We start from the raw sequence: 57,671 nt of genomic DNA on the forward strand, positions 1-57,671 counted from the left end.
AAAGAGCGCCTCTCCAGAACCGCCTCAGCGGCCCCGCCTCGCCGCAACCCGCCAGCCCCGAAAGACCACCGCGTCGCTGCGAGGCCCGGCTTATACGAACCCTGCCAAACCCTGTCAACAGGCTTTCACCCGCGATCTGCGGAAGGCAGCGATTGTACTGCCCGAAGGTCCGTTGATCAAGTTTGGAAACACGACTTCGCGTCGCGGCCGGAGCGCTGATATGCCCCCGCGCCGATTCCATTGCAAGCAAATTCGTCAGGATAATTCGCGATTTGTCGAAACGCGGGCGGTCGGTCAGGATCGGCAACGGGGTCCGACTGGCGTATTCTTGGGCCCCGCAGGCAGCGTAGGGGGCGAAGGCATGGCAATACCCACCATTGGACTGGCACTCGGCAGTGGCGTCGCCCACGGCTGGGCGCATATCGGCGTTCTCGAGCGGCTCGAGGAACTGGGCATCAAGCCGGACGTTGTCGCCGGGACCTCGATCGGCGCACTCGTCGGCGGCGTCTACCTGGCAGGCGAGCTGGATACCCTGAAGAAATGGGCGCTCAGCCTGAGCCGATCCGGCATGCTTCGCTATTTCGACCTGCAGTTTTCAGGCGGCGGCCTGATCGGCGGCCGGCGGCTTGCGAAACTGCTGAACGAATCGCTCGGCGACAAGCCTTTCGAGAAACTCGGCAAGCCCTTCATCGCGATCGCCACCGAACTTGCCACCGGGCACGAGATCTGGATTCGCCGCGGCGACCTGGTGCAGGCGATCACCGCCTCCTACGCGTTGCCCGGTTTCTTCCCGCCGGTCCAGGTCGACGGGCGCTGGCTGGTCGACGGCGCCTTGACCAACCCGGTCCCGGTTTCGGTCTGTCGGGCGCTCGGCGCCCGGCTCGTCATCGCGGTCAATCTCAACGCCGACTTCTTCGGCCGTTCAAGCCACGCAGCCCGTGAAAGCACGCTGACCGACTGGCAGTCGGCAAGCATGCCGGTCTTCACCGGCGATCCGGTCAACGCGATCCGCAAACGCCTGTTCAAGGGCACCGGCGATACGCCCAGCCTGTTCGGGGTGATGGTGAATGCCCTCGACATCGTGCAGGACCGGCTGAGCCGCTCCCGCCTCGCCGGCGATCCCCCGGACGTGGTGGTGGCGCCACGTCTCGGTGATTTCGGCCTGCTCGACTTCGAGCACGCGGAAGCCATGATGCTTCGTGGGCGCGAATCCGTCGACCGGGCGCTGCCGGCGCTCAATCAGGCACTCGCCGTGCTGGCCTGACCGGGAGAGTTCAGGCGGTGATATATTCGCGAAGCGCTCTGGCCTCGTTCTCGATCTCGTCGATGCGATTCTTGACCACGTCGCCGATCGAGATCATGCCGGCCAGCCGGGCGCCATCGAGGACCGGCAGATGGCGGATCCGAGAGGCCGTCATCTGCGACATCACCGCGTCGATGCTGTCTTCCGGGGCGCAGGTGATGACGTCGACCGTCATGTGCTCGGAAACCTTGTGTTCGAGACAGGGCGCGCCGGCGCCCGCGACCGCGCGAACGATGTCGCGCTCGGACAGGACCCCGGCGATCCGCTCTGCCTTCATCACGAGCAGGGCACCGATCTTCCGTTCGGCGAGAATGGCCGCGGCCGCGGCGAGGGACTCGTCCGGCCCGATGGAAAGGACGTCGCCGCCCTTGCGATTGAGAATGTCGAGAACCTTCATGGTCTACTCCCAACCTGTCTGTGCGTTGCCTCCGCTTGCTTCAAGTGTCCCTAATTTGCCGGCCCGAAGCAAGGCGATCGCGGCCGCCCCGTTACGCGCGGGAAACTGCCGATGAACAGGACCGTGCGCCAGGAGAGCCCGCGGCAGGCAAGGATCCGCCCCCTGCACCGCCGCCGCGACGGCCCGGGGCTGCGTCACCTGGCCGGCCATATCGGGTTTATCGCGGCGAGCGGCCTTGCCGTCACTCTGGCGCGGGACAGCCTCTGGCTGCTGCCGGCGCTGTTCGTTCACGGCACCCTGCTGGTGTTCCTGTTCGCGCCACTGCACGAGACGATCCACCGGACCGCCTTCCGCAGTCGCTGGCTGAACGAGGCGGTCGCCCACGCCGCCGGTTTCGTGCTGATCCTGCCGCCGCGCTATTTCCGCGCCTTCCATTTCGCCCACCACCGCTTCACCCAGGACGCCGCGCGCGACCCCGAGGCGCCCGGCCCGGTCCTGCCGTCGCGGGCCGCCTATCTCTGGCGCCTGACCGGCGTGCCCTACTGGATCTCGGCGGTTTCCGTGCTCGCGGGGCATGCGATCGGACGGGTTCCGGAAGCCTTCGTCACCGACCGCGCACGCCCCGGAATCGTCAGCGAGGCGCGGATCTACCTCGTGCTCTATGCGGCCGTCCTCCTCGTCCCGGGCGTGGCCGGGACAGCCTGGCTCTACTGGCTCGCGCCGGTCCTGCTCGGCCAGCCGATGCTGAGACTCTTCCTGATGGCGGAGCATGGCGGCCTGCCGCTCGTCCCGGAGATGCTGGTCAATTCGCGCAGCATCGACAGCAACGCGGCGATCCGCGCGCTCGGCTGGAACATGTCCTACCATGCCGAACATCACGGCTGGCCCGGCGTTCCCTGGCACAGCCTGCCCGCGCTCCGGCACGAAGTGGAGGATAATCTCCAGAACAGGACGAGCGGCTATATCGCGGTCCACCGGGACCTCTGGCGCAAGGCCGGCCGACCAGTCTGAGGGTCAGTCGCGCGGCCGGCGGCGCGCCCGTCGGGCCGGCCCTTCGCTGTCGTCGCCGTCACCGGTCTCGCTGTCGTCGTCATCGGCGCCGTCGTCATCGTCAGCGCCGGCGCGGGCTATCACGATGGTGACCTCGCCCCGGCCCTGCTTCTCGGCATAAGCCTCGGCGAGCGCGCCCAGCCGCCCGGCTTCGACCCGCTCGAACTTCTTCGTCAGTTCGAAGCAGAGCGCCGCCTCCCGGTCGCCCAGCACCTCGTGCGCGAGGGCCAGGAAGCGGCCGACGCGATAGGGCGATTCGAAGAAGACGATGGCGCCCGGAAACTCGCCGGCGGCGGCGAACAGCTTGCGGATCCGCCCCGGGCGTCGCGGCGGGAACCCGAAGAAGGCATAGGAGGCGATCGGGAAGCCGGACGCGACCAGCGCCGTCGTCACCGCGCTCGCCCCCGGGACGACCTCGATCCGGTGCCCGGCCTCGCGCACCGCGGTGACCGCACGCTGACCCGGGTCGCTGACCCCCGGCGAGCCGGCGTCGGTGACCAGTGCGACCGAGCCGCCTTCGGCGAGGATGCCGAGAATGCGGTGAACCGCCCGGTCCTCGTTATGGGCATGGCAGGAAAAGAGATGGTCGGGCGCCGGCACCTCGTAGGCCGACAGCAGCTTGCGCGTGACGCGGACATCCTCGCAGGCGAGGCCCGCGACCTCCTTCAGGACGCGGAGCGCACGTGCGGACAGGTCTTCCAGGTTGCCGATCGGGGTGGCGACCACGTAGAAGGTCGGCCCTTCGGGCTCCTCCGGGGTTTCGCGCTTGCGGGATTTCTTGCTCATTCCCGACGTTAGAGCGCGATAGGGCGGCCCAAGGCAAGGGCCGGCGTCACCGCGCGCCGGCGATCAGGCGAACAGGTTGAGCAGGCCGCCCGATGAATCGACCGTCTGCGTGCCGGAATCGCTGGCCAGGAGGAATCGCTGGATCAGCTTGTCCAGTTCCTTCGGGTCCTGGAGTTTCGCGATATCGAAGGCGCGGTCGATATAGCCGGCCTGGGTCTCGACGCTCTGCAGGGCCATTTCGCGCGGCAGATTGAAGGTAACGGTAAAGACCTCGCGCAGGGTCGGGCTGGCAAGGATCTGGAAGGTGTTCTTGACCGTCGTGCCCTGTTCCTTGAGGAACATCGCGGCACTCAGCGCGGGATTCTGTTCCTCGATCTCGGCGTTGCGGACGCCTTCGACATACTGATCGATGACGGAGGCATTGATCGGCAGCGCGATCCGGCCCTTGCTGCCGAAGTCGAACATCTCGCGAAAGGCCGTCCAGCGGGCATCGTCGAGCTGCTTCACCGCCGACTTCGGATTCTCGGGATCTTCCCGCAGGATGCGCTGTGCAAGGCCGATCTTGTCAGTTTCGCTGCCGAGGCCCGCGGCGACCATCGCGAATCGCATGAGCCGGGAATCGGAGGAGAAGCGCTCGAGCGTGATGTAGCTCTGCCTCTTGTCGGCATTCGCTGCCTCGGTCGCGGCATCGTTCTTGGCGCCGACATACTTGTCGATCAGGCCGACGACGAAATCCCGGTCGCGAATCCGGTTCGTCCCGTAGTCGGAGAAGTTCATGTCCTTGTTGAGCGCCTGCCAGTTCGGCCCGAGGGCCTTCACGGGCGACGTGCCGTCGAGCTGCGAATCCTTGAACACCATGTCGATCAGGAACTGCTTGTCGAACTTGGTCTTGAGTTCGCCATCCTCGACATATTGTGTCTTGTCGGTCTTGTCCGCGAGGCCATAGGCGGTCATCGCGAAGGAAACGAGGCGCTCGTCCGCCAGGAAATCATCGACATTCTGGATCAGCGGCAGCTTCGAGCGGAAATAGCTGATCTCGCGCTTGACCCGGAAATCGTCGCTGAGATCGATCGCCGGCGTCTCCGTCGCGACCGGCAGCCGCTGGGTGAAATAGGAGATCTCGGATTTCAACGTAGGGCTGTTCCGCAGCGCCTCGACCTGCTGGTCACCCTGCTTCTGGACATAGTCGTAGGCGACCAAGGCCGGCATCGAGCCCATCGCGCTGAGACCGGGGAGGATCATCGAAACCGCTCCATCTCGCGGCTGGATTGCCGCATCGGGCAGTATCGCGGCCGCCCGGTTAAGGAGCCGTTAAGAGAGTATGAACGCGAAGGCCACCGATTGCCCCTTCACCTCTGCCCCACGGTGGCTAGTCTATGGCCAACGAAACTCAGGGAATGAAACCGATGACCGATCCGCTGCTCTACACCCAGTCCGGCCATGTCGTGACGCTGACGCTCAACCGGCCGGAAGAGCGGAACGCGCTTTCCGACGATGCGATGTTCGACGCCATCGAGGATGCCTGCCGCCGCATCAATCGCGACAATACCGTTCGCGCGGTCGTGCTGACCGGCGCGGGCAAGTCCTTCTGCGCCGGCGGCAACGTCAAGCATATGCGCGACCGCGAGGGGCTGTTCGGCGGCAACCCGGCGGAGATCCGGGAATCCTATCGTCGCGGCATCCAGCGCGTGCCTCTGGCGATCTACGAGCTCGACGTGCCGACGATCGCGGCCGTGAACGGCGCGGCAATCGGCGCCGGCTGCGACCTCGCCTGCATGTGCGACATCCGCATCGCCGCAGACAGCGCGGTCTTCGCGGAGAGTTTCGTCAAGCTCGGCATCATTCCCGGCGACGGCGGCGCCTGGCTGCTGCCGCGCGCCATCGGCATGAGCCGGGCGGCGGAGATGGCCTTCACCGGCGACATGATCGACGCCCGGACGGCACTGGAGTACGGCCTCGTCTCCCGCGTCGTAGCGCCGGACGAACTGCTCCAGGATGCGACGGCGCTGGCCAACAGGATTGCCGCGAATCCGCCCGAGGCACTTCGCCTCACCAAGCGGCTGCTGCGCGAAGGCCAGCACATGCGGCTTTCGACGTTGCTGGAGATGTCGGCCGGTTACCAGGCGTTGGCGCATCACACCGACAACCATCACGAGGCGATCACCGCCTTCTTCGAGAAGCGGCCCGGCAACTTCAAGCCATGAACGGACCGGTGACCGGGGCGGAAAGCGGGCGCGACGCGCTCGCCGACCGCTTCCGGCGCTTCGCGACGATCGAGTGCCCCGGCATATCGCCGCTCTACGCCCGCCTGGCGATGGCCGCGGCCGACAATCACCTGGCCCTCGACTTGGCCGGACAGCGCCAGCCCGGCCAGCCGCCGGCCAATATCCTGCTCGGCGCGGTGCATTTCCTGCTGCAGGAAGGGATCGACCACCCGCTCCGCCGTTTCTACCCGGATCTCGATGACGACCCGCCCGGCACAGGCGATGTCGGGCCCGCACTGGACGACTTCCTGCACCGGCACCAGGCCCGGATCTCGGCCATCGTCACCCGGCGCATCGTCGGGACCAACGAAGTCCGCCGCGCAGCACCGCTGCGCCCGGCCCTGCAGATGGCAGGGCACGTCCTCGCGCAGGCCGCGCCGGATCGGGCGCCGACACTGGTCGAGTTCGGGGCCAGTGCCGGCCTCCTGCTCGGCTTCGACGCCTATGGCTACGACTACGGCGACGGCGCCCGGTACGGCCCCGCGGATGCGACGGTGACCTTGCGCTCCGCCTTGCGAGGGTCGCTGCCCGCGGCACTCGCGCTGCCCATGCCGCGCTTCGCGAACCGGCTCGGGCTCGAACTCAATCCGCTCGACATCCGCGACCCGGAGGACCGGGCCTGGCTGCGCGCCCTGGTCTGGCCGGAACAGCGGGAGCGGTTCGCTTTGCTCGACGCGGCACTCGACCATGCCCGTCGCAATCCGCCCGAGATTCGCGTCGGCGACGGGCTCGAGCTGCTGCCCCGGCTCGCCGACGAGCTGCCGGCCAGCGTGCCGCTCTGTCTCTATCACTCCTTCGTGCTCTACCAGTTGCCCGAGACGGCCCGGCAACGGTTCCGGGAAATCCTGGGGGCACTGTCCCGCGACCGCCCGGTCGCCGAGGTCGGCTTCGAATGGGACGGCCGGGAAGCGGCCCGGCTCAGCCTCCGTATCCATGATGCGGGACGCTGTCTGGACGACAGGGAACTCGCCCGCGCCGGCGCCCATGGCGAATGGCTGGAATGGCTGGGCGATGGGGCGCCCGAAGCGGCCGACACAAACACCGAGGAACCATGATGACGCTGAATTTCGACGAAGACGATGTCGCCCGGCTGCTCGACTACGCGGCGCTGATCCCGGCGATGGAGCGGGCGCTTGCCGCCTTCTCGGCCGGCCAGGTCACGCAGCCGCCACGCATGGTGATCCCGGTGGAGCGCCATGCCGGCTTCTTTCTTTCGATGCCGGCGCTGGCTGAGGACGCCATGGGCATCAAGATCGTCAATGTCTATCCGGAGAACGCGGCCCGCGACCTGCCGACCCATCTGGCGACGGTGCTGCTTTACCGGCCCGAGACCGGCGAGCATCTGGCGACCTTCTCCGGCGGCCTGATCACCGAGATGCGGACCGCCGCGGTGTCCGCCGCCGCGACCCGGGCGCTCGCCCGGCCGGACGCCGAGGTGCTGGCCGTTCTCGGTAGCGGCGTGCAGGCGGAAGCCCATGTCCATGCCCTCCGCCATGTCGGCAACTATCGCGAGATCCGCCTCTGGAGCCGGAACCAGGCCAAGGCCGAGCGTCTTGCCGAGAAAGTTGGCGGCCGGGCAATGTCGGCCGAGCAGGCGGTCCGGGATGCGGACGTGGTCGTCACCGCGACGGCGTCGGACGAACCGATCCTGATGGGCGAGTGGCTGAAGCCAGGCGCCCATGTCAACGCGGTCGGCTGGCACGGCCAGGATTCGCGGGAGCTCGACGACCGGGCGATGGAGAATATCGTCATCGTCGATTCCCGCGAGGCCGCGCAGGACGGCTGCGGCGACGTGCGGCTTTCGGGCGCGACGGTCGACGCGGAACTCGGCGAGGTCATCGCCGGCACCGTCAGGATTGACCGGGCGTCGACCACGATCTTCGAATCGGTCGGCCTGTCGATCGAGGACATCGCCGCCGCCAAGCTGATCTACGATCGCCACCAGGCAGCGGGCTGAGCCCCGCCTCAGCCCACGTCGAGGACCACCACGAGATCGTGGGCGTCGACGCGGCTGCCCGGTCCCCGGACTACTTCGGTCACTTCGCCGTCGGCCTCGGCATAGATCGCGGTTTCCATCTTCATCGCCTCGATGGTGAACAGCCGGTCGCCACGGGCCACCTTGTCACCTTCGCGGACAGCCATGGTGACGACCATGCCCGGCATCGGCGCACCGATCTGGCCCGGATCGGTCTCGTCCGCCTTGCGATGGCGCTCGACACTTGATGCGGCATGCCGGTCGGCGACCTTCACCGCGCGCGGCTGCCCGTTGAGCTCGAAGAAGACCGTCCGCATCCCCTCCTCGTCCGGCTCGCTCGCGGCTAGGTAATTGATGATCATGGTGACGCCGCGCTCGAGTTCGAGATTGACCGGCTCGCCGTCCTCCGGGCCGTAGAAGAAGAGCGGCGTCGGCAGCACCGACACATCGCCGTAATCGCGGCGGTGCCGGGCATATTCAAGGTAGACAGCCGGATACATCAGGTAGCTGGCGAGATCGTTATCGGCGATCTCGCGACCGAGTTCCTTCTGGAGCGCCTTCCGCTCGGCCTCCAGGTCGGCCGCCTTCAGGGTCGCGCCAGGTCGGGTCTCGAGCGGCGTCTCGCCCTTCAGGATCTTCCGCTGCAGAGCCTCGGGGAACCCGCCGTAGGGCTGCCCCAGGTCGCCCCGGAACAGTTCGATGACCGATTCGGGAAAGGCGATGTCCCGTTCCGGATCCTCGACATCGTCGGCCGTGATCCCGTTCGAGACCATGAAGAGCGCCATGTCGCCCACCACCTTGGAGCTCGGCGTCACCTTCACGATGTCGCCGAACAGCCGGTTCACCTCGGCATAGGCGGCCTCGACCTCGGGCCAGTGCTTCTCCAGGCCAAGGGAACGGGCCTGCTCCCGCAGGTTGGTATACTGCCCGCCCGGCATGCCATGCTCGAACACGCTCGCGGCGCCGGACCGCATGTCGCTTTCGAAGGGCAGGTAATAGCGCCGCACGTCTTCCCAGTAATGCGCCATCTGGCGGAGCGCCGGTCGCGACAGTCCCGGATCGCGGGGATCGCCACGCAGCGCCTCCGAGATCGAGCCGAGATTGCCCTGGCTGGTCAGCCCGCTCATCGAATCGACCGCCGCGTCGGCGGCATCGACACCGGCTTCCGCCGCGGCGAGGACGCTGGCGACCGCGACCGCGCTGGTATCATGGGTGTGGAAATGGATCGGGATCCCGACCTCGTCCTTCAGGGCCCGGACCAGGCGCCCGGCCGCTGCCGGCTTGCAGACGCCGGCCATGTCCTTGATACCGAGGATATGGGCGCCGGCCGCCTCAAGCTCCTTGGCCATGCTGACGTAATAAGCGAGGTCGTACTTGCTTCCCGGCTCGAGGAGATCGCCGGTATAGCAGATCGCCGCCTCGCAAAGCTTGCCGCTCTCGGCCACCGCATCCATGGCGACCCGCATGTTCTCGACCCAGTTGAGCGAATCGAACACCCGAAAGACGTCGATCCCGGCCGCGGCCGCCTGGGCCACGAAGAAGCGCACGACATTGTCCGGATAGTTCTTGTAGCCGACGCCGTTGGCGCCGCGGAGCAGCATCTGCAGCAGAACATTCGGCACCGCCTCGCGCAGTCCGGCCAGGCGCTCCCAGGGGTCTTCCTTCAGGAACCGCATGGCGACGTCGAAGGTCGCCCCGCCCCAGCATTCCAGCGAGAAGAGTTCCGGCATCAGCGCCGCGTAATGGGGCGCGACACGGAGCATGTCGTAGCTCCGCATCCGCGTCGCCAGCAGCGACTGGTGGGCGTCGCGCATCGTCGTGTCGGTGAGCAGCAGCCGCTTCTCGGCCAGCATCCAATCTGCGAAGCCCTTCTGGCCGAGCGCGTCGAAGCGCTGTTTCGTGCCGTCGGGCGCGGCCGGCGCGCCGTCCGGGAGGCGCGGCAGGCGCGGTTCCGGCAGCGATCCCGGCAGGTTCCGGCCCTCGACCTCGGGGTTGCCGTTGACCGCGGTCTCGCCAACGAAGGTCAGCAGGCGGGTCGCCCGGTCGCGCCGGGCCGGCGGTTCGAACAGTTCCGGCGTCTCGTCGATGAAGCGCGTCGTGTAATCGAAGTTCCGGAATTTCGGATGACCGATCAGGGTTTCCAGGAACAGCAGGTTGGTCGCCACGCCGCGGATGCGGAATTCGCGGAGCGCCCGGCCCATGCGGGCGATTGCCTCGTCCGGCGAGGGCGCCCAGGCGGTCACCTTCTCCAGCAGTGAATCGTAAAAGGGCGTGATCAGCGCGCCGGAATAGGCGGTCCCGCCGTCGAGGCGGATGCCGAAGCCGGTGGCGCCGCGATAGGCGCTGATCCGGCCATAGTCGGGCACGAACTTGTTCTGCGGATCCTCTGTCGTAATGCGGCATTGCAGGGCATGACCGTTGAGCCGGATGCCCGCCTGCTCGGGCACGCCGCTGCCGGGCTCGCCGATCCGGGCGCCGCCAGCGATGCGGATCTGTGCCTTCACGATGTCGATGCCGGTAACCTCCTCGGTCACCGTATGCTCGACCTGGACGCGCGGATTGACCTCGATGAAATAAAAGGCGCCGCTGTCGGCATCCATCAGGTACTCGACCGTGCCGGCATTGCGATAACCGGCGGCTTCGGCGAGCCGGACAGCGGAGGCGCAGAGCGCGTTCCGGGTCTCGTCGTCGAGGTAGGGCGCCGGCGCCCGTTCCACGACCTTCTGGTAACGGCGCTGCATCGAGCAGTCGCGCTCATACAGATGGACGACCTGTCCGGCGGCGTCGGCAATGACCTGCACTTCGACGTGACGGGCGCGACGGACCAGTTTCTCAAGGAACACCTCGTCCCGGCCGAAAGCCGCGCGCGATTCGCGCCGGCCGGCCTCTGCGGCGTGGAGCAGTTCGTCCTCGCTCTCGATCACGCGCATGCCGCGGCCGCCGCCGCCCCAGCTTGCCTTGAGCATCAGCGGGTAGCCGATGTCGCGGGCGATGCGGCGCACTTCATCCTCGTCCCCGGGCAGGGCCCCGCTGGCCGGCACCACCGGCACGCCGGCCCGTTCGGCCAGGGCACGGGCCGCCACCTTCGAGCCCAGTTCCTCCATCACCTCGGGGGGCGGGCCGACAAAGGCGATCCCGGCTGCCGCGCAGGCGCGGGCGAAATCCGGATTCTCGGACAGGAAACCGTAGCCCGGGTGGATCACGTCGACGCCCGCCTGGCGGGCGACCCGGATAATCTCGTCGATGTCGAGATAGGCCTTTACCGGATCGCCGCCCTGGCCGACCTCGAAGCTCTGGTCGGCCTTGAAGCGATGCAGCGCGAAGCGGTCCTCGCGGCTGTAGATCGCCACCGTCTCCATGCCGAGCTCGGACGCGGCGCGAAAGATGCGGATCGCGATCTCGCTGCGATTCGCCGCCAGCAGCTTGCGAAACGGTGTTCCGTTTGATGACGGCATCGCGGTCTCCCCTTCCCCCTCATGGAAGGGCGGAGACTACGACGGCAGGGTCCGCGAGGAAACGTCGAATTCGGCATATGCGAATCGTTCGCAAACTTTTTCGAGCCCGGTTGACAGCGTCGATCCAGGCATTATATGCACTGCACAACATCAATTAATCAACGGGTTATAACGCTGATTATTGGCATTATAGAATTTACGCCCCTGTCCAACCGGAGATTTGTTACGCCATGAAGACCATCGGAGATCGCGTCCCTGACGTCACCTTCCGTACCCGTGCCAACGGCGAGTGGAAGAATGTCACGACCGCCGACCTGTTCGCCGGCAAGACCGTCGTGCTGTTCGCCCTGCCGGGCGCCTTCACGCCGACCTGCTCGTCGACCCATCTGCCGGGCTACCTGACCCGGGGCGACGCGTTGCGCGAGGCCGGCGTCGACGAGATCCTGTGCCTGTCGGTCAACGACAGCTTCGTGATGAACGCCTGGGCCAAGGACCAGGGCATCGACGACGAGATCGTCATGGTGCCGGACGGCAACGGCGAGTTCAGCGAAGGAATGGGCATGCTCGTCGACAAGCAGGACCTCGGCTTCGGCAAGCGTTCCTGGCGCTACTCGATGCTGGTCCGCGACGGCGTGATCGAGAAGATCTTCGCCGAGGACCGCAACGCGGCAGGCGACCCCTTCAAGGTCAGCGATGTCGAGACCATGCTCGGTTACCTGAAGGGCAAGAAGGCAGCCGCCTGATCGCCCCTCCCCTCTAGGATAACCGAACGCGAGATGCCGCGGCCGTGCGCCGCGGCATTTCTGCGTTCCGGGCCCGCATCCAAATTTATTTTTTTGGCGTGGCGTCACGAAACCGCCACTTTCCCGCGCATTCTCTCGCACCGTGCGTTGACGGCGCTTGGCGCTGTCATATTTCGCACTTGCGTGATACACAAAATCCCGCGGCCCGATGAACCGCAATTTCCGATGTCAGCCGCTAAGGCGCACGACGATAGCCAGCGACCCCCGTCGCGTTAAACTCTCGTCAACCATACGGGATTAGGTTCATCGCAACCACTCTGCCGATCCGGGGGAAAACGCAGAGCAGATAGTCGGGCCGCCAGTCCCGTATTTATGTGACCATTTTTTCGTGTGATCTGACAGCATGACGCGACCCGGAACCAATCTTCTGACGCAAACCCTCGCGGTTTGCCGACGCACATTCGTGTTCGTCGGCCTCTTCAGCATGGCCATCAATATCCTGATGCTGAGCGTGCCGATCTACATGATGCAGATTTTCGACCGCGCCCTGACCAGCGGCAGCAAGGAAACCCTGATCGTGCTCACGATCATGGCGATCGCCGCGGTCCTGACGCTCGCGCTGATGGAGCTGGTACGCTCCAAGATCATGGTGCGGGTCAGTTCCTGGCTCGAGGATGTGCTCGGCCCGGAAGCGCTCGAACGCTCCATCGGCTCGACGCTTCGCGGCCGCTTCTACCGCACCGAATCGCTGCAGGACATCGCCAACATCCGCAACCTCCTGGGCGGCGCGGCGATCTTCTCGCTGTTCGACGCCCCCTGGGTGCCGGTGTATCTGCTGGTGATCTTCCTGCTCCATCCTTGGCTCGGGGTGGTCGCCCTGGGCGGCGCGGTGCTGCTGTTCGCGCTCGCGATCGTCAACGAGAAGATCACCAACCGGCCGCTGCGCGACGCCAGCATGATGGCGCTGACGGCGAACCGCCGGGCGGAAATGACCACGCGCAACGCCGAAGCTGTCGACGCGATGGGCATGGCGCAGAGCCTGATCGACCGCTGGGCGATCGAGAACAAGGCCGTGCTGTCGCTGCAGCGCGAGGCCTCCGACCGCGCCGGCATCATCGTCTCGATGACCAAGTTCTTCCGACTCGCGATCCAGGTCGGCATCCTCGGCCTCGGCGCCTACCTGGCGATGGAGCAGGTCCTGACCCCCGGCGGCATGATCGCCGCCTCGATCATTCTCGGCCGCGCCCTGCAGCCGGTCGAACAGGCGATCGGCACCTGGCGCCAGGTGATCGGTGCCCGCGCCTCGCTGCGCCGGCTGAAAGGCTTCTTCGATGAGGGCGGCCTGCGGCAGAAATCGATGCCGCTGCCGGAGCCGGAAGGCTATCTCACGGTCGAGAAGGTCTCGTTCGTTCCGCCGGGTGGCGAGAAGCCGATCCTGCGCAACATCTCCTTCGCCGCCTCGCCGGGCGAGGCGCTGGCGATCGTCGGACCGTCCGCGGCAGGAAAATCCACGCTGGCCCGGCTGATCGTCGGCAGTTGGCAGCCGACCTCGGGGGTCGTCCGTCTCGATTTCGCCGATATCTTCCGCTGGAGCCGGGAAAATGTCGGCCGCTTCATCGGCTATCTGCCGCAGGACGTCGAACTGTTCGGCGGCACCGTCCGCGACAATATCGCGCGCATGCGCGACGTGCCGCCGGAAGACATCGTGAAGGCGGCCCAGATGGCCGGCGTGCACGAGATGATCCTGCGCCTGCCGAAGGGTTACGAAACCGAAATCGGTGAAAGCGGCACCGTGCTCTCGGCTGGCCAGCGGCAGCGTATCGCGCTGGCCCGTGCCCTGCTCGGCGAGCCGCGCCTCGTCGTTCTCGACGAGCCGAACAGCAATCTCGACAGCGAGGGCGAACAGGCGCTCGCGACAGCGATCCGCTCGCTCAAGAACCAGGGCGCCAATGTCATCATCATTGCCCACCGGCAGAGCGTCCTGACCCATGTCGACCGGATCCTCGTGCTCCGCAACGGCACCGTCGACCTGATCGGCACCAAGGAAGAAGTGCTGGCGCAGATCCGCCAGCCGAAGGAAGCGCCGAAACCCGAGAAGGGTGATCCGCGCATGGTCCGCCGCCAGCCGGGCGGCCGCCCGGCGCTGAAGAGCGGCCGTAGTGTTCCCGCAACCCGGAGTACCGGGAAATGAGCCTGACAACGATGACAGACGGCGAAACCCGCCCGGCGATCAGCGACGGCGCAACCCCCGGGCCGGCAACGACACGGCCGGAACCGGAGAAGGCGCCGAATGCCCGCGGCCCGATCCTCGCCGGGCTGGTGATACTGCTCATATTCTTCGGCGGATTCGCCGCCTGGTCATACTTCCTGCCGCTCTCCAGCGCCGCGGTCGCGCCGGGCTCGGTCCGGGTCGCCGACAACAGCAAGACGGTGCAGCATCTGGAAGGCGGCATCATCGAAGAGATTCTGGTGCGCGAGGGCGACGTGGTCTCGCGGAACGACCCGCTGATCCGCCTCGACACCACCCAGGCCCGCGCCTCGTGGAGTTCCGCGCGCAGCAAGCTGAACGCGCTCCGCGCCCAGGAGGCCCGCGTGATCGCCGAGCGCGACCGGCTGGAGAAGCCGGTCTATCCGGACTGGCTGAGCAGCCAGCGCGCCGACAGTCCGGAAGTGGCCGAGATCCTGTCCGGCCAGGACGCGATCTTCGCGACCCGGCAGCGTGCCTTCGAAGGCCAGCTTGAAATCCTCAATGAACGGGTCGGCCAGCTCGACGCGCAAATCGACGGGCTGCGCGCCCAGGAAAAGTCGATGATCGAGCAGACCAACCTGATCAAGGAAGAGATCCAGGCGGTCAGCGGGCTCGTCAAGAAGGGCCTCGCGCCGAAGCCGCGGCTTCTCGCGCTGCAGCGCCAGGCGGCGGAGTTCGGTGGTCGCCTCGGCGAGTATCGCGGCCGTATCGCCCAGGCGAAGGAGGCGATCGGCGAGACCGACCTGCAGATTCTCGACCTGAGGAACCAGCGCGACAGCGAGATCGCCGAAACTCTCCGTGCCTTGCAGACCGACATATCGAGCGAGGAAGAGCGGCTCGCTTCCGCCGAGGACATCCTGAAGCGCCAGGTCATCCTGGCGCCGGAATCCGGCGTTGTCGCCAACCTGCGCTTCTACACCACGGGCGGTGTGATCCGTCCCGGCGAGGCAGTCCTCGATCTCGTGCCGCAGGAGGAGAATCTCATCATCGAAGCGGAGGTCAATCCGGTCGATATCGATGTCGTCTCGGTCGGACTGCCGGCGAAAGTCCGTCTCACCTCGTTCGACCAGCGCACGACGCCGACACTCAAGGGCACGGTCACTTTCGTCTCGGCGGACTCGCTGCAGAAGGAGCGGACCGGGCAGATCTATTACAAGGCGCGGGTGGAAATCGATCCGGGGCAGCTCGAACTGCTGAAGGATGCGCGGCTCTATCCCGGCATGCCCGCGGAAACGATGATCGTGACGGGCGAGCAGACCCTGTTCGATTACCTGATCGGGCCGCTCAAGCGCAGCTTCGACCGCTCGCTTCGGGAGAACTGATCCCGGCCGGCAATCAGCCGTCGGCCGGGTCGCTCTCCGGCTCGGCCGCGCCGGCGTCGCAACGGCGCAGGCGGATGATGCCCTTCGCCGTTTCCGGATCGACGACCTTGCCCTTTCTGAGAAACTCGATGCGCCCGGAACGCGCCAGGTGAAGCGCCTCCTGCTTGACCGGCCCGAGGTAGCGCCGCCAGGCCTCGTGCTCACGCGCCTTCTTGCGGGTTGCGATGACGATCGCGATGTCACGGGGGGCCAGCGACCCGCCATCGGCCAGGGCATCGAGGATGCAATCGGCAATGGAAAGCGGCTTGCCGTCCTCGGCGGGGGCGTTCTTCACGGTCATGGGGCTTGCTCGGGGCTGGAAAGCGGTCGGGTCGTTCGCGGGGCCGGCGTCACCGCGTCAGGCCCCTTCCCGCGGACATATCACAAACGATCCCTTCCGGCAGCGGCTTCTTGCGCGTCCGATCGCGTCAGCGCCCCTGTTCGGGTCCGTCAGTCCCCGGACAACATGAACAGGGCACCGACGATCAGCATCCACATGGCCGTGCTGGAATAGATCCAGAAGATTAGCGTCTGCCGGGTGCTCCAGGTTGTCTCCGACGCGTCACGCGCGTCCGGCGCGGCGTGCGTCGCATTGATCGCCGAATTGACCATAGTCCGCATTACGACTCCAACTCCCCGTAACCTCAACGAGCCAGAGAGACAGCATGACGGGAATGGTCCGGTCAGCGGTGTGTCAATTAAAGGATATGCAAATGCGAGATACCAACGCAAGTGCAGCATTCCGGCCGCTGCAAGCCGCCGGAACGGGCGTCCGTCAGCGCGCGCCGTCGGGCCAGAGAATGACGCGAATCGTCTGCATCAGGACCAGGATGTCGAGAAACAGGCTGTAATTCTTGATGTAGTAGAGGTCGTACTGAAGCTTCTGCCGGGCGTCTTCCGTGGAGGCGCCGTAGGGATAATTCAGCTGGGCCCAGCCGCTGATGCCCGGCTTCACCTGATGGCGCTCGTTGTAATAGGGGATGGTCTGGCAGAGCTCCTGCACGAAGAAGGGCCGTTCCGGGCGCGGCCCGATGAAGCTCATGTGACCGAGCAGGACGTTGAAGATCTGCGGAATCTCGTCGATCCGGGTCTTGCGGATGAAGCGGCCGATGCGGGTGACCCGGGGGTCGCCCTCGGCCGCCCAGCGCGGCCCGTCCTTCTCGGCATCGCTCCGCATCGAGCGGAACTTGTACAGGTCGAAGGTCTGGCCGCGGAGGCCTACCCGCTCCTGCCTGTAGATGACACCGCCCGGGCTCTCCAGCTTGATCAGGATCGCGGTGAGGATCAGTACCGGCAGACTGAAGACCAGCAGCAACAGGCTGACCACGACGTCGAACACACGCTTGGAAATGCCCTGCGCCCGGCCGCCGGTGAAGCCCTCCGAGAAGATGATCCAGCTCGGGTTGAGCGTCCCGAGATCGACCTTGCCGGTCTCGCGCTCCCAGAAACCGGAGCATTCCGAAATGCGGATATGGTCGGCCTTGCAGGCAAGAAGGTCGGTCATCGGCAGGCCGCCGCGCCGTTCCTCGACGGCGACGACGATCTCCTCGATGCCGTGTTGCCGGCAATAGTCCGACAGCGAATTGATGCCGCGCACCACGCGGTCCTCGGGCACCTTCACCGCCTTGCCCGATTCGGCGACATAGGCAACGACGGAGAAGGCCGGGCTCTTGGCGCCGGCTTCGAGCTCGGCGATGCGCGCGGCCTGCGGGCCGGCCCCGAGCACCAGGATGCGGCTCTTGAAGGTCAACAGACCGGTGACCCGCAGATAGATGAAACGGGCCAGCATGATGCCGCCGAACGACACGAGCAGCGCGAGCGCCACGACACCGCGACCGAAGGTCAGCGCCGGCCAGAGATAGAGCGCCATCGACAGGAGCACGAAGGCGAGCGCGAAGGCGGTCAGCAGACGCATGAAGGTCGTCCGCATGTTCCGCGACAGTTCGCGATGATAGAGGCCGACCGCGATCATCATCGACATGAAGATCGCGGTAAACACCGTCGCTTCCGACAGATAGGCGAAGAACGTGATGTGGATCTGCTTGAAGCCGAGCCAAATCAGGCTGATCGACAGGAACAGGCTGACATAGAGGATCAGCCCTTCCACCAGCCCGAGATAGAACAGCGAGCGGGAAACGTAGTGACCGAATATTCTCACCGTTGCCTCATTTGCCCCCGGGGATACCCCGGCAACGCTTCGTGTTGCGAGCACGGACGACGCGCGCAGATTGTTCGCCCCGCGGCCCCGTCCCGCCGTGCCACATACCGGGCAGTCTGCCCCGATTGCAGTCGGCACTCTGTAACGCGGGTCACCAAAGCGGCCGATTTCATGGCACGGCTACCAACCCGCAGAATTACCGGCGTCGGCTCATGCGCGCTTACATCCGCCATGACCGGCGACCCGCGCCTACTCAACCATCGCCCGCGTTAATTTCACGTTAAATGCGAATTAACGATCCAAGGGTCGATATCGAAAGACACTTTCCCGGTGCCGTCACGCGTGGTCCAGGGAAGCGACGGTGCGCTCCCGCCGGGCTGTTTACCAAACATTAACCAAGAACGGTCAACAATTGCACCGCATTCGCGAGAAATCAGGGATATGACATGGATTCCTTCCTGACGACCGACAGCATCGAGAAGCATGGGCTGAAGATTCGCAGCGCGAAGCCGCTCCCGCTGCGGAGCGCGCTGGCGATCTGGCTGATAACGTCGATCGTGGGATGGGGTTCCCTTATCCTACTGGCGTTCTGACGATCTGCGGACTGCAACTTCCTGAACTGCTGCACACGGGGAAGCCGCGTCACGGGTGACGCGGCTTCTTCGCGTTCTACCCCCGCGCCCGGGGAATCAGACGGCCCCCCACGCATGTCTCTATCGACAAGGGGAATGTCATTTTGTAGTATAGCTTCAACGGCCAACCACAAAATGTTGATAAGACACGTGGCATTCCCAGCGCATCGACATCAGGGTCCGGTGATCCGGACCGGCAGCAGAAGCTGACATGGCCGGCGGGCCCCAGCGCGATGCCCCGCGATCGACAATGATCGATGGCCAAACCGATCCCGAACAACTCGACCGTACCAGCGCCGTGGCGATCTGGTTTTTCGCCTCGACGCTCGGCTGGTCTCTCCTGCTCGGCGGTCTTTGGCTCGTCTTCTAGGCGCGCGCGCACTAGAATAAGACGCGGTCGAGTAGCCGGCGTCACGTCGAAATGACAACGCGCGCGCTTATATTCCCCCTGTCGGCGTGGTCAAACCGATCGATTACCCGCATTTAATGGAATATTCACCGGCCGGCGACAATTTGAGATATTCGAGGCGCATGGTCGAAAGCCGATTCTCCGCGTCGACAACAGGGTGACTGACAGCATGACAGCCGAAGACTGGTTCCAGCCTGCTCTCGACAGCATTTCCGCCCTCGGCTTCTCGATTTACGATTTCGTCATTCTGGCGCTCGCGTTCGTCGGTCTGGTTTTCTATTTCATCAGCGTCCTGCCTGGCAGCGCCCGCCAACTGGCGACCCGCCGCGAAACGATCGAGCGGCTCCATCGCTTCGCCTCGAAGATGCAGGAGGACGGCGGCGCGGCGACGACCGCGCTCCGTCACTGCTTCGGCGCCGGAAACCAGCACGAGGCCGTGACCTATCTTCGCACCGTCCAGTCCCTGCCCGGCATCGACGAGCGGGCCCCGACGCCCCTGGCCACGGCCGACCGGGCCGAGACCCATTTCCTGCCCGTCCGGATCGTGATCTCGTTCGCCCGCGAACTTGCCTTCTCGCTGGCACTCGGGCTGCTCGGGCTCAGCCTCCTCTCGGTGCTTGCCGGGACCTATCTCGGCGGCACCGATTCAGGTTACCGGATTCACGCGGTCTCGATCGCCGCGCCGGCCCTTGCCGCCCTGCTCGTCTTCCTTCCCGCCCAGGCGCTCTACACCGCGCAGAGCAGGGCCCTCGCCCGCATGTGCGCCCTGCTCGACGAACTCTTCCTCGTGCCGGCGAACGTGCTGTTCTCCAACGAGATGATCGCCACCATCGAGAATGCCAGCCGCGCGCAGCAGGAGGCGCTCGACGCGACGAAGGTCGACATCCAGCGGGCCATCGCGAGTGGCCGCAAGGCGGTTTCCAAGCTTCTCACCGAACGCGAGAGCGCGATCGGCAAGGTGATCGCCGAAGCCGTGACCGCATCGTTGCGGGTTCCGTCCGAACGACTGGCCCAGTCCGCCGCCGAGCTCGGCCGCGAACAGAGCGACAGCGTCCGCGACATGACGCAGGAGGTTCTCCGCCTGTTCTCCGCCGAGCTTCCGGCGATCGAGGAAAAGCGCATGGAGGATGTGGCCCGGCTCATGAGCGGCACCCTCAAGGTCGTCGAGAAGCTCCGTGAATCGGTCGATACCCTCACCGTGCGGCTCGAAGGCGAAATCGCCACCGACGTGTCCGCCTCGATCGAGAGCCTGTCCGCGCGGGTCAGCGAGATCATCGCAAGCGAAACCGGCGAACTGGTCCAGCGGCTGCGGGAAGACGGCAACGACGAAGTCCGCGCCGGCGCCCGCATCATCGAGGAAGCGGCCGGCGCACTCGCCGCCGCCACCGCCGACCTGCGCGGCGCGGTCGACCGGGCGAGCCGGATACCGGCGCCGCGCGCGACACCGGTCGAGGCCGATCATGTCCGCGACGGCATGGCCAAGGCATCGCGCGAGATCGCCAAGCTGCTCGGCGATTTCGAGAACGAGACCAGCCGGCTCGCCAAGGGCCGGACGACTATCGAGACCTAGCGCCGCCGCGGCATCGGGCAGCAAGCCGAGCTCCGCCGCGTCCGGATTCAGTCATTCGGGGGAAGATACCTAATCATGCCAATCGACCGGCGGCACATCCATCCCGCCCTGCTTTCGGGCGGGTCCGGAACGCGACTCTGGCCCATGTCGCGCTCGCTGTTCCCGAAACAGTTGCTGAACCTGACGAGCGACCGCAGCATGCTGCAGGAGACCGCGCTCCGCATGCCGGGCGGTGCCGGCTATGCGCCGCCACTAGTCATCTGCAACCAGGAGCACCGCTTCACCATCGCCGAACAGATGCGCGCGCTCGGCACCGAGCCTGCCGCCATCGTGCTCGAGCCGGTCGGCCGCAACACCGCGCCGGCGGCCACGGTCGCGGCGCTGATGACCCAGGCGCGCGATCCTGACGGCATCGTCGTGCTGCTGCCGGCGGACGGCGCGATCCGGGATGTCGAAGCCTTCCGCGCCGCCGTCGACATCGCCGCCGAGGTCGCCGCCGACGATCTGCTGGTGACCTTCGGCGTCCGTCCTCACGAGGCCCATACGGGCTATGGCTATATCTGCCGGGGTGACGCGCTCGAGGGACGGGACGGTGCCTTCCGGGTCGCCCGCTTCGTCGAGAAGCCCGATCGCGCCACCGCGGAAGGCTACCTCGCGGACGGACGCTATCTCTGGAACAGCGGCATCTTCGCCTACCGGGCCGGCACGTTCCTGGCCGAGATCGAGCGACTGCAGCCGGACATGCTGGCCGCCTGCCGGGAGGCCGTGGCAGCGGCCGAGAAGGACCTCGACTTCACCCGCCTCGAGCCCGAAGCCTTCAAGCGCTCGCCCTCGGATTCGATCGACTATGCGGTGATGGAACATACCGCCCGCGCGGCCGTCGTCCCGGTCGATTTCGGCTGGAGCGACGTCGGCTCATGGGATGCGCTGTGGGCGCTGGGCGACAAGGACGACGCCGGCAATCACCTGGAGGGCGACGTCATCATCCAGGACGTGCGGAATTCCTATATCCGTTCGGAGAAGTCGATGGTCGCGGCCATCGGGCTCGACAACATCGTCATCGTCGAGACGCCGGACGCGTTGCTGGTCGCCGACCGGCGCCAGTCCCAGGCGGTCAAGGAGATCGTCGACCGGTTGAAGGCGAGCGGCCGCGAGGAACATGCCTCGCATGTCCGGCATTATCGTCCGTGGGGGTTCTACGAAACGATCGACGCCGGCGACCGCTTCCAGGTCAAGCATCTGATGGTCAAGCCGGGCGGCCGGCTCAGCCTGCAGATGCATCACCACCGGGCCGAGCACTGGATCGTCGTCAAGGGCACCGCGCGGGTGACCCGGGGCGAGGAGGAGATGCTGCTGAGCGAGAACCAGTCGACCTACATCTCCATCGGCATGACCCATCGCCTTGAGAATCCGGGGCGCCTGCCGCTCGAACTGATCGAGGTGCAGTCGGGCAGCTACCTGGGCGAGGATGACATCGTCCGCCTGGAAGACGTCTACAACCGGACCCCCGACGAAACCCGCTGATCGCGAAACCGCCGGGTCAGCGCCTGGACCGGTGTCCCGGTCCCGGTTCTACGCGCCCTCGACCCGGCGCCGCTCCCAGTCGATCGCCGTCTTGACGATGAAATCGAGATCGTCGTGGCGCGGCTGCCAGCCGAACCGATCGCGCAACCGCTGCGGATCGCTGTAGAGCTTGTCCGAATCGCCGGCGCGGCGGGGTGCCATGCGAACGTCGAGCTTCCGGCCCGAGACGCGCTCGACCGCTTCCAGCACCTGGCGAACCGAGAAGCCGTGGCCATAGCCGCAGCAACACAGCAGGTTCTCGCCCCGCGAATACAGATCCTCGAGCGCCGTAACGTGCAGCGCCGCAAGGTCGCTGACATGGATATAATCGCGAATGCAGGTCCCGTCCGGCGTGTCGTAATCGTCGCCGAACACCGAGATATGGTCACGGATACCGACCGCGACCTCGGCGGCGACCTTGATCAGATGGGTCGCGTTCGGCGTGGACTGCCCGGTCCGTCCCAGCGGATCGCCGCCGGCGACATTGAAATAGCGGAGCGCAGCGTAAGTCAGCCCGTGCGCCGCGGAGACGTCCTTCAGCATCAGTTCCGTCATCAGCTTCGACGTCCCGTAGGGATTGATCGGGCCGGTCGGCGATTCCTCGTTCACCGGCACCGCATCGGCGATGCCATAGACAGCGGCGGTCGACGAGAACACGAAATAACCGACTTCGGAAGCGACGCAGGCCTCCAGCAGCCGTGCCGTGGCGGCGGTGTTGTTGCGGTAGTACTTGAGCGGGTCGGAGACCGATTCGGGCACCACGACGCTGCCGGCGAAATGCACCACGGCGGCGACGTCATGGTCCCTGATGGTCCGGGTAACGAGCGGGAAATCGGCAACATCGCCGACTATCAGCGGCACCCCGTCGGGCACCATCGCCCGGATACCCGTTGTCAGGTTGTCCAAGACCGCGACCCGGTAGCCGGCATCGCGGAACGCCAATACCGCATGGCTACCGATATAGCCGGCACCGCCGGTGATCAGCACTGTCCTGTTCTTCATCCGGGCACACCCCTGCATTCCTGTACGACGACTCGTCAGCCCGGCCCGCGCTGCTGCACAGGCCTCCGCTGTCGTCGGCGACGATAGCCGGAAATGCTGGCCGGAGTGTTAAGGAAAGCTGATTTGACCGCCTCGAGCTGACGGGGAAGCGAGAGGCCTTGTCATTCGGCCAGGGCGCGGAACGACCCGGCGGACGAGCGCCGGGGCAAAGGGTTGCCGCGCTGCAAGGCGCCGGAAAATCGCCGTGCGGCCATCGATGGAGGACAGCCGGTGGCCGACCGCTTCAACGGGCCAGTTCGATCACCGCCTGGGCTATCACGAGCCAGCCTAGGGCACTGGCCAGAAGCCAGATCACGACCGCCACGCGGGCATCCATCCTGCCTGTCTCGGCATTTTCTTGATGGACACTCATATCTTCTTTCCTCCCCGATACCGTCCGACGCCCTCGGGCATCGACAGACCACTGATCACTCATACCTCGCGCCGCCCGAACCCGAAACCATGCCCGTTCCCCCCGGAACCGTAAGTCTCCCAACCTGTTAACCATCAAATATCATGCCAGATTTTACCATTACATATCAGATGGTTAGAGATACCCCGACAACACGGAGGACGATTTGTCGGAAATTCTGACACTATTATGACGAACGAACTATGCGACGCGTGAAGGATCCCCCCGAAACTGCCCGCCAAAGCCCTTCGCAGCCGCCCGAGACCGGGCACATGGCCTGCGGCCCCGGCTTCTCCTCCCGGCCTGGCAATGAAACGTAAAGCACTTGGCGCGATCATGGCCTTCGAACGAAGGGTCGAGGAGAGGTCGATGTGGGGCTCCAGGGGGCTCGCCGCGCCACAACGTGACGACGCGCATCAGGCAAGCGGCAGCGATACGCCGGTTCGCCGCCGCATTACGGCGCGCGTAATGGACCTCGTGGTCTCGACGCTGCTGCTGGCATTTCATCTGCCGGTCATGGGCGGGGCGGTCCTGCTGGTCGCGCTGTTCGGCCAGGGTCAACTGTTCAGGCGGATCCCGACGACCGGGCGGAACGGCCAGGTGTTCGATCTGCTGCATCTCGATTGCGGCGCCGACGAGCATCCGCCGGCGGTGCTGGGAACGCTCCGCCGCGCCCGAATCGACGAGCTGTTCGTGCTGGTCAATATCGTTCGGGGCGACATGGCGCTTGTCGGGCCGGTCGCCGATCCGGTCCATCTCGGCCGGCATCTCAAGCTCACGGAACCGCACTACGCGGAAAAGCTCCGCGTTCGCCCCGGTCTCGTCGGCCCTGTTCAGTTGCTGACGCTTCGCGGCACCCCCCTGCCCTCAATCCAGGATCGCCTGACGCTCGACATCGGGTATGTTCGAAGCTGTCGCCTGTCCGGCGACATTCGCCTGCTCGGCGAGACCATGAAGGAGCTCTCGCGGGGCAAACGAGGGTAGGACCCGGGGGACTGGAGCATGAGCATCTCGCTCGCAAGCCATGGACTGGCCGCGATCGCCTTCCTGTGCCTGGCGGCACTGATCGCGGCGTCCTATATCCGCTCGCGCAGTCGTCCGGCCTTCCTGCTCCTGCTGGCCAGCGGACTGACCCTGCTCTGGGCCCTGGGCGTCTGCGCCGAATCCCTGGTCGCGGAATGGCCGCACCGGCTGTCGCGACTGATGGAACTCGCCAAGCTGGTCGGCTGGCTGCTCTTTCTCGGCGAACTCGCGAGCCGCACGGTCGAGAAGGAACGGGCGCAACAGTGGCGCCGGATCTTCCTGCGCGCGCTTGTCGCGATCGTCGCCGCGGCGGCGATCGTGGAAACCATCTTCGTGACGGCCGCGCCCTTCGAACTCAGCAGCAACGCTGCCCTGCTGGTCAGCCTGTCGCGGATCGCGCTGACGATCATCGGCTTCCTGCTGATCGAGAACCTGATCCGCAACGCCGATTCGGACAGTCTCTGGTCGCTCAAGTTCGCGATCGTCGCGATCAGCGCGATCCTGACTTACGACTTCGTTCTCTATTCCAGCACGCTCCTGCTCCGCGACGTCGACGTCGACCTGTTCGAGGCGCGCGGCGTGGTCGTCGCCCTGACCGCGCCCCTGCTCGCGGTGGCGAGCGCCCGGAATCGCTCCTGGGCGGTCAATATCCACGTCTCCCGGAGCGCCGTGTTCCATACCGCGACCCTGGTCGGCAGCGGCGGTTACCTGCTGGCGATGGCGGCGACAGGATACTATCTCCGGATCGTCGGCGGCGTCTGGGGGCCGCTTCTCCAGGTCGCCTTCCTGTGCGCGGCCGTGCTGGTGCTCCTGCTGACCCTGTTCTCGGGCAGCGTTCGCGCCCGGCTTCGCATCCTCATTGCCCAGAATTTCTTCTCCTACCGCTACGATTATCGGGACGAGTGGCTGAAGTTCATCAGCACGATGTCGGCGAGCGAGGGCCGCCTCTCCGACCGGGCGATCAAGGCGGTCGCCCGGATCGTGGACAGCCCGGCCGGCGCGCTCTGGGTCCGCCGGGAATCGGAGGCCAGCTATGTGCCCGCCGGGCACTGGAACCTGCCGGTCGACGCCGCCTTCATACCCGACGACGACAGCGTGGTCGGCTATCTCCGGGACAGCCAGCGGATCATCAACCTGCCCCAGTTCGCTGCCGATCCGGCAAGCCACGAGGGCCTGGACCTCTCCTCCTGGCTCGCCTCGCTGCGGCGTGCCTGGCTGGTCATTCCCTGCCTGCATCGCGGCGAGTTGCAGGGTTTCATCGTTCTCGGCACGCCACGGGTGACACAGCGCCTCGACTGGGAGGAGTATAACCTGCTGCGTACCGTCGGCCTTCAGGTCGCAAGCTACCTGGCGGAAGAGGATGCCCTGCAGGCGCTCCTGGACGCCCGGCAGTTCGAGGAATTCAACCGCCGCTTCGCCTTCGTGGTTCATGACATCAAGAATCTGAACAGCCAGCTGTCGCTGCTGCTTTCCAATGCCGCCAAGCATGGCGGCAACCCGGAATTCCAGCGCGACGTGATCAACACCGTGCGGAACTCGGTCGAGAAAATGGGAACCTTGCTCGCCCAGTTGAAGAAGGCCCGCGAGGCCGGGCCGCCGGAAGAGACAAGCCAGCCGACCGTCGACCTGCGACCATTGCTGTTGCGCCTCTCCGGCCCCTATGGCAAGGGAAGCACTTCGTTTGAACTGGCCCTTGCCGAGGGCAACTTTCGTGTTGCCGGATCGGAGGAGAGACTTTCGGCAATGTTTGCGCATCTCTTGCAGAATGCTGTCGATGCGACAAATGGGGCGGGGCAGGTCACGCTACGATTATTTAACGACGGCCAAAGTATCGTCACCGAAGTCTGCGACGATGGCCCCGGCATGGACGCAGACTTCGTCCGCGACGAACTCTTCCGCCCATTGCAGACGACCAAAGGAGAAGGCTTTGGCATAGGCGCGTACCAGGCGCGCGAGATAGCGCGGGACCATGGCGGTCGGCTGGAAGTCCAGACGGCGCCGGGTGCCGGCACGACGATGCGGGTTTCGCTGCCGCGACACGACGATGGAAACGAGGGATAAGGACGAGACGTGAACGACACGCCTAGACTTCTGATTGTAGAGGACGATCCGGGACTGCAGAGCCAGCTTCGCTGGGCCATGTCCGAGTTCGATACGGCGATCGCGGGCAACAGGCAGGAAGCGCTCCAGGCGCTGGAGGATCACAATCCGGAAGTCGTCGTCCTCGATCTCGGGCTCCCGCCGGACCCGAACGGGGCAAGCGAGGGCCTGACGACGCTGGAGACGATTCTCGAGCTTCGTCCGGAGGTGAAGGTCATCATCGCCAGCGGCAACGAGGAACGGGAAAACGCCGTCAAGGCGATCAACCTCGGCGCCTACGATTTCTGCGCGAAGCCGGTCGATATCGAGCTTCTCAGCATCATCATCGGCCGCGCCCGGCACGTGCACCGGCTCGAAATCGAGAACCGCAAGCTTGCCGCGCGCGTCGAGAAGAATGTCTTCGACAGCCTGGTGACCGGCGATCCGGCGATGCTCGAGATCTGCCGCACCGTGCGCCGGGTGGCGACCACCGATATCACCGTGATGATCACCGGCGAGAGCGGCACCGGCAAGGAACTGCTCGCCCGCGCGGTGCACGAGAACAGCCTGCGCGCGGACAAGGCGTTCATCGCCATCAACTCGGCCGCGATTCCGGAAAACCTGCTCGAAGCGGAGCTTTTCGGCTACGAGAAGGGCGCCTTTACCGGCGCCGTGAAGCAAACCGTCGGCAAGGTCGAGATGGCCAACGGCGGGACCCTCTTCCTCGACGAGATCGGCGACCTGCCGTTGAGCCTGCAGGCGAAACTGCTGCGTTTCCTGCAGGATCGCGTGATCGAGCGGATCGGCGGCCGCCGGGAAATCCCGGTCGATGTCCGCATCGTCTGCGCGACGAACAAGGACCTGGAAGCGATGATGCTGGAAGGCAGCTTCCGCGAGGACCTTTTCTATCGCCTGAACGAACTGCCGATCGACGTGCCGCCCCTGCGTGAGCGCCGCGACGACTCGTTCCTGCTCGCGAAATATTTCCTGGGCGAGTTCAACGGCCTCTACAAACGCGCCGTGCGCGGCTTTTCCGACAGCGCCGAGAAAGCGATCCGCCAGTATCCCTGGCCGGGCAACGTCCGGGAGCTCGAGAACCGGATGAAGAAAGCTGTCGTCATGGCCGACGGAAAGGTCATCAGCGCGCGCGACCTCAATCTGCCGTCGCAACTCGCCTCGGAGCAGATCGCGCCGCTGAAGGAAGTTCGGCAGGCGGTCGAGCGGATTCACATCAGCAAGGCGCTGAACGCCACTCGCGGCAACATTTCCAAGGCGGCCGACCTGCTGGGCGTCTCGCGACCGACCCTGTACGAGCTTCTCAAGACGCTCGGCATCGAAAAAACCTGATATACCGGGCTCGACTGATCCCGGACTTGCGATTCTGGAGAAGGTAGATGATCAAGAAACTGCTTATCGGCGTTGGCGTTCTTGCCTTGCTCGCCGTCATCGGCGTGGCGGGATATATCGTCATGGGCGGTGGCAGCGGCGATTACCTGGCGCGCGCCAAGGACCACCTTGCGAAAGGTGACTACGCCGCCGGGCTTATCGAACTCCGGAACGCCGTGCAGGCCAATCCCGAGGACGGCGAGGCGCGCTACCAGCTGGGCGTGACGTCGCTGGATGTCGGCGACTATGGCGCGGCCGAGAAGGAACTCAGGGGCGCCCTGCGCCTCGGCGTCCCGGCGTCGCGGGTCAATCTGCCGCTGGCCGACGCCTATCTCGCGGTCGGCAAGTATGACGAACTCCTCAACGAGCTGGCCCCGATCGGCTCACCCGAGGAAGACAGCCGGCTTACCGCCATCAAGGGGTTCGCGCTGCTCGCGCAGAAGAAACTCGACGAGGCGCAGGAACGCTTCGACGCGGCGATCGCGGCCGATCCCAAGAACGACCGCGCCCAGGTCGGCCTCGCCCGCCTCTACCTGCAGCGCAAGGAATATGACAAGGCGCGCCAAGCTGTGGATGCGGCGCTCGCGATCGATCCCGAGAGCGCAGTGGCGTTGACGCTGGCTGGCCGGGTCCAGCAGGTCGACGGCCATGTCGATGACGCGCTGTCGTCCTTCAACAAGGCGATCGTGATCGACCCCAACCAGTATGAGGCGCGTCTCGGTCGCGCGGCGATCCTCGTCGCCCAGGAGTCCTACGAACCGGCCAGGGAAGACATCAAGGTCGTCCTGGCACGCCACAAGACGAACGTGATCGGCATCTATCTCTCCGCCCTCATCCAGTCCCGGGAGGGTGACGAGAACGGCGCCATCATCACGCTGGAGAAGATGGGGCTGACGCTCCAGAACTACCCGCCAGCCCTCTTCCTGATGTCCTCGCTCAAGATGAAGCGCGGCGAACTGGAACAGGCCGAATCCCATCTGCGCTCGCTGATCGGCGTCGCGCCCGACCTCGAGGCTCCCCGCCTGCTGCTCGCCGAGCTTTACAACCAGAAGAACCAGCCGGAGCAGTCGATCGAGCTGATCGAGCCCCTGTACGAGGCGGGATATCGCAAGCCCCAGGGCCTCAGCCTGCTCGCCAACGCCTATCTGATGGCGGGCCGCCCCGACGAGGCGGCGGCGCTGCTCCAGGGCATCATCGCCGAGGATCCGGACAATCCCACGGCCCGCACCCAGCTCGCGGTCACCCAGCTCTCGAAGGGTGAATCGGAGCTCGCCGAGGAACAGTTGCGCGACCTGATCGCCAAGGATCCCGGTTCGGTCCAGGCCAACACGCTATTGATCCTGAGCAATCTGCGCGAAGGGAAGTTCGACGAGGCAGCCAAGGTGGCCGAAGCCTTCAGGCTGCAGCTTCCCGACAGCCCGGTGCCGAACAACCTGATGGGTGGCATCAATTTCCGGCGGGGCGACGTCGCGGCGGCGCGGGCCGATTTCGAGGCAGCCCTCGCGATCGATCCGAATTTCGCATCCGCCTATCTGAACCTGGCCCAGCTCGCCGCCCGCGAAGGCGACCACGAGACGGCCAAGGCGACCTTCAGCAAGGTGACGGAACTGGACGAAGGCAACCTGTCGGCCCTGTTGTCGCTCGGCCGTTATGCCATCCAGGACGGCGAGGGCGAGGCCGCGCTCGGCTATTTCCGGAAGGCCGCGGAAGCCAACCCGAATTCCGCCGCTGCCCGGATCCGCCTGGCCGACTTCCTCCTCGATACCGGCGAGCTGCAGGAGGCGTTGGCGACCGCGCGCACCCTCGTCAAGCTTGCGCCGAATGACCCCCGGGCGCTCGCATTGCTCGGCCGCGCGCAGCTCGGCACCGGCCAGGCCGGCGTCGCCGCGGCGACCTTCCTCAAGGCGACCACCCTGGCGCCGGAATGGCCGCTGCCCTATCGCGGCCTCGCCCAGGCGCTTCTCACCGGCGACAACCCGGATATCGCCGGCGCGCGCAACGCGCTGGAAAGCGCGGTCGAGAAAGTGCCCGGGGACGTCACCGCGCGGCGCGACCTCGCGATCCTGGAAATGAACCAGGGGAACAGCGAAAAGGCCCTCGAGCAAGCCCAGGAAATCGCCAAGCTGGAGCCCGAGAACGTCGAAAGCGATCTGCTGATCGGTGACGTTTCGCTCCGCATCGGCGAGACCGACAAGGCACTCAGCGCCTATCGAAGGGCGCTTGAGAAAAAACCGGAAACCCGGACCGTGACGCGGATTTTCCAGGCCATGCTGCGCAGTGGCAACGTCGATGGCGCCCTCGGTGAGATGGAGGGATGGATCTCCACCAATCCGAACGACGCCGGGGCCCGTTTCGCCTATGCCAGCCATTTCCTGGCTACCAAGGATTACAAGCGGGCGGCGACAGAGTTCGAGAAGCTCTCGTCGATCGCGCCGCAGAATGCCGCCGTGCTCAACAATCTTGCCTGGCTCTACGACGAACTCGGCGACGAGCGTGCCCTGGAAGCGGCGGAGCGGGCGCTCGACCGGGCCCCCGACTCCCCGCAGATCCAGGACACCGCGGGCTGGCTTCTGGTCAAGCGCGGAACCTACGAGCGTGGCCTGACGCTGTTGCGCAAGGCAAACCAGCTTCTGCCCGGTCTGCCCGAGGTCCAGTACCATCTCGCGGTTGCGCTGAATGCCACCGGGAAGCCCGATGAGGCGCTGGCCCTGCTGAAGAAGGCGCTTGCGGGAACGGAAGAGTTCTCCGGCCGTGGCGATGCGGAGGCATTGCTGAAGAGACTCCAGCCGTAACGATGCGCGCGGCCTGACAGGCGGCGCAAAAGACAAAGCCTCCCGCGCAGCCGCGCGGGAGGCTTTTCTTTATCCGATGCGTCTACCGTGGCCGGCCCGCGCCGTTGTGGGACCCGGCAGGCTCGGCCCGGTTGTTATCAGGCCCGGCGGCGACGCCGCGCGAGGCCAGCACCGAGCAGGCCGAGACCCAGAAGGCCGATCGCCGAGGGCTCCGGAATATCGAAGCCGGCGACCGAATAGTCGTCACCCTGGGTCGTTCCGGAAGCCTCGAAGAGGGCTTCCAGGACCATCAGGTCCTTGCCGAAATCGACGAAGAGCTCGCCGTTTCCCTGGTCCGCGTCGTTGCCGTCGAAGGCATAGACGACCTGGCTGCTGTCCTCGAGGGTCAGCGTCACGGTGCCCTGCTCGCCATCCTCGCCATCGGGCGTGCCGAACAGATCGGTCAGCCAGAGGCCGGCGAGCTTCTCGGGCAGCAGGAACGAAACCAGGAATCGTTCGCTGGAGTTGATCTCGTCGATCTCGCCACCGCCACGGATGCCGAAACCGTCGACACTGTCGTGCCAGAAGCGCTTGCCGCTTGGCTGCGCCGAGACAGTGACGTTGCCGAGCGTGAACGGGCTGCTGGAGTTGTCCGCCGCATGCCATGCGCCCTGGCGGAAATCGATGTCCAGGTACGGAATGACCGTTGCGGACGCGGAGGCTGCCATTGCGATCGTCGCGATACCAGCGGCAGCCAGAGCCGAACCAAAGCTACTAAATTTCATGACATTCACCCACAACTGTTTAATGAACCCTCGGCATTCTATTCGCAAAAGGTGTGCCAAATTGTTCTTGTTGTTTTTCAGATACTTATGGGATGGTCTTATCAGATTTTCCGGAATTCTGTAAGATATTCCGACATTATCGAACGCGATGGCAGGCCTGTCCGACTTCCCGGACTGGCTGAATAGACCGTTCAGGCACTCAACTTTTCCTGCATGCCGGCCCGGCCCTCGAGCGGCGAGCTTTCATGCACCGAGCGGATGAAGGATTCGAACATCAGGATCGACCAGAGCGCCGCATGGTGATCGCGCTGGCCGGACTGGTGCTGGTCGACCAGGCGCCGCAGGCGGGCCATGTCGAACAGGCCGCTGTCCGAAAGCGCCTCGCTGGTCACCGCCGCGCGCAGCCGTTCGCGAAGCGGACCGCGGAACCAGCGCGCCAGTGGCATCGAGAACCCCATTTTTGGCCGATAGAGAATGTCATCGCTGACATAGGGTTCCATCGCATGCTTCAGCACGTGCTTGCCCTCGCCGCCGGCAAGCTTGAGATCGCCCGGCAATCCGCACGCCCAGTCGATCAGTTCGTGGTCGAGCAGCGGCGCGCGGGTCTCGAGTGAATTGGCCATGCTCGCGCGATCGACCTTGACCAGGATGTCGCCCGGCAGCCAGGTCATCAGATCGGCGTACTGTACCTGGGCAAGCGGATCATCGGTCCCGGCCTCGCCCATGTGCCCGCGCAGCAGTTCCGCCGCCCCGTATCCGCCCAGGTCACGGCGGAAGGCGACGCTTTGCACGCCGGCCCGCATCTCGTCGTTCAGGACCGACACGGCCTGGAAATAGCCGCCGACCGCGTCCATCCCGAGTTCCTGCAAGGTCGTCTTGGCCCGCATCCAGCGCGGCGCCCAGTCGATCTTCGGATACATCCGCCCGGCAAGGCCGAACAGCGGCCGGCGGACCGCGTCGGGCAGACAACGCCGCAACGCCTCCTCGCGCCGGTGCCAGAGATAGCGATCGTAGCCGGCGAAGACCTCGTCGCCGCCATCGCCGGACAGCACCACCTTGACGTGGCGGCGCGCCAGTTCGCTGACCACGAAGGTCGGCAGCGCCGAGGCATCCGCGAACGGCTCGTCGTAGATACCGGCGAGACGGTCGACGAGGTCGAAGCGTTCGGCCTCGACGACCTCGGCGACATGGTTGGTGTGATAACGGGCCGCGTGTGCCGCGGCATACTCGCTCTCGTCGAATTCGCGCTGGCTGAAGCCGATCGAGAAGGTGTTGACCGGTTCCTCCTGCAGTCCCGCCATCATCGCCACGACCGCGCTCGAATCCACACCGCCGGACAGGAAGGCCCCGATCGGCACGTCCGACACCCGGCGGATGTCGACCGCCTCGCGGAAGCGCGAGACCAGTTCCGCTTCGGCCTCGCCGCTGTCGCGGTACGGCTGCTCGACGAAACTCGGCTTCCAGTAGCGCACCGGCTTCGGCATCGGCTCGCCCCGGCGCCAGCAGAGTGTCGTCGCCGGCGGCAGCTTGCGGATGCCGCGATAGATCGTCTGCGGGTCCGGGATGTAACCGTAGGCGAGATAATTCTCGACCGCCTCGCGGTCGATCTCGCGCCGGACCGCCGGATCGAGCAGCAGCGACTTGAGCTCGGAGGCGAACAGCAGGCGCCCGTCTTCGGTCAGGGTGTAGTAGATCGGCTTCTTGCCGAGCCGGTCCCGGGCCAGGAAGAGCGTTTCCCGATCCGCGTCCCAGAGCGCGATCGCGAACATGCCCCGCAGGCGCTCGACGCAGGATGCTCCCCATTCGCGCCAGGCATAAACGATGGTCTCGGTATCGCTGTCCGTGCGGAATCGGTAGCCGAGTCCTTCGAGCTCGGCCCGCAGGGCCCGGTAGGTATAGATCTCGCCGTTGAAGACCACGGCGATCTTGCGGTCCTCGCTGTAGAGCGGCTGGTCACCGGAATGCAGGTCGATGATCGCCAGTCGGCGATGGCCGAGGCCGATGCCGTCATCGAGGTGATAGCCGCTGCCGTCGGGACCGCGATGGGCGATGCGATCGGTCATGGCGACGAGCAGCCGGCGATCGATCTCGCGCCCGCCCCTGCTGTCGAAAATGCCGGTTATGCCGCACATTGTCGCTCTCTCCGTTTCAGGCGTCGGGGCGAATTCCGGACAGCAACGGTCCGATCGGTGCCATATGCTCCAGCAGGTCTTCGATCCGCTTCAGGGCCGCGCCGGGATCGTCTTCGTAAAGCGCGGAAAGCACGATCGCGGCGGCATCCCGGCGACCGCTGATGAGTTCACCCTTGGCCTGGGCGATCTTCGCCTTCACGCCACCGCTGCCGTAACCGCCGTCGATCCACCAGAAATCGAGAACGATGCGGCGCCGGCCCGGGCCGACCAGGTCCTTGACCGTCACCGGTACCTTGTGGCCGTCGAACTTGATGTTGACCGTGTAGCTGCGGGTCCGCTGCCAGGTTTCCCCGTCATAGAGACGGTTGTGATGACTGATGACCTCTGCGCCGGGCCGTTGCCGGGCGAAGTAGGCGATCACCAGGTCGACGTCTCGCTCGCCGTTGCTGTAAACCCGGTGCAGCATCGCGTCGGCGCCGGGAAAGCTCGGCGACCAGACGCTCTGGCGGGCAACCACCGACCAGGGCGACCGGGATTGCGGCGCCGGCACGGCCTCGGTCGCCAGAGAGCCGCCGAGACCGGCGATATAGAGCGCATAGGCAGGTGCCGCCGTCGCGAGGACGCCCGCCAGCATCACGGTTATGACAATCGAGCCGCCGGCCCGGCGATCGCGCATTGTGGGCTTCACCGCGGCCGGGCGTTCACCGATCGGCGCCGGCAGATTGTCCTCGCGGAAGGCCATGCCGATCCAGATCAGCAGAATCAGCACGAAGGCGAAGAAGAACCAGCCATAGACCAGGTGGTCGACGCCGACGGCGAGCTCGTTGTCGCTCAGATGGGCGATGATGATGATGCCGAAGGCGCGGAAGCCGTTGGCGATGACCGGGACCACGAAGGACAGTCCGACGAAGATCAGGCGCCGCCCGAAGCTGCGATAGACCAGGTTTGCGTAGAGAAAGCCGAAGGCGATGCTGGCGATCAGGAAGCGGATGCCGGCGCAGGCTTCCGCGACCTCGAAACGGCCGTTCGGGATCGTGATGAAGACCCCGTCGATATAGACGGGGATGTTCAGCATCTGCAGGAAGACGACCGAGAATCGCGCGGTGAAATCCTGCAGGTGGGGCACCAGGAATTCGCCCACCGGCAGCATGAAGAGCAGATAGGCGAAGGGAAACAGGAAGGCCCGGTAGACCTTCGGCCCGAACACGCCGAACAGGGCAAGCTGGATCATCAGGATCAGCATCAGATGCTGACCGATTGCCGCGCTCGCGACCTCGGCGATCAGCCAGCCAAACCCGAGGATCGGGAACAGGATCGCCAGCCACGGTTGCGGCTGCGGCAGGTACTGGCGGAACAGATGCCGCCGATCCCAGACCAGGTAGAGCGAGATCGGGATGATCAGGAAGCCGTGGTTGTATGTCTCGTTGCCGTACCAGACGTTCACCAGCGAGGCGACCGAATCGCGGTAGAGGAATCCCAGATAGGCGAGCAGCCCGGCGAGCGCAGCGCCGGCGATCAGCCACAGCCGGTGATCGGCATCGTTGCCGTCCGACGCGGCACCGGCCTGTCCGTCCTGATGGGCCAAGTCCACTTCCTGCTCCCGCATGGCGTCCAACTATCCCAGTTATGGGCCGTCAGCCTTTAAGAAAGCCTTCAGGATGCGATCAGCGACTGAAGGCGGCCGAATCCCGCTTCCCAACTATAGCATTCGACGACCCGGCGACGGGCTTTCTCGCCCATGGCCGGATCGGGGTTCTCCATCGCATCGAGCGCGGCGGCAGCGAAATCCGGGGCCGCATCGGCGACCCGCAGTTCACGTCCCGCCTCGGCGTCGATTCCTTCCAGCGCCATGGGGCTCGCCAGCACGGTCTTCGCCATGGCCATCCCTTCCAGGACCTTGTTCTGGACCCCGCGGGCAACGCGAAGCGGCGCGACGACCAGCCCGGCATGGGCGATATAGGGGCGGACGTCGGGCACCCTGCCCGTCACGCTGATGCCCGGCCGTTCGGCCAGCGCCTGGACCTCCTTCGCCGGCTTGCCGCCGACGATGCAGAAGGCGGCATCGGGCCGCGCGGCGCGGATCCCCGGAAAGACTTCCTCGGCGAACCAGACCACGGCGTCGACATTCGGCCAGTAGTCCATCGCCCCGGTGAAGACCATCGTCCCGGCGCCATTGCCGCCATAGGGATCGTCCTGGGCGATGGCCGGATCGAAGAATTCCGCATCGACGCCGTTCTCGATCGCGAAGGTGTCCGATGCCGCTTCGGGCGCGAGCCCGCGGTAAAGCTCGGCTTCCGCCTCCGACACCAGGATCGTCGCGTCGAAGGCGGCCGACGCGCGCTTCTCGAAGGCCAGCAGTTGCCGCGCCTCCCGCCGATAGACCCAGCGCATCAGCCCCGAATGGCGGTCCGCATATTGCCGCCACTTGTCGGAATCGACGTCGACCATGTCGAGCACCTTTCGCGCCCCGGCGAAGCGGCCGTTCATGGCATAGGCAGCGACGCCGGAGGAAAAGGCGAAGACATGCCCGGGCGAGAACTCGGCACCGATGCGGTCGACGAAGCGGGCCAGCCGGGCATCGCGGAAATAGGGCACGGTGAGCGGCTCGCCGGCCGGAAAGGCCTGCAGCGAGCGAACCTTCGCCCAGGTCGGATGGAGCGGCACCAGCCCGACCGAATGGCAGACCTCCCTCAGCGTCGCCTCGTGCTGGAAATCGGCCGGGTCGTCGACGAAGGCCGCGAGATGTACGCGATATCGCGTCGCGAGCCGCTTCAGGAAATGCCAGGACCGGATCTTGTCGCCCTTGTCCGGCGGATACGGGACCCGATGGGAAATGAACAGAAGATCGGCCATTCGCTCAGCCGAGGTTCCGGGCGACGAACGGGCCGACGAGATTGGCGACCGGCAGCGGCAGGCGCCGCCAGATCGCAATCTGCAACCGGTATTTCGGATTGAGCGGGTTGAAGTCCGGCAGGGTCTTTCCTTCTTTCAGGCGGAATTCGTATGTCAGTGGCGCGACGTCGCATTTCCAGTGGCTTTTCATGTCGTAGCCGCCGCTGCCGGCCTTGCTGCGGCCGAAGTTGCAGACCGAGTAGCCCTTCTCCCGGGCGCCGCACATGGCCCGCCAGTAGAGGTAATGCACGGTCCCCCGGCGTTTCGCGTCGGGCGCGCCGCCGGCATAGTAGAGGTGGATCTCGTCACCGTAGTAGAACGACATGACCGAGTTCAGCACCCTGCCGTCGGCATCCTTGACGGTGCGGATCTCGACCGCGTCGCCGAACACGTCGACGATCTTCTGGAAATAGCGCTTGCCGAAGATCGGCGTGCCATGGTCGCGCACGCCCTCCGCATAGGCGCGGTAGAAATTGTCGATGTTGTCCTCGACCGCATCGCTCACCTCGCCGGCGTCGATGACCTTGCGGACCACGGCCCGCTGCTTGCGCGGGATCGACTTGAGGATCGCATCGGCGTCCTCGGCGATCGGCTTCCTGAAATCGAAATAGAGATCGTCGCGGCAGACCCAGTCGGCCCGCGAGGGCACCCGGGAACGGAACTCGACGAAATCGGCGCCGACCTGCCCCATCAGCGCGACGGCGTGGTCATCGAGCGCCTTGCGGGTCTCCTCGTCCAGCGCGAGCGGCCCGCCATAGACGCAGAAGGGCACAGAGATCAGGCCGTTTGCGAAGAGATGGCTTTTCAGATGGAACAGCGGCATGACGCCGACGATCTGGCCGGAACGCTCGGCGATCGTGTAGTGCTCTCGATGCCCGAAGGCCTCGGCAATGACCTGCCGCCAGCCGGCGAGGTGAAAGAACGTGCCCTCGGGAAAGGCGCGCACGAACGCGTCCCAGCATTCGGCGTCCGCTTCGCCGAAAGGCCGAAGAGTAAGGCTCATGTCAGCTCCGCTGCCGGTTCGCGATGACGTCGTGGTAAACCGCGTCCATCCGGCTCCACGAGAAATCCTCGAGCAGGCGCCCGAGCTTTCCCGCCATCCGCTCCAGCCCGGTGTAATGGCGGAAGCGCGACCGGAAGGTCGCGTTGTCCTGCCGCGGCTGGTCGGGGTCGATCTCCCACGGGTGAAAATAGAAGATGCAGGGACGCCCTTCCCGGCCGTTGAGCTGCGCGACCATCCAGCGATAGACCGGATAGGGCAGCAGCCGGAAATAGCCGCCGCCGCTGGCCGGGAAGTTGCGGCCCGCCATGCGCAGGGTGCTCATCGGGATCTCGACGACACCGTTGTCGCCGGCCGGGTGAAACGGGTCCCGCGAGGCGTCGGGCAAGCCGTACAGGTCGTGGCTGACCGGGTAGATGCTGGAGCTGTAGTGGTAGCCGGCCTCGGCGAGACTTTCATACGCCCACATGTTGCTCCGGCCGATCGAGAAGGTCGCGGCACGGTAGCCGCGAACCTCGACCCCGCCGGCATCCTCCAGGAGTTCCTTTGCCCGGCGGATATCGGCGTCGAACTCGGCGCGGTCCTGGCTGTCGGCCCGGATATGCGCCATGCCGTGGCTGGCCAGTTCATGCCCTTCGGCAACGATCCGGCGGATCAGTGCCGGATAGCGCTCTGCCACCCAGCCCAGCGTGAAGAAGGTCGCTTTGGCGCCACCGGCGTCGAACAGTTCGAGCGCGCGCTCGGTATTGGCCTCGACGCGCGGCGCAATGGCGTCCCACTGGCTGCGGTCGATGATGTCGGCAAAGGCCTGGACCTGGAAATAGTCCTCGACATCGATCGTCAGGGCATTCTGGGTCCGCGCGGCGACACGCGCGCGGCCGCTTTCCCGCGTCGGCGTCACGGCAACCGGCCCGTCCGCCACGCGAAATGTCGAATTCCCGCTCTCACCGGTCATCCGGCCGTCCTTCCAGATAGGATGCGATCGCCCTAAGGGTCCGCTTGATGATGCGATCGTGCAACTCGACGTGGCTTTCCAGATTCTCGATCCGACGGGTGTCGATCGCCGCAGCGCCGTTGGTCGGGCTGTCCTCGTGGCGGCTGCCGGAACCGTTGGTTCCCTTGCCCGAGGCATGCACCATCGGCTCTTCGAGCGAAATCTCCCCCATCGGCGTCGAATCGATGATCTGGCCGATCTCCTGCTCCTGCTCCTCGGCGACCTGGATCACGTCCGGGCCGTCGATCCGGTGCAGCTCCTCAAGGTAACCGTAAAGAAGGATTCGTGAAAAAAGCGTGTTCACCTTGCGCGGCACGCCGGCGGTGATCTTGTGGACCTGCTCGTAGGCGCTGCCGGTGATCTCCGGATCGCCGTCCCAGCCGGCGAGCTTCATCCGGTGCTCGACATAGGCCCGCGTCTCGGCCGAGGCGAGTGGCCCGAGATGGTAGGAGGCGATGACCCGCTGGCGAAGCTGCTCGAGCGCCGGATTGGCGAGGATCTGCCGGAACTGTGGCTGGCCGAGCAGGAAGCATTGCAGCGGCGTCACCTCGCCGATCTGGAAATTGGAGAGCATGCGAAGCTCTTCCAGCGCTCGGACCGACAGGTTTTGCGCTTCGTCGACGACGAGCAACGCCCGCCTGCCGCTTTCATGGACATCCTCGAGAAATGCCTCGAGACGATTGAGAAGCGACGCCTTGTCGAGCCCCTCGGTCGGCAGCCCGAAGGTCGAGCTCACCATGCGCAGCATGTCGTCCGCTTCAAGCTGGGTGGTGACGATCTTGGCGGCGACAAAGCGATCCGGATCGAGAGTCGACAGCAGATAGCCGACGAGCGTCGTCTTGCCCGCGCCCACGTCCCCGGTGATGATGATGAAACCCTCGCCCTGGGCGAGGCCATAGGTCAAATGCGCCATCGCCCGGTTATGGGCGGCGCTGCCGAAGAAGAAGCGATGGTCCGGCGTCAGCTGGAACGGCAGCGCTTCCAGTTTGTAGAACTCTTGGTACATAACCTCGATCGGCGCATTAGAAGAACTTTACGAGGCGGACCGAGACCAGATTCTCTTGTCGTTCGTTGGTTTCGTCGTCGGATCGCCTGTCGAACAACGAATATTCGACGCTACCTGTTAAGCTATCGCTAAACCTGTAATCGAACGACGTGCCAAGGTTGGTGGTGAGGTAGGTATTGGCGATCGCATCATCATCCGTATATGAGGTGCGCGCCGCGACATTCCAGTCCAGGAGCGGCGTCAGCCGGCGCTTGAAGCGCCCGCCGAGGCCGGAAATGCGGGCTTCGCGTCCGGTTGCCTCGGTGTCTCGCTGGGTAAAGAACGTGAAGAAGGAGAAATCGTTCCGTTCGGTCGAGCCTGTGAGCGAGAGATTGATGGTCCGGTTGCGCGTGATCGCGTCGCCGTTCGTCAGATCATCGTTGGGATCATTCGGGTCCGCCGGCAGGCCGGTGGTCTCGTCGATGATCACGCCGTCCTCGTTCTCGACGAGCATATTGAAGAAGTTGACGCCGTTGCGGGCCTGGCCGACGGTCGCGGTGTCGTCCACGCTGAGCGAGATCGTCGTCGTCGGGCCGAGGATGTAGCTGCCCTCGGCGGCATAACTCATGCCACCGAAGCGCCGGCCGACCCTGGCCGAGAGGCTCGTGCGCGGCCCCGGGGTCCAGCGCGCGCCGACAAGCCAGAAGACGCCGTTGTAGCCGTCCGGAACGGTCGAGCCGGTATCCTTGTATTCCTCGATGCCGACAGTGCCCAGCAGCGCCCAGGTCCGGTTGATCACATACTCGGTATCGCCGGTCACGCGCTGGACCTGGAAGTAGGTGTTGTCGTCGTCGTCGCGGATGCTGCGATTGACTTCGCCGGTGACGTTCCAGAAGAAGCTGGTGAACCGGGCACCGCTGGCGACCGACTGGCTGAGCCCCACGGTCGTCGCGTTCGACGAGGCCCGGGTATCGCCGCGGCCGAGCGGATCGAACAGGGTCTGGCCGAAGACTCCTCGGGTCTGCGTCTCGACCCAGCCGCCGAAACGCTCCAGATAGTAGGGGCTGATCGAATAGTCGAAGCGGTCGGTGGTATTCTCGCTGTCGATGCGGGCATTGTCGGTGCTGCCGCTCGCCGTGCGGTCGATCAGCTGCTGACGGTAATTGACGTTGCCGTCGACGAAGAAGCGATCCTCGAACAGCTCGACCCGGCCGATGCCGAAGGCATTGCCGGAGGCGTCGTCGAGATCGGATTCCTGAAGGTACTTGTTGTACTGGACGCTGCCGTTGAAATTGAGGCGCACGCGCGCGCCCTCGCCCAGGATGTTGATCCCCGGCCCGACAGTGCCGAACAGATCGGCATCCTGCTTTTCCGCCTTGGTCGCGCCCTGCGCGTTGTCCGTCGCACTGATGGCGGTCTCGACGCGCGGCTCCACAAGCCAGTCAGCCCTCGCCGGCAAGGCGATGGCACTCGAAGCGAGCGCGAGCGCTATGCACCTACCAAGGACAGACTGCCGGAAATGAACGGGCTTTCGAGAAGCCATATTCCCCCAACCAGCGATGCGAAACGACGTCGGTTACGTGCTCTGGTAGTATCCGGCGTAGGAGCCGAAGGACTCTCCACCCATGTCGTAACGCGCCTTGTTTAGCATAAGGCTGATGTTTGGACACGCCTTTATCAACATCAGTGCTTGAGAAATCGCAGACTGATTGGTCTTTTCCGCCTCTACAACAAAAAGCACCTGACCGACATGCTCGGCCAGCACGCTCGGCTCGGAACTCGCAAGCACGGGCGGCGCGTCGAATATGATGATCCGGTCCGAATAGCGTTTCGACATGTCGGCGATCAGCGCCCCCATGCGGTTCGAGGAGAACAGCTCGGTCGGATTGGTGTGCGTGGAACTGCCGGCCGGCAGAAGGCTGAGGTTCGGAATGTTGGTGCGTATCAGCACGTCGGCCAGGTCGATCTGCGGATCGGCCAGCACGTCGCACAGGCCGAGTTCGTCCTGCACATCGAGTAGCGCCATGGCCGAGCCGTTGTCGTTCCGCCGGTGAATGTCGGCATCGACGAGCAGCACGTTGAGGTCGCGTTCGGACGCGATGCTCATCGCCAGATTGACCGCGGTGAAGGTCTTGCCCTCTTTCGGGCGGACACTGGTCACCATGATCAGGTTGCCGTTCCGGATCCGCCGCTCGCCCGAAACGAAATCCTTCAATAGCGGCCGCTTGATGATCCGGTATTCCTCGATGATCCGCATGCGGTCGCCGGTCGGCGTTACCATGCCCTTGAGCTGCATGTTCACCAGATCGAGGGTGGCGAACTTCATCGTCTTGCGGGCATTTCCGGCGCCATCCGCCGGTTTCGCATCCGCGGCCGCCTTTGCCGCCGGTGCGGGCGTCGCCGCCTCGACGGGCGGCACGTCCTGCTTCGTCGGCCGAACGGCCTCGGCGCCTATCGACGGCTTGCCCGTGCCGGCGTCGCCTTCGCGCGGACGGAACTTGCGGGCCTCCGCCGATGGGCGGGCACCGCTCTGGGACAGCCGCTGCTCGGGCGCCGGCGCGCGCTCGGGGGCGCTGGCAGCCGCGTGCCCGTTGCCGCCGGCCGGGGGCGGGGCCGACGGCGTTGCCGCCTTGCCCTGCTCGGCAAGACGCTGCGCCGCCTTCTCCATTAATCCGACCTTGCGATCGCCGGTTCCGGACAAGCGGGCGGCGGCGCGGCCAATCAGATCCGGCTGACGCTTTTCTTCGTTCATATCAGCTGCTCTAACCTGCTTTGGACCTCTTGGAGGTCGAGTTTGGCAAGTCGCTGCGAAATCCCGGCAGAGCCCACGACAAGGCCGGCACAGACGATCACGAGAACCAGGACTACCGAGACGAACCCCATCAGTTCGAATCGCATCCGGCCTCGCCGCGCCTTGGAAATAACACCGGAAACCGAACCGACAACGTTGAAGCCGAACGCCTCGCGCAGCCGGCTCGCATTGTTGAAGGTCTCGTCCACCTGGGTCAGCAGGAAAACGAAGCCCAGGCCCGCTCCGAGGCTCACGACCAGCACGGCGCCGAGCAGGATCTTGCGCGGCGGACCATCGGGCAGCATCGCCACCTCGGGCGGATCGATGATGCGGAACTTGATGCTTGTCGAGCGGTCGACCGCCTCGGTCATCGCCGCGGCCTCGCGGCGGCGCAGGAGGTCCTCGTAATTCCTCTTCACGACCTCGTAGTCGCGCGAATAGTCGGCCATCTTGGCCTCGACATCGAGCGCCGAGAAAGCCAGTTCCTCGAGGCGCGCCGCCTGGCGTTCGGCGGCCGCCAGATGGCGGCGCTTCGAGGCCAGTTCGGCATCCGCCTCGATCATCCGAAGCTTGAGCTGTTCGAAGAGCGGGTTCGGGACCTGCTGCTTGCCGGCCGGCGTCCCGCCGGAGCTGGCACGCTCGAGTTCCTCGCGCGTCTTCTCGCGCTCGTACTGCTCCTGCAGGTTCTTGATCGTGTTGCGGAGCGAGATGACGTCCGGATGCTGCTCGGTATAGCGCGTCAGCATGTCGTCGAGCGTTCTCGCCTGCTCGTGAATGCGCTGTTCGAGGCTTTCGAGCGGCGTCGATACGTTGCCGCCGCGAATGATCATGCCGGCGGGGCTGTTGACCTCGAGATATTCCGGCGTCTCGGCCAGCGTCGAACGCAACCGGTCGCGAACCGCGAGCGCGTCCTGGTAATTGAGGTTCATGTCCTCGATCTGCCGCTTGGCGTTCGCGGCGGCGGTCGAGAAGCCGCCCGGGCTCTGCAGGACCTCGATGTTGGCGGCCTTGAATTCCGCCAGCTTCCGCTCGGCGTCGCGCAGTCGCTGCTCGTTCGCCGCGATCTGCTGGTCGAGGAAGGCGCGCGCCGTTTCCATCTCGTCGCGGCTCTCGCCCAGATTCTGCTCGACGAAGATCGTCAGCAGGGCCTGCACGACCGCCTGAGCCTTCCTGGCGTCCTCATGATGGTAGCTGATCGTCACCAGGTCCTTGCCCTCGGCGACCAGCTTGATGTCCTCGGCCAGAGCGTTGAGAAGCGCTTCCATCTCCTTCTCGTTCCTGACCGCGAGATCGAGATCCGCGGTCCGGGCCACTTCCTGGAGATTGGCGCGGCTCAGCATCGTCTTGCGCACCGTCGCGACCTGTTCGATCAGGTCGGTGTCGACGGTGATGTCCTTGAGCAGCGGCCGGAGCATGGAATCCATGTCCACATAGACCCGCGCCTGCGAGCTGTAGACATCCGGCAAGCGCATGACGACGAACCAGCCGACCAGGCAGACCAGCCAGGCGATGCCGATGGCGTACCAGCGGCGGCGCCATATTCCCTGTATGATCTCGAATATTTGTGCTTGCAGATTCATCATGTTGCCGTGTGTCATCCCCCAAGGTCAGCGGGAGCCCTGCATCTATAGGCGACAATCATAAATGTCGCCTTAACGCACGGCGGTGACGATCGTCACCCCGAGCGGACAAACAGCGCGGAACCCGAGAGTTCCACGCTGTCCGCCGCGCCCGTTGCAAACATAGCCTGTGCCTTCCTGCGACGCGGCCGACCTAACCAGGCGACCGGCCTCCGCCTGGCAATCAGAACCAGCTTTGCGGAATGATCAGGATGTCGCCCGGCAGTACCGGCACATTGGCAGTGACATCGCCATCGCGCAGCAGGTCATCAAGTCGCACCCGGAAATTCTGTTTCTCCCCGGTGTAGCTGCGAACCACGATCGCCTTGTTGCCGGCAGCGAATTCCGTCAGCCCACCAACCTCGATCATAACGTCGAGGATCGTCATTCGTTCCCGATAGGGAATCGCCTGCGGTTCGGCGGCCTCGCCGACGACCCGGACCTGCTGGTTCAGCGGGCCGAGGAAACCGGTGACAATTACCGTCGCGATCGGCGTCTGGATGAACTGCTTGAGGCGATCCTCGATGTCGCGGGCAAGCTGGGTCGGCGTCTTGCCGGCGGCGACCAGATCCTCGATCAGCGGAACGGAAATCTTGCCATCCGGCCGGACCGGGACCGAAACGCTCAGGTCCTCGTTCCGCCACACGAAAACCTGCAGCGTGTCGCCAGGCCCGATGAGATAGTCGGGCGTGTCCGCGCCGACCGCCGGTGTATCCGAAGGCGCAAGTTCGGGGCCACCGGTACAGGCGGTCAAGAACCCCAGCATGGCTGCCAGCAGAATCCCGAGGAAAAATCCAGGTCGCATCGGCCTCATTCCATCTATCCCCTATTCACCTTGCGTCCGGCATGACGCGTTTTTGTGGCGCACGGTACCGGGCAATATGCCACGAGATGATTGCGCAAATATTATCACGACTTGGCGCGATTCTTAAAGCGTCGGACTTTGTTTGTCACGCGATTGAAAAGGCTCGGGTACTCGAGTGTAAAACTCCACAGATCCTCGACATGAACGCCGAGACTGGCCTTGTATCGCTCGCCGCCCGCCATGAAATCGTAGTAATCGCGCCCTTCACGGCAATAGAATTCGATAGACTTGGCATGCGAAACCATGCCGGGTCGGCGGTCCCGCCCTTCACCATACACGAATCCGGACTGGTAGAAATAAACTTTATCCTTATGGATGAAGTTGTAGAGATAGCCGAGATTCTCGCTTCCCGCGCTTACCCGCAGCAGGTCGACCGCGCCCGCCGCATGGTTTGTGGCGATCAGCCGATCGTGGAACCGCAGGAAGAACGGCTCGGCGAAGGCGCCCCGCTTGCCGCGCCCTTCCCAGCGGCGCTGATGCAGTTCGGCGAGAGCGCGGAGCCAGGCCTGCGCTTCGGCGACGTCGGCCGCGCGCTCGACGCGGAGTTCGCCATCGTCGGCATAGGCCCGCAGCGAGCGCCGAAGCTGCTGTCGGCTGTTGCGGCCCAGAGTGCCGACATAGTCGCCTCCGGCCGCCCGCAAGGCGACCAGGTCGACGCCGAAGCAGCCCTGCGCATGCGCCCGGGCAAGCAGCCATGGTTGACGGCCCGCCGCCTCGTGCCAGGTTTCCGTCACGCAACTCATGCGAATCCGGCGAGGTCCGCCTTTTTCCAGACTTGCCGCGCGCAGGACCTGCATCGCCACCTCGACCGCCGCCGCCCCGATCCGCCGGTCGGCGAGCAGGCCGTTGTACTCGATATAGATCGTGTCCTTCGCCGGATCGCCGGTCTCGTTCAGATGCAGCGCGCGCGGGTTGCCCGGTGCCGCATACACGAGCGCCAGCCCCACCGTTTCCGCCCCATCGCGGATCCGCAGACAGTGCGATGGCGGCCCGGCAAGGGCGATCAGCGTGCCGATCCACGGCCAGCTCAGGAAGAAACGCCCGTCGGCGCGCGCCTCGAGCGCCCGCCATTCCGCCTCGAGCGCCGCCGGCTCGGGACAGGTCGCGAGTTCACCTGCAAGTCTCGACCCTTGCACCGTTACCTCGCCCTGCTAGGTTGCGTTCGATTTGGACGCCGTACCGGGACCGCTGCATGACGATGATTTTCCGCGCCTTCGAAGGCGCAGACGGGCTGCCGCCGGAGTTCGGCGCGCTCATGGCCGCGGACGACGCCGGCGGCGTCTATTCGAGTCTGCCCTGGTACCGGAATTTCGTCGCGACCTGCCTTGACGCGGGTGACCGGCCGCTTTTCGCCACCGTGGCCCGATCGGACGGCACGCCGCTCGCGCTGCTTGCCGTCCGCCTCGTCGACGGAACAGGCGACGAGACAGGCTGGCGCCGCCGGGTTCAGCGGGCCGAAGGCATGTCCAATTTCTACAGCTGCGCCTTCGCCCCGGTGCTCGCCGATACCGACGATCGGGCGGCGGCGCTCGGCACACTTGTCCAGGGCCTCGCCGAGACACTCAGCGACCGCGATCTTCTCACGCTCCGCGCGATGCCGGTCGAGGCCCCCGTCTTCGCCGAGCTCGAACAGGCGCTCCGTCAGGCGGGCTTCGTCACCGAGCGCTTCTTCCATTTCGGCAACTGGTACGAATCGGTCGGCGACACCGATTTCGAGGGTTACATGGCGCGCCGCCCGTCGCGGCTCCGCAACACCCTGAAACGCAAGTCCCGGCGTTTCGCAGCGCACGACGGCGCGGCACTCCGGATCGAGGACGGCAGCGGCGATCTCGAGGCCGCGATCGCCGGCTACGAGGCGGTCTACCGGCAGAGCTGGAAGGATCCCGAACCCTATCCGGACTTCACCGCCGGCCTGATTCGCAAGGCCGCCGCCGCCGGCGCGCTCCGCCTGGGAACGGCCTGGGTCGGCGAGACCCCGGCGGCCGTCCAGCTCTGGCTGGTGTGGTCCGGCCGGGCGACGATCTTCAAGCTCGCCTATGACGAAACCTTCCGCGATCACTCGCTCGGTACCGTGCTGACCGCGCATATGGCGCGGCACGCCATCGAGGTCGATCGGGTCTCGGAAATCGACTTCGGCTGCGGCGACGATTCCTACAAGAGCGACTGGCTGGGACAACGCCGGGAACGCTGGGGCATCGCCGCCTGCAACCGGCATCGTCCGGCCGGCCTGGCGCTCGCCCTTCGCGCCAGGGCCAAGGCGCTGGTGCGCCGCCTGTCGGGACGCTGATGCCCCGGCCGGGCGCGCGCCCGGCAGCTGTCGGCGGACCGCGATCTAACTGCTCCGGCGGGCGGCCAGGCGCCTGCCGACAAGGCCGAGCACGACGCTCTCCGCCCCTGCCGGCCGGCCGGCGAGAACCCAGAGAAGGCAGACCGTGCCGAGATAGACGAACGCGCCGACCAGGAATTGTTCGACCAGTGACAACAGATGGCCGGTGAAGGCGATCGACATGCCGGTCTGGGCAGCGAGATCGGGGGCGACGATCGGCGGCAGCCAGTTGAGCGTTGCCGCCATCGCAAGCCCGGCGAGTGCGGGTCGCCAGATCGTCCCGACAATCGCCGCCACCGGGACACCGCCGAAACGGCGCATCATGGCGAGCACGAAGATCAGATAGAGATAGCGACAGACCACCCGGCCGATCGCGACCGCGACGATCGCCTGGGTATTGCCGAGATAGATGAGGGTCGGCACCAGGACCGCGATATAGGCGACGTCGAGCAAGGCCACGGTGCGCTCGCGCCCGATCACGACAAAGAACGGCGTGATCGACTGGATGATCCCGGTGGCGACGCCGTATATCGCGAACCAGAAGAAGAACGGGATCGCCGCCGACCATTTCGAACCCAGCATGACCGGGACCAGATGATCGGCAACCAGCGCCATCCCGAGCCCGGCGGCGATGCAGAAGGTCGAGACGAAGCTCATCACCTGCAGGAAGGCGGTACGGAGCTGTTCGGGATCGTGGGCGACCTTCGAGAAGGTCGGGAAGAGCGCCCGGGTCAGCGGCATCACCAGTTCGCGGGTCGGCATGGTCGCGATCTCGACGGCAACGAAATAGTTGCCGAGGGCGGTCGCGTCCTGGGTCCGGCTCAGGACCGCGTTATCGGTACGGTTGGCGACGAAGCGGGCGACTTCCAGCAGGATCAGCCATCGCGAGAAGTTCCAGGCCTGCCCGACCCGGCTGAAATCGAGCTTCGGCCGAAACGGCGACATCCGGTAGCTGATGATCACGGCAATGACCGCCGCCAGCGGCGGCGCGACCGCGAGCGCATAGTAGTTCCGGAGCGCCAGCACGAAGATCAGGCCGACGACGAAATAGATGATTCGCCTGTAGAACTGGTAGAGGAACTCGCGCCGGAAATTCAGTTCCTTGCGGAACCGGACGACGCCGATATTCTCGAATCCGAGCAGGCCGGAACGCAGCGCCAGGATCTGGATGACGACCGTCACGCGCGGGTCGTTGGCATAGTCGGCGAACAGCGGCGCCACCGCCATTAGCAGCACCATGACGACGATTCCGGTCATGATCCGGAGTGTCCAGGCGCTGTTGTAGTCCGCCTCGCTCACGTCCGCCTTGCGCAGCAGCAGCAGGTCGACGTTCGCCTCGGAAAACACGTGCAGGAACCCGACGACGACCATCGACATCGCGATGATGCCGAAGTCCTCCGGCACCAGCAGCCGGGCCAGAATCATCGTGTTGACGAGACCGATCAGGCGCATCGACCAGTTCATCGCGATCATCCAGAAGGCGCCACGCGCCATGTGACCGCCGATCGATCTTTCGTTCCCGGATTGCTCGACTTCCATCAGATCCCGTTGTCTTCATTCCTGCCGGCGGCATCGCCGCCGGCCAGCGGCACTTTACGCCCCGGTCCCTACCCTGCATAGTCGGGCCGGCGACCCCGAATGCCCCGCGGCGAAAGGAGTACGATTGATCTATCTCCTTGTGAAGCAATTGCTTCTGCCGCCAGCCAGCCTGCTCTGGATAGCCCTCGCCGGGTTAATTTTCCCGAAATGGCGGCGCGTCGGACGAGCCCTTTCGATCCTCTGCCTGGTCGCCCTCTATCTTGCCGCCACACCGTTCGTCGCGACCCGGCTCCTCGGCATTCTGGAACCGGACGAGGCGCTCGCCCATACGGCGACCGGCGACCCCGCGGCGCGAGCGGTCGTGGTGCTCGGCGCCGGCGTCAGTCTCCGGGCACCCGAATACGGCGGCCCGACGCTCGACGCGATGAGCCTCGAGCGGTTGCGTTACGGGGTGTTGCTGGCACGGACCCGGGGCCTGCCGCTGCTTGTCACCGGCGGTCCGGGGCCGCGCGTCCCGGTGGCAGTCGGCACCCTGATGGCGGAGACCGCGGCGCGGGAATTCCGTTTCCCGGTCCGCTGGGCCGAAGTCGAGGCGCGCACGACCTTCGACAATGCGACACGGGCGGAGGCGCTGTTGCGCCCCGACGGGATCACCGACGTCCTTGTCGTCAGCCACGCCTGGCACATGCGGCGCGCGCTCTGGTCGTTCCGGCAGACGGCGCTGCACGCCCTGTCGGCACCGACCGGATTTACCCGGCCCGCCCCGGCCGACGATCCGGGAAGCTACCTGCCATCCGGCGGGGCCTTTTACGACAGCGGTCTTGCGATGCATGAAATGCTCGGGATGCTGTGGTACCGACTGCGCCATTGAGCGACGCTTGAGACGATCTTAACGACCGCCTCGGCATGATCCGGCCGACAGGATTGCGCGACGGGCGACCTCGGGAGAGAGCATGCGGATACTGAAAGACCGGGACCTTCATCAGCAGGCCTTCCGCTTCGTCGTGGTTGGCGCCGCGGCCGCGCTGATCTCCTATATCGTCTTCATCCTGCTCTACAATTCGGTACTCCCGGACAATATCGAGAAGGCCGCGACGGCACAGCCGATATCCTACATCGCCGGCATGGGCTGGAGCTTCTACTGGCATCGCCGCTGGACCTTCGGCTCGCGCGGCCATGTCGGTGGCGAGATGTTCTGGTTCCTGGTGATGAACGGTGCGTCGCTGGTCATCAGCACGGTCGGCATCCATCTGCTGGTCGATCTCGCCGGCCTGAACGCGCATCTCGGCTGGTTCCTCGTCACCGCCGTGACGACGATCTTCAACTTCACCTTCGGCCGGTTCGTCGTCTTCCGCACCCGCACCGAACAGTAGGCCGGCGGCCGGGCCAGGTTCAGCCGCGGCGCTCGCCGACCGGATGCTCGCCGATCTGCCGTTCGGCCGGTATCGAGCCCGCGGGTGGCGTAGGCTGGGCGATCCCGGCCGCTGTACGGCGCCCGTATGGCACCGCCGCCTCGCCGGCGAATTCCCGTTCGATCACCTGGCGCAGGACCGCCGCGAGCGCGATGAAGGTGAGGAAATAGTCGTAGTAGGCCAGCGACAGGGCCGCCGCGCCGACATAGAAGCTGCCCAGCGAGACCTGCATCATCGAGGCCAGGTCGCGGGCCCATTCGAGCCCCTTCTCGTCCTTGCATCGTCGTCGGACGTACCCGAGATTGCGCCAGGCTATGAAGCCGAAGGAAGTCCAGATGATCAGGCCCACGAAGCCGTGGTCGCCGAGGGTCTGGAAATAGACGCTGTGTGCCGCACGGGCGAGCGGGCTGTCGGGGACGAAGCGGAAGAAGACGTCTCGTAGCTGGGTCGCGTTGATGCCTCCGCCGGTGAGCGGACGTTCCTTGGCGATTCGCCACGCCACGTACCAGGCGTCGAGCCGCCCGCTGAACGAACCGTCCTCGGTCGCATGCTCGATCGTCTGCATGCGTTCGGTCCATTCCTGGGGCGCGAGCATGAGCGCCGGTACCATCAGCAACACGACCATGACCGGCATCAGCAGGTTGCGCCCGGAGCGCAGCCAGAACAGCACCAGCATGACGGCCATCGCCACGAAACCACCCCGTGACTGTGTCGCGATCACGCCGGTGCCGGCGCAGAACATGACCCCCATGCAGCCGAGTTGAATGAACCGCTTGGCCGTGTTCATGCGCAGGTAATTGAACAGCGGGATCGCCATGATGAAGGCGATCGCCAGATGGTTCCGGTCGTAGATGTAGGTCTTCGGCGGACCCGAGAAATGATGCGAACCGCTACCGGTCAGGAACCCTATGCTGCCCTGGATCGCGTAATAGCCGATCGAGATCGCCATCAGCCAGATCATCGCATGGAGACGCGCCTTGGTGTGCATCGTCGCCATGATCATGAAGAGCATGAGGAAGGTCTTGTACAGGGTGATCAGGAACTCCACCGAGTAGCCGGGCCGGTAGGCGGTGACGGTGGTCAGGGTCGCGTGAAGCAGGAAAATGATGAAGATCACCATCGTCGAGTTCATCGGCAGGCGCTTCGGTTCGCGCGAGACCAGCCAGATGAACATCGCGGCGAGCGAGGAAATCATGGTCAGCTGGAACTGGTCGCCGCCCCAGACCAGGCGATGCGGATGCATGAAGGAGATCCACGCCCAGGTCAGGATGCCGACATGGGCTCCGAAGAAGGCGAGCACCAGCATCCCGAACACGCCGCCGATGAGCATCAGATTGAGCATCGTCCGCCCTTTTAACCCCTAATTCATGGCTCGGCCGCCAGCATAGCAAAGCGCGGCCGGCAATTCAGGCGGTAACTCCGCCCCGCGTTGGACAGTGGCCCTCGCGACCGCTAGGATTCCCGCTGGCGACGTTTCGTCCGGGATAGCCGGAAAGGCCTTAGAGAACCTTAAATGCTTCGTTTTCTCACACTCTTCGCGGTTATCGGCGTGTTCGTCGTCCTCATCTGGTCGATCCGCAACGACCGCGCCAAGCCTCGCGAACGCACCACGGGGTTGCTCGGCATGCGGGGCGGCATCGATCCGGAGCCGGAAAAGCCGCGGCACGACCGCTACGGCCAGAACTGAACCGCCGACGGACGCCTTCCTAGCGCGCGACCTCGAAATCCGCGGCCGAGAGCTTGCCGCGTGAAATCCCGCTCAGCACGATCGTCGCGCCGTCCGACAACGCGATTTCCAGCCCGCTGCCCGGCCGCTCCCGGGCCGTACTCAGCAGCAGCACGGGCGAAAGCGTCGCCGGAACGACGAGTCGGTCGCGGCCCGGCTCGAAATCGGTGATGACGGTCCGCCCCGGTGCCGCCGGATCGACGACGAAGCGATCGGCGCCGGCGCCGCCCGCCATCAGGTCGGACCCGCCACCACCGGCAAGCACATCGTCGCCGTTACCGCCGGCGAGCAGGTTGGCCGCCCCGTCGCCCTCAAGGCGCTCCCCGTCCTCGTCGGCAAAACGGAAGCCCGGCTGCTCCAGCAAGCCGCCGCCGGGCCCCGCGCTCGGCGCGAGCAGGAATGTCGGGTCGCCGTCATAGCCGCTCTGAAGCGTCTCGCTGTTCTCGACCACGAAGCGAAAGGCGTCGATCGCCCCCGGAATGCCGAAGGTGACCATCGCGGCCAGCGCCGCCCGGGCATGGGCGACATAGCCGTCGGTGGCGTTGGCGTAGCCGACGAAGCTCGAGGCGTAGCGGGGATCGCCGAATTTCTTGGCATACCAGCCGTCGTCGGGCACCACCTCGGACCACTTCGTGTGGCGCCTGTCGGTTTCGCGGTCGACGACGAAAAGCCGGTAGGCGGTCGCGGCGAAGGGATTGAAGCCCTTGTCCTCGGACAGGAAGCGGCCGACCGTCCAGTTCGCCTTCCAGCGCAGCAGGCGTACCGCCTTGTCCGAGCCGCGCGAGGCGATCAGCCCGATCGCGGAGGTGAAGAAATCATCCTCCCAGGGAGCGACCGCACCCGGATCGACGTAGCGCCGCCGCCAGATATAACCTTCCAGGTCGCCCGCCTCCCTGAGTTCCCGCCGCTCCACGTAGCGACCGAGATAGGCGTCCAGGTTGCGCTCCAGCAGGCCGACGAAATAACCCTTCATCGGGTCGTCGTCGGGGGTTACGAAGGCGGCGTTGCTCAGCGTCCGCATGGTCCAGGCCTGGCCGCGCACCTGGTTTGCCTGTTCGATCAGCCCCTTGTCGTTCTGCCGGTAATTCGGATCGAGGGCCGCCACGTGCCAGGCCGCCTGGGCCATCAGTTCCTCGAGATAGTAGCGGTCGCCGGTCAGCAGATAAGGCAGGTAGGTGAGTGACGGCACATGCGCCGCATCGGGGGTCCAGCCGGTCCCTTCGCGCTGGATGCCGCCCGGCGGGAGATCGCTGTTGGCGATCTGAGCCCCACCGAGATAGAGCCGCGGCCGGTTGTCGATGCGCAGCGGCCGATCGGTCTTCGGATCACGGAAGTGCCAGGGGATCGTGCCCGCGACCTCGGCATTCAGCTTCGCCAGCGCCTCGGCGCGGGGATCCATGCTGACCACCCATTCGGCGGACCAGCGCGGCAGCAGGCCGAGATCGGCACGCCCGCCCGGCGCCGGCATCTTGCGATGCACGCTGCCGCTCCCCATCGGCTCCCACTTGTAGTCGTCGAGGAAGGCCTCGATCTTCTGCATCTCCCAATCGCTGACGCCCCATGACAGGTCGTAGCTCGGCAATGCCCCGCTCCGCATCAGGTAGCGGACATCGGGGACGATCTGCACCGCCGGCGCGACGCCCTGCCAGACCACGTGACGCCACGTCGCGTTGCGATGCTGGAACACGTCCGCGATCCGGTAGGGGGCCGCGCCGCGGTCGCGGACGACAAGGCCGTACTGCAGGTTGCGGTTCGGTACCGTCGCCGCATCGTTGTGAAAGACCAGCGCGGTTCGCACCGGGCCGTCGGCGAAGACCCGGACATGCAGGCCGACCGAGAAACGCTCGTCGACCGGCCGGTTGGCGACATATTCGGTGACCAGCGGGCCGTCCAGCCAGGTTTCGAGGCCGCCCGCCTTCTCCGCCGCCGCAAGGGCCTCGGCAACGTCAAAGCTGGCCGCCGCCGGGCTCGGCTCGAGTGCCTTGATGGGAACGATCTCGACCGACTTGCCGTAACCCGCGGCAGCGAGCGCCGAAAGCGCGACATGGCCCTTCGCGGCGGCGCCGACGCGCCGATGCAGCATGACGTCAAGGCCTGTGCCGCCGGCGATCAGCGGCAGCGCGACCGTGACGATCGCGTGGCGCACCGAGCCGTCGTCGTGGCGCGCCTTCACGTCGACCTGGGTCGGCAGGGCATCGGATCCGGCATGGGCTTCCAGGTGGAATCCCTTGGCGAGGTCGCCGGGGACGAACGCCTGCCCGAAGCTGATCGTGCGGGCTGCCTGCGGGGTTGCCTGGTGATTGAGGAAGCGAACGGCGACGATCTCGTCCGGCGCCGACGGCTGCGGCAGTGCCGGGGCCCGGACCGTGTCGCCGGACTGGCCGGCTATGACGAGGCGGCCATCGGACGCGCGCACGATGTCGCCGGTCAGGCTGCTCGCCGGGGGCAGTCCGGGGGCCTTGCCAGCGGTCGCCGCCAGGCCCGCGGCGGTCGGCGCCAGATTCAGTGCGAGAACCGCCAGCGCCACGGACAACAGCCGGCGCCGGGTGCGCGGCGAATTACAGGTCATCAGCATCGTTTCGCTCCAGATCGGGCTACCGCCCGCCGCCAGCGGCGACGGCGAACACCACGGCATCCAGCCTCAGTCGAACGAGATGCCGGTGAGTTCCTTCAGCTTGGCCATGTCGTCTGCGAACAGGGCCCGGGCTTTCCGCCTCTCCTCGGCATCCAGTTTCGGGATGTCGTCGGTGATCGTCCGGCGGATCATGTCGCGCAGCACCGGCGGCGTAAAGCGCTTGGCGAAATTCGACAACGCGAAGAAGCGTTCTTCCGTTCCGGCGATCCGGGTCAGGATACGCCCAACGTGGTTGTACTGGTAGGACTGGTTCTTCGGACTGTCGAACTGGTACGGGAAATCGGCCGGGGCGACGCCGAGGAAGGCGGTAACCTGCCGCGCCACCGCGACCGGGTCGCGGGCCAGGTCGTCGAATTTCAGGATCAGGAACTGGTCGAGCGAGAAATGCTCGAGATAGACCGCGAGCTGGGCATGGTAGGACGACGTCGCGACATAGTTCGAACGCGGTGTGATCGCTTCCGCCCAGGGCCGCGTCTCGCGGCCGGCGCGCACGGTGTGCCAATAGGACGAATAGGTCCGGTCGATCGGATCGCGGAGGATATAGATCAGCCTGGCATCGGGCGCGACGCTGTGGATCCGCTCCGCGACATCGCGGCGGTCGACCTCGCTCAACGCGACGGGTGCCCCCGGATAGATCGGCGAATGGGTGTAGGAGGGCGAGGCATCAAGCAGCAGCGCGTCGTCCGGCGCGCCCTCGAAGCAATTGCGGTACCAGCCGAGCCCCTTTTCCCAGTGGGCGTTGAAGAAATTCGGCTCCTTCGGCCGGGAAACCGTGATCTTCGGGTGCTGGTCGAGGAGAAACGCGAGCGTCGTCGTGCCGGATTTCTGCGCGCCAATCAGATACGCCTTGGGCGGGAAACTCATGGAACGTTCCGGCAAGTTGAAACTGTTGCTCTGCGACACTGCTGTCCGGTGAAAATGCCACTAATGGGGTAGCCTGCGCAATCGGCAAGCGACATGGCCCCGAATGAAGAACGCCGCCCGGGCGGCAAATGCCAGCCGGGCGGCGCGTTCAACGGGTCGCCGTTTCGTCAATTGATGATGAAATCGGCTCCCGACAGGTCCTTCGGATCGATACCGAGCAGCATGACCTCGTTGTTGCCGCCGAGATCGAGGATGGTGTTCCCGTGCCCGTCCGACGACAGGGCCTTGAGGGCATCCGCGGCACTGTCGATGCCGTTGCCGTTCAGGTTCGCCTTGATGACGATGTCGTCGACCCCGGGGGTGAAATCGTCGATCACGTCACGGCCGCTGTTGCTGACGTCGAAGACGAAATCGTCGGCCCCTTTTCCGCCCTTCATGAAATCGTCGCCGCGACCGCCGTTCAGCCAGTCGTTGCCGTCGTTTCCGAACAGGAAGTCGTCGCCGTTGTTGCCGTACAGCTTGTCATTGCCGTCGCCGCCGAAGATCGCGTCATCGCCGCCGTTGCCGACGATCTTGTCGTTGCCAGCCCCGCCATGCAGCAGTTCGTTGTCGCTGCTGCCGGTGACGGTGTCGTTGCCCTTGCCGGCGACGATATGGTTGGCTGCCTCGATCCGGGCACCGTCCGGCCCCAGCGTCGGGGCGAAGTTGAAGGTCGGGGCGTTCTCGAACTTGGCCGACAGATGCTGGGTTTCACTGACCACGAAGCCGTAGGCTTCGAGTGCGCCCTCCGCCCCGTGCTCGACCATGGTCGCGAGCGACGCCCGGGCGATCGCCGGATAGCCGTCGGCAGCGTTCGGGCTGCCAACGAAGCTCTGCGATCCGTCGTTCGAATCGGTGCGAAGCTGATCCCACGACGAGTAGCGCGCACCGGACTGCTGGTCCTGGACGAAGATCCGGTAGGACGTCGCGACATAGGGATTGAAGCCCTCGTCCTCGGCGAGGAAGCGGCCCACAGTCCAGTTCGTCTTCCAGTCGAGCAGCGTATCCGCGCCATCGAAGCCGCGGCGGGCGAGCGTGCCCACGGCCAGCGTGAAGAAATCGTCCTCCCAGGGGGCCACCGCACCCGGCGCGACATAACGGTCGCGCCAGATATAGCCCTCGAGTTCGCCGGCCGAATCCATGGCACCGTCGATCACGTATTTCTTCACGTAATGGTCGAGATTGCTGTCGAGCAGCTTCTCGAAATAGGCCTTGGTCGGGTCCTTGTCGGGAATGATGTAGGCGGCGTCGCCGAGATTCCGCAGGCTCCAGGCCTGGCCGCGCACCTGGTTGTCGGATTCGATCACGCCGGCGCCGTTACCGCGGCTGTCCGGATTGAGCGAGGCGACGGTCCAGGAGGTCTGCGCCTTCAGTTCTTCCAGGTAATATTGCGACCCGGTCACCAGGTACGGCAGATAGTTGAGCGACGGCTGATGCGCGTTGTCGATCTGCCAGCCAGTGCCTTCGTTGGAGACGCCCCCTTCCGGCCGCGTCACGCCGCCGATGTTGGATTCGCCCAGGTAAAGGCGCGGATGGTCCTTGATGCTGACGACCTTGCCGGTCGCCTCGTCGATATAGTGCCAGGGAACCGAACCGGACGCGTCGGCGTTGGCCAGCATCACTTTGAGTGCGCGGGCGTCCTGGGTGACGAGATAGTTGACCGCCCATTCCGGGAGAATGCCGATGTCGTCGCGGCCGCCCGGCGCCGGCATGCCCATGAAGACCCCGGCCTCGCCCATCGGCCCGGTGTTGAGAGAGGCAAGCTTGTTGTAGGCGCCGCTGATGTCGGAGGCGGAAACGCCCGTGCTCAGGTCGTAGCCCGGCACCGCCCCGGTCTCGAACAGGTAGGGCACGTCATAGACGACCTGCAGGCCCGGCGCGTCGTCCGACCAGACCTCGCTGTGCCACGTGCCATGACGGTGATGGTCCAGGTTGTTGTACTTCTCGACGACCTTTCCGTCCTCGCGGATCGTCACGTCGTAGGTGACGTTCGTGACGTTGGTCGAGAAGGTCTTCGAGTTCGAGACGACGACGTCGGTCATGACCGAACCGTCGGCATAGGCGCGCACGTTGAAGCGCGCCGTCAGCAAGTCGTTGACCTCGACTTCGGCTGAATACTCGCTCGCCAGCGGGCCCTTGAGCCAGGTCGTCAGACTGCCGTCTTTCATCGCATCGCGGAGGACGTCGGCCGCGTCGATGTGAATGGTCTTGCCGGCGTCCTTGCCGCTCTCGATCTTGAAGTCGACGGTGAGATCGTAGCCGTTGGATAGAATCTTGGAGGCGCTGATCGAGCCGCTCCCCGACGGCGAGTTCGCCGTCGAGAGCATGACGTCGATCGCCTTGCCCGACGACACGCTGGGTCCGTTCAGCGTGAGCACCGCATGCTTGACCGAACCGTCGTCGTGAAACGCCTTCGCATCCATCTGCAGCGGCACCTGGAT

Annotated in this window: 45 protein-coding genes and 1 pseudogene (1 of these 46 running past the window's edge); 19 read left to right on the forward strand and 27 right to left on the reverse strand. The window is 65.4% G+C overall.

The features are described from left to right. A partial coding sequence (locus OCH7691_RS23530) for a hypothetical protein (protein WP_217808071.1) occupies positions 1-307 on the reverse strand: 307 nt, incomplete at its 3' end. A gap of 54 nt (positions 308-361) precedes the next feature. Between OCH7691_RS23530 and OCH7691_RS15475 the strand changes: the two genes are divergently transcribed. After that, positions 362-1,264, forward strand: coding sequence for a patatin-like phospholipase family protein (locus OCH7691_RS15475; protein WP_085884502.1), 903 nt, complete (start codon positions 362-364; stop codon positions 1,262-1,264). Positions 1,265-1,274: 10 nt separating this feature from the next. Here the strand turns inward: OCH7691_RS15475 and OCH7691_RS15480 are convergent, their stop codons facing one another. Next, entirely contained in the window at positions 1,275-1,700 is a 426-nt protein-coding gene (locus OCH7691_RS15480; protein WP_085884503.1) for a CBS domain-containing protein, read from the reverse strand. Between the two features lie 111 nt (positions 1,701-1,811). Here OCH7691_RS15480 and OCH7691_RS15485 point away from each other — a divergent pair, with 111 nt between their 5' ends. After that, complete coding sequence (locus OCH7691_RS15485) at positions 1,812-2,711, forward strand: fatty acid desaturase (RefSeq protein ID WP_085884504.1); 900 nt, start codon at positions 1,812-1,814, stop codon at positions 2,709-2,711. 3 nt (positions 2,712-2,714) lie between these two features. Here OCH7691_RS15485 and rsmI read toward each other — a convergent pair whose 3' ends face one another. Then, a complete protein-coding gene (rsmI, locus tag OCH7691_RS15490) occupies positions 2,715-3,536 on the reverse strand; it encodes a 16S rRNA (cytidine(1402)-2'-O)-methyltransferase (RefSeq protein WP_085884505.1) in 822 nt (273 codons plus the stop codon). A 63-nt stretch (positions 3,537-3,599) separates the two neighbouring features. Next, positions 3,600-4,778: a DUF1217 domain-containing protein gene (locus OCH7691_RS15495; protein WP_085884506.1), complete on the reverse strand. Its 1,179-nt coding sequence runs from the start codon at positions 4,776-4,778 to the stop codon at positions 3,600-3,602. 164 nt (positions 4,779-4,942) lie between these two features. On the opposite strand from OCH7691_RS15495, the gene OCH7691_RS15500 reads away from it, so the two are divergent. Genes OCH7691_RS15500 through OCH7691_RS15510 form a run of 3 tightly spaced genes read left to right on the forward strand, consistent with a single transcriptional unit; the run spans position 4,943 to position 7,757 of the window. Continuing rightward, a complete protein-coding gene (locus tag OCH7691_RS15500; RefSeq protein ID WP_085885122.1) occupies positions 4,943-5,740 on the forward strand; it encodes a crotonase/enoyl-CoA hydratase family protein in 798 nt (265 codons plus the stop codon). Then, positions 5,737-6,855 (forward strand): DUF2332 domain-containing protein, encoded by a 1,119-nt coding sequence (locus OCH7691_RS15505; protein WP_085884507.1) that lies wholly within the window; start codon positions 5,737-5,739, stop codon positions 6,853-6,855. The genes OCH7691_RS15500 and OCH7691_RS15505 overlap by 4 nt, the downstream gene beginning before the upstream one ends. Then, on the forward strand, positions 6,855-7,757 hold the full coding sequence (locus OCH7691_RS15510) for an ornithine cyclodeaminase family protein (protein ID WP_085885123.1): 903 nt from the start codon (positions 6,855-6,857) through the stop codon (positions 7,755-7,757). The genes OCH7691_RS15505 and OCH7691_RS15510 overlap by 1 nt, the downstream gene beginning before the upstream one ends. Before the next feature lie 8 nt (positions 7,758-7,765). Here the strand turns inward: OCH7691_RS15510 and OCH7691_RS15515 are convergent, their stop codons facing one another. Beyond that, positions 7,766-11,230 (reverse strand): pyruvate carboxylase, encoded by a 3,465-nt coding sequence (locus OCH7691_RS15515; RefSeq protein WP_085884508.1) that lies wholly within the window; start codon positions 11,228-11,230, stop codon positions 7,766-7,768. Between the two features lie 230 nt (positions 11,231-11,460). Between OCH7691_RS15515 and OCH7691_RS15520 the strand changes: the two are divergent. The 3 genes and pseudogenes from OCH7691_RS15520 to OCH7691_RS15530 form a co-directional block, all read left to right on the forward strand. Continuing rightward, a pseudogene (locus tag OCH7691_RS15520) lies at positions 11,461-11,949 on the forward strand (peroxiredoxin); the annotation flags it as partial. A 427-nt stretch (positions 11,950-12,376) separates the two neighbouring features. After that, the gene (locus OCH7691_RS15525) at positions 12,377-14,164 is read left to right on the forward strand and encodes a type I secretion system permease/ATPase (RefSeq protein ID WP_085884510.1); all 1,788 of its coding nucleotides are present in this window, start codon (positions 12,377-12,379) and stop codon (positions 14,162-14,164) included. Next, a complete protein-coding gene (locus tag OCH7691_RS15530) occupies positions 14,161-15,543 on the forward strand; it encodes an HlyD family type I secretion periplasmic adaptor subunit (protein ID WP_085884511.1) in 1,383 nt (460 codons plus the stop codon). The genes OCH7691_RS15525 and OCH7691_RS15530 overlap by 4 nt, the downstream gene beginning before the upstream one ends. A gap of 13 nt (positions 15,544-15,556) precedes the next feature. Here the strand turns inward: OCH7691_RS15530 and OCH7691_RS15535 are convergent, their stop codons facing one another. The 3 genes from OCH7691_RS15535 to OCH7691_RS15540 form a co-directional block, all read right to left on the reverse strand. Beyond that, positions 15,557-15,883, reverse strand: coding sequence for a DUF3253 domain-containing protein (locus OCH7691_RS15535; protein WP_085884512.1), 327 nt, complete (start codon positions 15,881-15,883; stop codon positions 15,557-15,559). A gap of 149 nt (positions 15,884-16,032) precedes the next feature. After that, on the reverse strand, positions 16,033-16,203 hold the full coding sequence (locus OCH7691_RS23350) for a hypothetical protein (protein ID WP_176245089.1): 171 nt from the start codon (positions 16,201-16,203) through the stop codon (positions 16,033-16,035). A gap of 154 nt (positions 16,204-16,357) precedes the next feature. Next, complete coding sequence (locus OCH7691_RS15540; protein WP_085884513.1) at positions 16,358-17,740, reverse strand: TIGR03013 family XrtA/PEP-CTERM system glycosyltransferase; 1,383 nt, start codon at positions 17,738-17,740, stop codon at positions 16,358-16,360. Between the two features lie 446 nt (positions 17,741-18,186). Here OCH7691_RS15540 and OCH7691_RS23355 point away from each other — a divergent pair, with 446 nt between their 5' ends. From OCH7691_RS23355 to OCH7691_RS15550, 3 genes are all read left to right on the forward strand, one after another. Beyond that, a complete protein-coding gene (locus OCH7691_RS23355) occupies positions 18,187-18,333 on the forward strand; it encodes a hypothetical protein (RefSeq protein WP_176245090.1) in 147 nt (48 codons plus the stop codon). 617 nt (positions 18,334-18,950) lie between these two features. Continuing rightward, a complete protein-coding gene (locus OCH7691_RS15545; RefSeq protein ID WP_085884514.1) occupies positions 18,951-20,351 on the forward strand; it encodes a hypothetical protein in 1,401 nt (466 codons plus the stop codon). A gap of 75 nt (positions 20,352-20,426) precedes the next feature. Continuing rightward, the gene (locus OCH7691_RS15550; RefSeq protein ID WP_085884515.1) at positions 20,427-21,875 is read left to right on the forward strand and encodes a mannose-1-phosphate guanylyltransferase/mannose-6-phosphate isomerase; all 1,449 of its coding nucleotides are present in this window, start codon (positions 20,427-20,429) and stop codon (positions 21,873-21,875) included. 48 nt (positions 21,876-21,923) lie between these two features. On the opposite strand, the gene galE is transcribed toward OCH7691_RS15550, so the two are convergent. Together galE and OCH7691_RS23775 are read right to left on the reverse strand one after the other, a co-directional pair. Continuing rightward, positions 21,924-22,916 carry a UDP-glucose 4-epimerase GalE gene (galE, locus tag OCH7691_RS15555; protein ID WP_085884516.1) on the reverse strand — a complete coding sequence of 331 codons (993 nt, stop codon included), beginning with the start codon at positions 22,914-22,916 and terminating at the stop codon, positions 21,924-21,926. A 283-nt stretch (positions 22,917-23,199) separates the two neighbouring features. Beyond that, a complete protein-coding gene (locus tag OCH7691_RS23775) occupies positions 23,200-23,328 on the reverse strand; it encodes a hypothetical protein (RefSeq protein WP_281251925.1) in 129 nt (42 codons plus the stop codon). Positions 23,329-23,736: 408 nt separating this feature from the next. On the opposite strand from OCH7691_RS23775, the gene OCH7691_RS15560 reads away from it, so the two are divergent. Genes OCH7691_RS15560 through prsT form a run of 4 tightly spaced genes read left to right on the forward strand, consistent with a single transcriptional unit; the run spans position 23,737 to position 30,647 of the window. Next, complete coding sequence (locus OCH7691_RS15560) at positions 23,737-24,351, forward strand: sugar transferase (protein ID WP_176245091.1); 615 nt, start codon at positions 23,737-23,739, stop codon at positions 24,349-24,351. 18 nt (positions 24,352-24,369) lie between these two features. Then, the gene (gene prsK, locus OCH7691_RS15565) at positions 24,370-26,451 is read left to right on the forward strand and encodes an XrtA/PEP-CTERM system histidine kinase PrsK (RefSeq protein ID WP_085884518.1); all 2,082 of its coding nucleotides are present in this window, start codon (positions 24,370-24,372) and stop codon (positions 26,449-26,451) included. 9 nt (positions 26,452-26,460) lie between these two features. Next, positions 26,461-27,816, forward strand: coding sequence for a PEP-CTERM-box response regulator transcription factor (prsR, locus tag OCH7691_RS15570; RefSeq protein ID WP_085884519.1), 1,356 nt, complete (start codon positions 26,461-26,463; stop codon positions 27,814-27,816). 47 nt (positions 27,817-27,863) lie between these two features. Then, positions 27,864-30,647 (forward strand): XrtA/PEP-CTERM system TPR-repeat protein PrsT, encoded by a 2,784-nt coding sequence (prsT, locus tag OCH7691_RS15575; RefSeq protein ID WP_085884520.1) that lies wholly within the window; start codon positions 27,864-27,866, stop codon positions 30,645-30,647. A gap of 137 nt (positions 30,648-30,784) precedes the next feature. On the opposite strand, the gene OCH7691_RS15580 is transcribed toward prsT, so the two are convergent. The 12 genes from OCH7691_RS15580 to OCH7691_RS15635 form a co-directional block, all read right to left on the reverse strand. Further along, positions 30,785-31,354, reverse strand: coding sequence for a PEP-CTERM sorting domain-containing protein (locus OCH7691_RS15580; protein ID WP_176245092.1), 570 nt, complete (start codon positions 31,352-31,354; stop codon positions 30,785-30,787). A 248-nt stretch (positions 31,355-31,602) separates the two neighbouring features. Beyond that, positions 31,603-33,543, reverse strand: coding sequence for an XrtA/PEP-CTERM system amidotransferase (locus tag OCH7691_RS15585; RefSeq protein WP_085884522.1), 1,941 nt, complete (start codon positions 33,541-33,543; stop codon positions 31,603-31,605). A gap of 16 nt (positions 33,544-33,559) precedes the next feature. Further along, entirely contained in the window at positions 33,560-35,149 is a 1,590-nt protein-coding gene (gene xrtA, locus OCH7691_RS15590; RefSeq protein WP_085884523.1) for an exosortase A, read from the reverse strand. A 47-nt stretch (positions 35,150-35,196) separates the two neighbouring features. Further along, a complete protein-coding gene (locus tag OCH7691_RS15595) occupies positions 35,197-36,396 on the reverse strand; it encodes a TIGR03087 family PEP-CTERM/XrtA system glycosyltransferase (protein WP_085884524.1) in 1,200 nt (399 codons plus the stop codon). Positions 36,397-36,400: 4 nt separating this feature from the next. Beyond that, entirely contained in the window at positions 36,401-37,438 is a 1,038-nt protein-coding gene (locus OCH7691_RS15600) for a FemAB family XrtA/PEP-CTERM system-associated protein (RefSeq protein WP_085884525.1), read from the reverse strand. Between the two features lies 1 nt (position 37,439). Next, positions 37,440-38,390 carry an XrtA system polysaccharide deacetylase gene (locus OCH7691_RS15605; protein ID WP_085884526.1) on the reverse strand — a complete coding sequence of 317 codons (951 nt, stop codon included), beginning with the start codon at positions 38,388-38,390 and terminating at the stop codon, positions 37,440-37,442. Further along, a complete protein-coding gene (locus OCH7691_RS15610; RefSeq protein ID WP_085884527.1) occupies positions 38,380-39,435 on the reverse strand; it encodes an XrtA/PEP-CTERM system-associated ATPase in 1,056 nt (351 codons plus the stop codon). Before OCH7691_RS15610 ends, OCH7691_RS15605 begins: the two co-directional genes overlap by 11 nt. Positions 39,436-39,451: 16 nt before the next feature. Beyond that, entirely contained in the window at positions 39,452-40,873 is a 1,422-nt protein-coding gene (locus OCH7691_RS15615) for a TIGR03016 family PEP-CTERM system-associated outer membrane protein (RefSeq protein WP_176245093.1), read from the reverse strand. Positions 40,874-40,990: 117 nt separating this feature from the next. After that, positions 40,991-42,166, reverse strand: a complete 1,176-nt coding sequence (locus OCH7691_RS15620) for an XrtA-associated tyrosine autokinase (protein ID WP_085884529.1) — start codon at positions 42,164-42,166, stop codon at positions 40,991-40,993. Next, positions 42,163-43,788 (reverse strand): XrtA system polysaccharide chain length determinant, encoded by a 1,626-nt coding sequence (locus OCH7691_RS15625; protein WP_176245094.1) that lies wholly within the window; start codon positions 43,786-43,788, stop codon positions 42,163-42,165. Before OCH7691_RS15625 ends, OCH7691_RS15620 begins: the two co-directional genes overlap by 4 nt. 220 nt (positions 43,789-44,008) lie before the next feature. Continuing rightward, positions 44,009-44,638 carry an XrtA/PEP-CTERM system exopolysaccharide export protein gene (locus tag OCH7691_RS15630; RefSeq protein ID WP_085884531.1) on the reverse strand — a complete coding sequence of 210 codons (630 nt, stop codon included), beginning with the start codon at positions 44,636-44,638 and terminating at the stop codon, positions 44,009-44,011. 95 nt (positions 44,639-44,733) lie between these two features. Further along, the gene (locus OCH7691_RS15635) at positions 44,734-45,825 is read right to left on the reverse strand and encodes a GNAT family N-acetyltransferase (RefSeq protein WP_085884532.1); all 1,092 of its coding nucleotides are present in this window, start codon (positions 45,823-45,825) and stop codon (positions 44,734-44,736) included. Between the two features lie 56 nt (positions 45,826-45,881). On the opposite strand from OCH7691_RS15635, the gene OCH7691_RS15640 reads away from it, so the two are divergent. Further along, the gene (locus tag OCH7691_RS15640) at positions 45,882-46,976 is read left to right on the forward strand and encodes a GNAT family N-acetyltransferase (protein WP_176245095.1); all 1,095 of its coding nucleotides are present in this window, start codon (positions 45,882-45,884) and stop codon (positions 46,974-46,976) included. A 45-nt stretch (positions 46,977-47,021) separates the two neighbouring features. Here the strand turns inward: OCH7691_RS15640 and OCH7691_RS15645 are convergent, their stop codons facing one another. Next, positions 47,022-48,554, reverse strand: coding sequence for a lipopolysaccharide biosynthesis protein (locus OCH7691_RS15645; protein ID WP_085884533.1), 1,533 nt, complete (start codon positions 48,552-48,554; stop codon positions 47,022-47,024). Positions 48,555-48,678: 124 nt separating this feature from the next. Here OCH7691_RS15645 and OCH7691_RS15650 point away from each other — a divergent pair, with 124 nt between their 5' ends. Together OCH7691_RS15650 and OCH7691_RS15655 are read left to right on the forward strand one after the other, a co-directional pair. Then, the gene (locus OCH7691_RS15650; protein ID WP_176245096.1) at positions 48,679-49,425 is read left to right on the forward strand and encodes a YdcF family protein; all 747 of its coding nucleotides are present in this window, start codon (positions 48,679-48,681) and stop codon (positions 49,423-49,425) included. Positions 49,426-49,507: 82 nt separating this feature from the next. Next, positions 49,508-49,927, forward strand: a complete 420-nt coding sequence (locus OCH7691_RS15655) for a GtrA family protein (protein ID WP_085884535.1) — start codon at positions 49,508-49,510, stop codon at positions 49,925-49,927. 19 nt (positions 49,928-49,946) lie between these two features. Here OCH7691_RS15655 and OCH7691_RS15660 read toward each other — a convergent pair whose 3' ends face one another. After that, complete coding sequence (locus OCH7691_RS15660; protein WP_085884536.1) at positions 49,947-51,308, reverse strand: putative O-glycosylation ligase, exosortase A system-associated; 1,362 nt, start codon at positions 51,306-51,308, stop codon at positions 49,947-49,949. 171 nt (positions 51,309-51,479) lie between these two features. Between OCH7691_RS15660 and OCH7691_RS23360 the strand changes: the two genes are divergently transcribed. Further along, positions 51,480-51,653 (forward strand): hypothetical protein, encoded by a 174-nt coding sequence (locus tag OCH7691_RS23360; protein WP_176245097.1) that lies wholly within the window; start codon positions 51,480-51,482, stop codon positions 51,651-51,653. 19 nt (positions 51,654-51,672) lie between these two features. Here OCH7691_RS23360 and OCH7691_RS15665 read toward each other — a convergent pair whose 3' ends face one another. The 3 genes from OCH7691_RS15665 to OCH7691_RS23365 all read right to left on the reverse strand — a co-directional run. Next, on the reverse strand, positions 51,673-54,267 hold the full coding sequence (locus OCH7691_RS15665) for a calcium-binding protein (RefSeq protein WP_139839744.1): 2,595 nt from the start codon (positions 54,265-54,267) through the stop codon (positions 51,673-51,675). A gap of 66 nt (positions 54,268-54,333) precedes the next feature. Then, a complete protein-coding gene (locus tag OCH7691_RS15670) occupies positions 54,334-55,191 on the reverse strand; it encodes a sulfotransferase (protein WP_085884538.1) in 858 nt (285 codons plus the stop codon). A 167-nt stretch (positions 55,192-55,358) separates the two neighbouring features. Continuing rightward, on the reverse strand, positions 55,359-57,671 hold the 3' portion of the coding sequence (locus OCH7691_RS23365; RefSeq protein ID WP_176245098.1) for a hypothetical protein. 1,041 nt of this gene lie beyond the right edge of the window; the window shows 2,313 of its 3,354 coding nt (coding positions 1,042-3,354); its start codon lies off the right edge, out of view; it ends in the stop codon at positions 55,359-55,361.

Source organism: Oceanibacterium hippocampi (genome assembly GCF_900172325.1).
Taxonomy (GTDB): Bacteria; Pseudomonadota; Alphaproteobacteria; order Sneathiellales; family Sneathiellaceae; genus Oceanibacterium; species Oceanibacterium hippocampi.

Coding starts and splice junctions, on each gene's coding strand:
- OCH7691_RS15525 (WP_085884510.1), top strand. CDS start 12,377: ATGACGCGACCCGGAACCAATCTTCTGACGCAAACCCTCGCGGTTTGC.
- xrtA (WP_085884523.1), bottom strand. CDS start 35,149: ATGCGGGAGCAGGAAGTGGACTTGGCCCATCAGGACGGACAGGCCGGT.
- OCH7691_RS15625 (WP_176245094.1), bottom strand. CDS start 43,788: ATGATGAATCTGCAAGCACAAATATTCGAGATCATACAGGGAATATGG.
- OCH7691_RS15550 (WP_085884515.1), top strand. CDS start 20,427: ATGCCAATCGACCGGCGGCACATCCATCCCGCCCTGCTTTCGGGCGGG.
- OCH7691_RS23360 (WP_176245097.1), top strand. CDS start 51,480: ATGCTTCGTTTTCTCACACTCTTCGCGGTTATCGGCGTGTTCGTCGTC.
- OCH7691_RS15645 (WP_085884533.1), bottom strand. CDS start 48,554: ATGGAAGTCGAGCAATCCGGGAACGAAAGATCGATCGGCGGTCACATG.
- OCH7691_RS15630 (WP_085884531.1), bottom strand. CDS start 44,638: ATGAGGCCGATGCGACCTGGATTTTTCCTCGGGATTCTGCTGGCAGCC.
- OCH7691_RS15485 (WP_085884504.1), top strand. CDS start 1,812: ATGAACAGGACCGTGCGCCAGGAGAGCCCGCGGCAGGCAAGGATCCGC.
- OCH7691_RS23775 (WP_281251925.1), bottom strand. CDS start 23,328: ATGAGTGTCCATCAAGAAAATGCCGAGACAGGCAGGATGGATGCCCGC.
- OCH7691_RS15665 (WP_139839744.1), bottom strand. CDS start 54,267: ATGCTGATGACCTGTAATTCGCCGCGCACCCGGCGCCGGCTGTTGTCC.
- OCH7691_RS15655 (WP_085884535.1), top strand. CDS start 49,508: ATGCGGATACTGAAAGACCGGGACCTTCATCAGCAGGCCTTCCGCTTC.
- OCH7691_RS15530 (WP_085884511.1), top strand. CDS start 14,161: ATGAGCCTGACAACGATGACAGACGGCGAAACCCGCCCGGCGATCAGC.
- OCH7691_RS15600 (WP_085884525.1), bottom strand. CDS start 37,438: ATGAGCCTTACTCTTCGGCCTTTCGGCGAAGCGGACGCCGAATGCTGG.
- OCH7691_RS15480 (WP_085884503.1), bottom strand. CDS start 1,700: ATGAAGGTTCTCGACATTCTCAATCGCAAGGGCGGCGACGTCCTTTCC.
- OCH7691_RS15560 (WP_176245091.1), top strand. CDS start 23,737: ATGTGGGGCTCCAGGGGGCTCGCCGCGCCACAACGTGACGACGCGCAT.
- OCH7691_RS15475 (WP_085884502.1), top strand. CDS start 362: ATGGCAATACCCACCATTGGACTGGCACTCGGCAGTGGCGTCGCCCAC.
- OCH7691_RS15595 (WP_085884524.1), bottom strand. CDS start 36,396: ATGGCCGATCTTCTGTTCATTTCCCATCGGGTCCCGTATCCGCCGGAC.
- OCH7691_RS23355 (WP_176245090.1), top strand. CDS start 18,187: ATGGATTCCTTCCTGACGACCGACAGCATCGAGAAGCATGGGCTGAAG.
- OCH7691_RS15545 (WP_085884514.1), top strand. CDS start 18,951: ATGACAGCCGAAGACTGGTTCCAGCCTGCTCTCGACAGCATTTCCGCC.
- OCH7691_RS15585 (WP_085884522.1), bottom strand. CDS start 33,543: ATGTGCGGCATAACCGGCATTTTCGACAGCAGGGGCGGGCGCGAGATC.
- OCH7691_RS15660 (WP_085884536.1), bottom strand. CDS start 51,308: ATGCTCAATCTGATGCTCATCGGCGGCGTGTTCGGGATGCTGGTGCTC.
- rsmI (WP_085884505.1), bottom strand. CDS start 3,536: ATGAGCAAGAAATCCCGCAAGCGCGAAACCCCGGAGGAGCCCGAAGGG.
- OCH7691_RS15610 (WP_085884527.1), bottom strand. CDS start 39,435: ATGTACCAAGAGTTCTACAAACTGGAAGCGCTGCCGTTCCAGCTGACG.
- OCH7691_RS15620 (WP_085884529.1), bottom strand. CDS start 42,166: ATGAACGAAGAAAAGCGTCAGCCGGATCTGATTGGCCGCGCCGCCGCC.
- prsT (WP_085884520.1), top strand. CDS start 27,864: ATGATCAAGAAACTGCTTATCGGCGTTGGCGTTCTTGCCTTGCTCGCC.
- galE (WP_085884516.1), bottom strand. CDS start 22,916: ATGAAGAACAGGACAGTGCTGATCACCGGCGGTGCCGGCTATATCGGT.
- OCH7691_RS15505 (WP_085884507.1), top strand. CDS start 5,737: ATGAACGGACCGGTGACCGGGGCGGAAAGCGGGCGCGACGCGCTCGCC.
- prsK (WP_085884518.1), top strand. CDS start 24,370: ATGAGCATCTCGCTCGCAAGCCATGGACTGGCCGCGATCGCCTTCCTG.
- OCH7691_RS15535 (WP_085884512.1), bottom strand. CDS start 15,883: ATGACCGTGAAGAACGCCCCCGCCGAGGACGGCAAGCCGCTTTCCATT.
- OCH7691_RS15515 (WP_085884508.1), bottom strand. CDS start 11,230: ATGCCGTCATCAAACGGAACACCGTTTCGCAAGCTGCTGGCGGCGAAT.
- OCH7691_RS15670 (WP_085884538.1), bottom strand. CDS start 55,191: ATGAGTTTCCCGCCCAAGGCGTATCTGATTGGCGCGCAGAAATCCGGC.
- OCH7691_RS15500 (WP_085885122.1), top strand. CDS start 4,943: ATGACCGATCCGCTGCTCTACACCCAGTCCGGCCATGTCGTGACGCTG.
- OCH7691_RS15640 (WP_176245095.1), top strand. CDS start 45,882: ATGACGATGATTTTCCGCGCCTTCGAAGGCGCAGACGGGCTGCCGCCG.
- OCH7691_RS15495 (WP_085884506.1), bottom strand. CDS start 4,778: ATGATCCTCCCCGGTCTCAGCGCGATGGGCTCGATGCCGGCCTTGGTC.
- OCH7691_RS15580 (WP_176245092.1), bottom strand. CDS start 31,354: ATGGCAGCCTCCGCGTCCGCAACGGTCATTCCGTACCTGGACATCGAT.
- OCH7691_RS23350 (WP_176245089.1), bottom strand. CDS start 16,203: ATGCGGACTATGGTCAATTCGGCGATCAATGCGACGCACGCCGCGCCG.
- OCH7691_RS15510 (WP_085885123.1), top strand. CDS start 6,855: ATGACGCTGAATTTCGACGAAGACGATGTCGCCCGGCTGCTCGACTAC.
- OCH7691_RS15605 (WP_085884526.1), bottom strand. CDS start 38,390: ATGACCGGTGAGAGCGGGAATTCGACATTTCGCGTGGCGGACGGGCCG.